Below are 57,671 nucleotides of genomic sequence, written 5' to 3' on the forward strand. Positions count from 1 at the left end.
CATCTGCAGGGCTACCTGCTCCTGAATCCCAAATACAATGTCACCGTTCATTTGGCCTGTCATGCCGATTTGGATCCAGATATGATTCTCCAAATATCCGATCTCTTTGACCCCAAGATTCCCCGTGGAAGGTGAAACCTGTATGACTTGTTCGATCACGTGTCGTGCGGACTCTAAAAAAGGATTGATGACTTCCGCTTTCATTCCTCATTACGCCCCTTTCACTGGGTTGTTGGTCAGGGTCCCAAAGTCCCACCTATATATTTAAACATTATAATGGATACCTTGTAATAAATCATCACAAAATAGCGACAGTCCTCATTCCAACAACTGTCTTGCCATGTCAGCTATCGCTTGAAACGCTTTAGTACGAAGATATTCCTTTCGCTTAAACGGGCCTTTGGTCTCACCTTTGTTCTATGTCTACTTTACTATTATCGGAAGGTTTCCCCATCTTTTAATAATAATTAAATGGAAATTAAAATGTTTTTCATTTTTTCGGCCGAAAACCACCAGGTTTGCTCCCTTCATTGCTCCACCGGGAAGAATAACCTATAATTTAAATAATACAGATTGCACGCGATAGATGAGCGGAAGAATATATCAAGTAAGGAGGAAGGCTATGAACATCAGCCAATTGGAAACGCTTATTACCATCTCCAAAACGATGAGCTTTCGCAAAGCGGGAGAGCTTCTTAATCTGACACAACCGGCGGTATCCGCCCAGATCAAGAGCCTGGAAGAAGAATTTAAAACGGTGCTGGTGGACCGGAGTCAGCCCGTGACGTTAACCGACCGGGGGCAGGTCTTCGTGGACCATGCCGAACAGATCCTCGGGATCGTGGATGAGCTGAAGCAGCGGCTATCCGACCTTGATCAAACTCCCCAGGGTCATATTCAGCTGGGTACAACCACTTCCATAGCGATTCAGATCCTGCCACGGGTACTTTCCTACTTCCAGGATCAATTCCCTCATATTAAAACAACCATTCAATCCATGGCCTCATCACAAATCTATCACAGCGTAGAGAACGGGCTCATCGACATCGGGATCGGTTATCTGATCGAGCGCAATCCCAACTTGAGCACATCCATTCTGTACTACGATACCTTTGAGCTTGTCGTATCCCCTCAGCATCCGCTAGCCAAACTCTCCACGGCAAGCATGGATGTGCTGGGTGGAACCCCCCTTATTCTGCTAACACGTGACACCGTCGGCCGCCGCTTCGCAGATGACGTAATGAAGAAGCACGGCATTGAGCCGCAGGTTGTCATGGAACTGTCAAGCAGTGAAGAAATTAAACGGATGGTCGAGATCAATTTGGGCGCAGCCATTATATCGAAGCAGTCCGTCGCGACGGAGCTGCGCAACGGCACCCTGCAGATTGTTCCCCTGAGCGAGCTTGAAGTTAGCCACCCTGTCGGCGTAATCTATAAGAGCGGACGATACGTCAGCTCCGCTATGCGTCAATTCCTCAGTGATCTGAAGGGCATGCCCGAGACACAGTTCATCAGCAGCGAATAACGCCACATCAAACCTAGAATAATAACCAATCAAGCGATATGAAGGAGGTCAACATGAAATTTGATCTGCACACCCATCATTTCCGCTGCGGCCACGCAGACGGCAACATTCGAGATTATATTGAGGCTGCGATTGCGGCAGATTTACAGGTGATTGGAATCTCGGACCACACTCCATACTTCGGGAGCCCGGAAGAGCAGCCCTTTCCAGCCATCTCCATGGCAAAAAGGGACTTTGCGGAGTACGTACAAGAAGTTCTGGACTTAAAGCGGGAATATGAAGGTAAAATCAAAGTCCTGCTGGGCATTGAATCCGATTATTTTCCGAATCATGCCCAGGTTTATCAGCAGGCATTAAATGCTTACCCTTTTGACTACATCATCGGCTCCATCCATCACGTTAGGGATATCAGCATCTTCAATAAAAACCGCTGGAAGAACCTGACGCAGCAGCAGCAGGTTGCCGATAAAGAGGAATACTTCAATCTGATCCGCCAATCCGCGCGAAGCGGAATGTTCCAGATCATCGCCCATATGGATGCCATGAAGGGCAATTATCCGCTGTTCTCCGAAATCAAGGCCGACGAAGCGATCGAGGAAACGTTGAAAGTCATCGCGGAATCAGGCCTGGCGATCGAGATCAACACTTCCGGCAAAACCAAGCTGTGCGGCGGCTGGTATCCATCGAGCGCCATCTTGGAGGTCGCGCACCATCACGGCGTTGACGTCACCTTCGGCTCCGACGCCCACAAACCGTCACGGGTCGGAGATGAATTTGACGAAGTGGCCAAAGTGCTCAAAGAAATCGGATACACGGAATGGGTATATTTCGAACAAAAACAGAAGGTGACCGTACCTCTTTAAAGGGGGTACACCCTCCTTCTGTTTTTTTGCATTTACATAGGAAGCACAGCAAAATAGGCAAAAAAAAGTGGACCCGTTACCGGGTCCAAAACATAATATATATTCTCAAAAGGGGGTCATGTGATAAGTTTAACCCGCGGCTGTTAGAGTTTGATAACAGGTATATTTCATTTGTGTAACAAATTCCAAGTGAGCCTTTCATCTTGACATGTTCAGATCACAGATTTCATTCCCTTCATGCCATTGAGCGCAAGGTGAGCACGGTAAGCTCCGGTTTGCATAAGAAACGAAAAGGCAGCTGCGTCGTGCCGATTCCCCTATTTACATAGAGCAGCATTCCACGTGAACCGATGGTATATAGGCCTTGCACATAACGCTTTGCCCCGGGCGGCGTGATCACCTCTCCCATCCAGGGCAAGCGGATCTGGCCCCCATGGCTGTGTCCCGACAGCTGGAGATGGAATGAATGGGCTGCAGTTGTGTCAGCATAATCCGGCTCGTGCATCAGCAGCAGCTTGAACATTCCGTCTGGTAAATCTTGAATGACTGCTGCCGGATCCGGCTGGCCCCAGAATGCATCGTCCAAACCTGCCACTGCAATGACAGCACCATCCCGCCTTAGCTTCACGGCGGTGTTCCGCAGCACCTGAAATCCGGCCTCTTCCTCCATAGATATCAGTGTCTCCACATCTTTGTAATCATGGTTACCCAATATAGAAAATAAGCCGAGAGGGGCCTTCAGCTCGGTGAACGGTTGAATGGCGGCCCTCATATCCTCTGTGTTACCGTCCACCATATCCCCTGTGAAACAGATCATGTCCGGTTTCTCATTTTGAATCGCTTGTACCACACGTGCCACGTCTTTTGCCCCGGTGTGAAAGCCCAGATGCAAATCGCTAAACTGAACGACCTTCATCCCATCAAAAGCCTTAGGCAGTGAAGGAAGCGCCAATGTCCGTCTCGTAATGTCCAATTGATGAGGCTCCCATAAAGACGCGTAAGCTCCGCCTGCAGCGCCAACACCGACCACGGCGGAAACACCGATCTTCAGAAATTGGCGGCGCGTCATCTTCGTCTGCATGACGTCTCGCTTTGCCCCGTCCTGGACTGTGCCATGGGGAGTAGACGAGGATGGATTTCTCATAGGTGGACTTCCTCCTATATAATAATAAAAGAGTACAAGTTTTAACGGCCTTACGGTTATTCATATATATGGAATAGCAAGAGAAAGGGGTTTACGTATGACTGATAACGATTCAATCAAAGCATTAGTTTCAGATCAGCGGCGTTTTTTTCATAAAGACATCACCAAGGAAGTGGATTTCCGACTGCAGCAGTTGACCAAGCTCCGCCAAGTACTGATTGCCAGGGAAAACGATATCATGGAGGCCCTTCGTAAAGACTTGAACAAAAGCAAGCAGGAGGCCTTCACGACTGAGATCGGGATTGTCTATAAGGAGCTTTCCTTTGTCATAAAGAATCTGAAGCGCTGGGCCAAGCCGCAGCGTGTCAAAACCGCACTGACGCATGTAGGCAGCAAGGGAATGGTCTACGCTGAGCCCTACGGGACGGCACTGATTATTGCTCCCTGGAATTATCCTTGGCAATTGGCCATCTCTCCACTGATCGGAGCTTTGGCCGCCGGAAACACCGCAATTGTAAAGCCCTCCGAGCTGACACCTAACGTATCCGGACTCATTACGTCCATCATCACGGAGACGTTTGAGCCGCAATATGTAGCTTCGGTGGAGGGAGGACCCGAGGTAAGCACGAGCTTGCTGGAGCAGCCGATGGATTATATCTTCTTTACCGGCAGTACCCATGTCGGCAAAATTGTCATGGAAGCCGCCGCCAAACAGTTGATCCCGGTGACGCTAGAGCTTGGAGGCAAAAGCCCATGTATCGTTCACGAGGATGCCCCCCTGGCCCTGGCGGCTTCACGTATCGCATTCGGCAAATATACAAATGCCGGCCAAACCTGCGTCGCGCCGGATTATGTTCTCGTACACAGCAAGGTGAAGGAGAAGTTCATCGCGCACCTGAAAGACGCCATCACTTCGTTCTACGGCGAGAACCCGCTAACCAATCCCGACTATGGGCGCATTGTTTCGGAGAAGCATTTTGACCGGCTGTCCGGCTTTCTGGACAACGGATCCCTGCGCCATGGCGGGAACAGTTCAAAGGAAAAATTGCTCATCGAGCCTACCGTGCTGGACGATATCACTTGGGATATGCCAGTCATGGAAGAAGAGATTTTTGGCCCCCTGTGCCCAATCCTGACTTACGAGAATGTACACGAAGCTGTCCAGGCGATTAATCACCGCCCTAAACCGCTCGCCCTTTACTTGTTCACGGAGAATGAAGACGTTCAGGATTACGTACTCTCCTCGGTTTCTTTTGGCGGGGGATGTGTTAACGATACGCTGATGCATCTGGCCACTCCCTTCCTTCCATTCGGAGGTGTCGGTGAGAGCGGAATGGGCGCCTACCACGGGGAATACAGCTTCCATACCTTCTCTCATAAGAAGAGCGTGCTGAAGCAAACCAACCGGTTCGATTTTAAATTCCGCTACCCTTCCAAGAACGGGCTCGGCATTCTGAAAAAGCTGATGAAACCTTAGTCTTAACTAAGACTTTGCTCACTTTCCATTTGCTAATATAAAGTAGGGGAGCCACTCTCATGGCTCCCCCTTATCGAACCGCACGTGCCCTATTTCTTTGGGCTTGTGTCGTTTTCTGCTTGTTAAAATTCCCGATTTTGCAGCTCCCGCTTTGCTGTTTCCTGGGAAAACACGCCTTCTGAGGTGATGATCTTCATCGGCAGTTCCTTGCCCTCCATTAAATCCCGCACCGCTTTCATGAGCTGGGGTCCGAGCAGCGGGTTGCATTCGACGGCCATATTCAATTTGCCCGTAACCATCGCTTGGAACGCCGGGCGCGTCGCATCGATTGAAATGATGACCATATCCTTCCCCGGATGAAGTCCGTATTCTTCTATTGCTTGAATGGCACCAAGCGCCATGTCGTCATTGTGCGAGTATACGACATCAAAAAGACTTCCATGCTTCTGCAGTGCGCTCTTCATCATCTCCTTGCCGTCCTCGAAGGTGTAATCTCCACTATACGATTCCAGTATTTCGAAATTGTCGTGCTGACGGATCACTTCCTCGAAGCCTTTCTTACGGCCTACCGCGGGTGCAGATTTCTCTGTGCCTTGTAGTTCAACGATGTGATAACGTTTCTGCCCAGTCAGTTCACCGGCGAGCCAGCGTGCCGCTCTTCGTCCCTCATCGATCATGTCCGAGCCGATATAAGCCGTCCAGAGCGTATCGTCGCTTACATTCACTTCCCTGTCGGACAGTATGACCGGAATACCGGCCTCCTTCGCTTCCTGCAGCACGTCCTCCCAGCCGGTCTCGGTCTTCGGCGAGAAGGCGATGACATCTACTTTTTGTTTAATGAACCGGCGGATAATATCGATCTGCTTCTCTTGCGATTGCTCCGCATTATCGTAAAGAAGTTCGATACCCGCCTCCTTGGCGGCGGCGATAACCGATTTCGTATTCGCCAGCCTCCAGCTGCTTTCGGTACCGACCTGGGCAAAGCCAAGCACAATAGACTTCCCCTCATCCTGTTTCTTCGTTTCACGCTTCTCCAGATCGCTTCGATCTTTAGCCGGATTTGAATTTTTTACCGAAAGTTCCGTCTGGGCAGTAATTTTTTGACTCCGCAAAATCACTTTCTTCGGAATGCCTTTCTCTTTGTTCAAAATGTCAATGGCATAATTGACTGCTTCTTTGCCGCCGGTAGGGCTTGTGAATGTGCCCGTCAACCGGTTTTCCGAGATTAACTTGAAGCTTCCGTTTTCCGAATTAACCCCGTCAATACCTATGATATCGATATTTTCCAAGCCTGCATGATGTGCGGCGCGATAAGCGCCGAGCGCCATCGCTTCATTATGCGCGAACACCAAATCGACCCCGCGATTTGCAGCGAACCACTCTGACAGCAGATCCTCGGCTTTGTCGCGTTGCCAATCCGCATTGAACGTTGCAGTGATTTCGATGTTCGAGCTTTCCGCCAACGCTTCGCGAAACCCTTTGCTGCGCTCTTCAACGCTGGGCGATCCTTTTAGCCCCTGCACCTCGATCATGCTCCCGCCGGCCGGGCCCAATGTTTCAAGGGCAAATTCGCCCGCTTTCTTGCCGATCATCTCGTTATCTGTTCCGATATAAAGCGTATAATCGTAACCGGTTACGCCCCGACCCATGACAATGACGGGAATTTTGCGGTAAGCCTCACTAATCGTCGGCGTTAATGCCACCGGATCGTCAAGCGAAACGATGAGCAGATCGATACCGTACTCAAGCAGATTCTTCACATCATCCGCCTGCTGACTGCTGCTCTGGGCGGCATCTGTAAAGATCACGCGCACATCCCCTCGGCGCTCCACCTCCTTGCGGATTTCATCATTCATAACCACCCGCCAGGGCTCCGACAGATTCGGTTGGGAAACGCCGATCAAGTATCGAACGTCGTTACCGGCTTCCCTGCCGCTACCCTGTATGTAGTGCCAAATTAAAATACACAACAGAGCGATCACAAACAATCTGCCCCAGCTCCACAATGAACGTCTCATCATCGTTGACCTTTCCGGTATATCAACGGGGCGGTGCCGGTAATTCTTTTAAAGGTGTTGCTGAAATAATGCTGACTGCTATAACCGACCATTTCGGCGATCTCGTATACTTTTGCTGCAGGATCGTTCATCAACTGAATGGCCTTTTCAATCCGGACTTTGGTCAAATAATCGATAAAGGACAATCCCAATTCCCGCTTCAATTGTTTGCTTAAATACGCAGGACTCACCTGCACCCCGTCCGCCACTTCGCTTAAGGACAGCTCCGGCTGGTGATAATTGCGGTCGATGAACCTTTTGGCCAGCACAACGACCGGGGATAAACTTCCTTTCGTTGTCAGCTCATCTCCCAATCTCCGGTATGCCGCCGGAACTCCGGCAATTCCATCGTCTACTGCACTTTGATCAAGCAAAACCACCTTTTCGAGAATCGTTTCGAGCCTTTGTTGAATTTTATCGCCCAGCGCCAGCCAATCCATTGCTTCAGTTATCGTAACGAGTACGATGATTTGACCTTTCGCATCGTTCAAGACAACTGCGGATTCAGATCGGACAACGTCCTCGGTCACGTTTCTTGCGGCGAATTCCAGCAGTTCCCGGTCCCAAGCGCGGTGTGTGCCGCCAGTATCCAGATGGCTCATCACCTTCAGCAGCACGATGCCGAGCGTTGGTCCGAGCTGCAGCCCAAAAAAATCAAGGTTCTTCCGCACCTCATCCTCACCCATCAAATGATCGATCCATTTCACCAGAAACTTATCGCGAATAAGGATTGAATTGGATTTAAGCTGGTAATCCACCCATTTGTGATGCTCCTCATATTGCCTGGTATTCTCTAATGTTTCAATGGCCCTGGCTACTACCGATTCGAGCTTGTTCCTTACCACCGGCTTCAAAATATAATCGAAAACTTTCAACTTTAAAGCCTGCTGGGCATAGGCAAACTCGTCATGGCCGGTAATCACGATCACTACGCAGCGCTCCAGCGCTTGCTTCATTTTCTCTAACAAATCGAGTCCGTTAAAAAAGGGCATATTGATATCGACAAACAAAATATCCGGTTTCAAATGATTGATCAAATCAAGTGCTTGCCGGCCGTCCTCGGCTTCCCCAACTACCTGGATGTTCAGTTCCTCCCAGGGCAGAACTTTCTTTAACCCTCTGCGAATTTTCGGTTCATCATCGGCGATTAACAGCTTCCACACGACCATATCCCCCATTTAAGTATTCACTAATGGTAGCCTTACTTCAACGACAGTTCCTTGTCCAGGAACGCTGTTTATGGATATTCCGTACTCGGGACCATGGGACAATTTGATTCTTTCGTTCACATTAAATAGCCCATAGCCACGTTCCCTGCCGGTTTGCCGCGTAAATCGCATATCTTCCCTCAACTGGATCAGCTTATCTTCCGGCAAGCCTACCCCGTCATCCTCAACAATCAATCGCAAGCCATTGTCATCCTTAAAGCCGCGGATCACGATTTTCCCCCTGCCTGATTTGGTCTTGATCCCGTGGTATATCGCATTTTCCACGAGCGGCTGCAAAATAATTTTCAAAACACGGTATCGCTTGATTTCATCGGAAATCAGGATCTCATAATCCAGTTTATCTTCATATCTCGCCATCTGGATCACCAAATAGCTTTCGACATGCTGCAGCTCATCCGTTAGCGGAATAATCTCATTTCCTTTGCTAAGACCGATCCGAAAAAGATTCGTCAACGCAACGATCAATTCGACGATATCCTGGGCATCTCGATCCTGCGCCATCCATTGAATGGTGTCCAGTGTATTGTAGAGAAAGTGTGGTTTGATTTGAGCTTGAAGCGCTTTCAATTCTGCTTCACGTTTTTCTTTCTGTTCCATATAAACCATGTTGATCAAATTTTCGATTTCTTCTACCATTTTATTGAAACTGTTGCCGAGCTGTCCGATTTCATCATTCGTCCTGCCAGGAAACCTTAAATTCAATTCCCCTTCTTCAACTTTTCTCATCAAGCTGCGCAGCTTACCGACAGGCCGTACAATCGAATTGGTAAAAAACCATGAAGCGATAAAAGCAAAAAACAAGGTCACCATCGCAATGATCACGGTAACGGTTTGTAAATCAGACACGACTTTAAGTGATTCGCTGAGTGGAATGACCCCGACGATTCTCCAACCGATATCCGGGAATGTGTTATAGATGATTTGGTAATTACGACCAAAGATCGGCTTAACCAGACTGCCTGTCGTACCACCCAGCCACTCGCCTGTAATTCGATAGACGATTCGATTTACCGGTGAATATACGACCCCGTTCATTTCATCCATAATAAATATAAATCCGCTCTTGCCAAGAGACACCGATTCGACGATGCTCCGGATGAAATCAAGCTTCATATCGATCATCACGACTCCGATGATTTCGTCCGTTACCGGGTCTTTCACCGCCTTCACAGCGGACAGTACCTGATCTGCGCTTATGTTTTGCATGAGTTTGATATTCCGTCCGATCGGATGGCTGAATAAGTGGAGGGTATCCGGATTGCTAACCGCGGCCTGATACCAATGCTCTTCCGTCAGCGGGTCGCGCTGAATTCGCTCCATCGTATTGCTAGCAGAGGCATTATTCCGGCTGACGGTCAGGATACCCGCAATCTCGGAACGCTGCCTTTCGAAGATCGCTTCCCTCCGCTGCACCTCGGCTCCGGTTTCAGCCAATTTTGCCCGATCTTGTTCGCCTGCCCGCATAAACTCAATAACTGCTTCTTCACCTGCCAAATAATCGACGATGTTATCCATCTCTTTCAAATAGGCCTCGATATGATTTTTGACTTGACTCATCATCTGGATCGTATGGGAATTCATCTCTTCTTCAATCGATTTCTTATAGAGATAACTCCCCAAAAAGCCTAAGGTTAAGATAGACAGCGAAATTATAAAGATGAAATATAGGAGCAGTTTGAATCGTATGCTTCGATTGGCAATGAAACCAATACGCAAAAGCATCAGCCCATTCTATCAAAATATGTCAAAAGGTTTGATCCTTATCATAAAGCAAAATGTGAAAATGCAAAAGAGCCACTCACTCTTTCGCAGCTTCACATTGATATTCGTTAACAATAATGTAAAGAACGCTAGTATTTACGGTTTGGAAGTGCATCGATCGCTTTTTGTCCGAAATATACGTCTTCTTCAGACTTAATCCATCGCGGAAGTTCTTTGCCTTCTTTAAAATCCAGTATCGCTTGCTTCAATTGTGGTCCAAGCAGCGGATTGCATTCTATCGTAACGTTCATTTTTCCCTGAGCGATCGCTTCAAAGGCTCCTTTAATGCCATCGACGCCGATGATTTTGATGTCGGTACCCGGCTTCAGGCCTGCTTCTTCGATGGCTTGAACTGCGCCAAGCGCCATGTCGTCGTTGTGAGCATATACGACTTGAATGTTCTTATCTTTTTTCAGATAAGCTTCCATAACTTCCTTGCCTTTGGCCCTAGTAAAATCGCCGGTTTGAGAGTAAACGATTCTGTACCCCGCATGGCCTGCAATCGCCTCTTCAAAGCCTTTCTTACGATCATTCGCCGCACTCGCGCCGACGGTGCCTTCAAGCTGTACGATATTTACTTGCGCGTCTGCGCCTAACTCGTCAAGCATCCATTTGGCCGCGTTTTGGCCTTCAAGTACAAAGTCGGAGCCTATAAAGGAGGTGTACAGATCTTCATTGCCTGCCGTGATGCTGCGGTCAAGCAGGAATACCGGAATGCCGGCGTCTTTAGCTTCCTTTAACACCGTTTCCCAGCCGGATTCAACAACCGGAGCGAGTCCGATGGCATCTACTTTTTGAGCGATGAAAGAGCGGATCGCCTTGATTTGATTCTCTTGTTTTTGCTGCGCATCGGAGAATTTCAATTCAAAGTTCGAGTCATTTTCAAACGTTTCCTTAATAGATGCAGTCTCGGCATCACGCCAGCCGCTCTCCGCGCCGATTTGCGCGAAGCCCAGGACAATTTTCTTTGTTGCAGGTTTATCCGTCGGCGCTGCATTCGCAGGAGCGCTGTTTCCCCCGTTTGCGTCTTTCCCCGGATTGTTATTGCTGCAGCCCGCAAAGATGGAAACAACCATCACCATCATAAGCAAGGTGAGCAGAAGACTTCTTCTGTTTGTTCTCATGTTCCTTGTTCCTCCCCTATAAGATTAAGTTCTGATGCAACTTCACTATAACGATTTGAATTTTGGATGTATTTACATTTTTACGTCATTCCTTGCTATTTTCCGAACTATCTTGATCTTGCCTCCGGCCGCCTTTTCCTTCTTCATCACAATCAGTCTTTGCAAGGCCATGAAGAGAAACAGGAGGAATCCGACGGCAATTTTCGTCCACCACGAGCTGAGCGTTCCCTGAAAGATAATCATCGTCTGAATCATTCCAGTACAGAGCACGCCCAGCATCGGACCGACCAAATAACCGAACCCGCCGGTCAGCAATATCCCACCGATGACGCAGGCTGCTATGGCATCCATCTCCATCCCCATCAAATGCAGGGAGTTGCCTGACAGCATATAAAAAGTAAATACGATGCCTCCAAGCGCGGAGCAAAAACCGCTTAACGTGTAGACAGCAATCGTGGTACCGGCTACCGGAAGGCCCATCAGTACAGCCGAGCGTTCACTGCCGCCGAGTGCGTAAACGGCCCGGCCAAAACCGCTGTAACGGCCGACGAATATCGCTGTGAGAACGAATAACAGGGCGATCACGACACTGATCGAAATAAAACTGTCCCCGGACAAGCGAATTTTATAACTGGAAATTTGCGTATAGATTGCGTCGGAAATGACGATGCTCTCCGTTCCGATCAAATAAGCGATCCCCCGGCCCAGAAACATCCCGGCGAGCGTAACGATCCACGGATGGAGCCCGAATTTGTTGATGAGATACCCCTGGCCGGCGCCGAACGTTATCCCGATCAACAGCGAAATGGCCATGACCAGATATGCGTTCATGCCTTGATTAAGCAGCGTAGCGGACATCATGCTGACCAGCGCGACTACGGAGGCTACCGATAAATCGATGCCGCCGGTAATAATGACGAAAGCCATGCCTGTTGCTACGATGATTAAGTACGCATTATCAATAAACAAGTTTAGAAATACTTGCAAGGAGAAGAACCCATTGTACATCGCCGATCCTGTTCCATACAGCATGACTAGAAGGAGCAGCGTCGCCAATATAATGATATTGTTGCTGCTAATTCGAAACCGGAGCGATTTCACGACGCAGTCACCTTCCTTTTGATCGAAATTAGCTTTTGTCTGAACACATCAGATTGGATCAAGCATACAAGAATGACGACGATTGCCTTGACAAGCAGGATCGATTCCGGTGGAACGCCAAGAGAATAGATCGTCGTGATCAGGCTTTGGATGAAAATCGCGCCGACTACGGTGCCGCCGAGGAAAAATCGCCCGCCGCGCATGGAAGTGCCGCCAATTACAACCGCCAGGATTGCGTCAAGCTCGTACCATAAGCCGGCGTTATTCGCATCTGCACTGCTCAGGTTGGAGCTGTAGATGATACCGGCGGCTGCCGCCAGCAATCCGCAAATCGCGTAAGCCGTCATAAAGATCACTCGCGGCTTAACACCGGCGAACTCGCTGGATCTCCGGTTGGCCCCGGTGGATTCCAGAAATAATCCGAACGCTGTTTTTGTCTTCAGCAGATACACCAGAATGAATACGGCGGCAACGATGTAAACCGCAAAGGGAATCCCAAGCAGATACCCTTTGCCGATATATTCATAACGATCATTCGTCGTCGTTAGAATTTGTCCATTGGTAATCAGTTGCGCGATCCCCCGGCCGACTGTAAGCAGAATGAGGGTTGCCACCATCGGCTGGATACCCAGAATCGATACCAGCATCCCGTTCCATAAACCGCAGAGCAATCCAATCCCCAGCGCAGTCAGTATCGCCACCCATAGGGGACTGCCTTCCAATATGAAGATGGCCATTGAGCCGGCGATGGCCAGCACGGAACCGACGGAGATATCGATCCCCTCTGTTGCAATCACGAGCGTCATTCCGATAGCCATAATAATGAGCGGCGTACCGCGGTTAAGTACATCCACGAGATTGCCATACAGGTGGCCATCGATGATCTCGACTTTGAAAAAGCCTGGCACAACGATCAAATTGATCAAGTACAAAATAACAAGAGCTAGAAGCGGCCACACTATTTTGTGACGGGCCGCCTTACGAACCGACGCTGCCAGATTTCGCAAATACTTCAGCTCCTTCCGCAATCATCTGCATAATCCGGTTCTCCTTCATCTCTGCACCGGTCACTTCGCCGATTTGAATGCGGTCGCGCAGGACAATAACCCTGTTGCAGCAATTGACCAATTCCTCCAGTTCAGCGGAAATAATCAAGATAGAAATGCCGGAAACGGCCAGCCGGAAGATCAGTTTGCGAATTTCCGTTTTCGTACCCACATCGATGCCCCGGGTTGGCTCATCGAGAATAAGCAGCTTGGGCTCAGTCGCCAGCCATCTTGCCAGAACCACCTTTTGCTGATTGCCGCCGCTCAAGTTATCGATCCTTTGCTCTGTGCCAGGCGTTTTGATGTTGAGCATATCGATGTACTCCTGAGCCATATCTCTTTGCTTTTTGACCGGAATGAAAGGGAACCATCCTTTTTTCGCTTGCATGGCCAAGGCGATATTCTCACGAATGGTGAGTTCGCCGACGATCCCTTCTACCTTGCGGTCCTCCGGACAGAATCCGAGTCCGCGCTTAATCGCTTTCTGTGGATACATCGCGGTGATCTTCTCTCCTTCGAGCTCCAGCACCCCGGTATCGCTCTTGTCGATCCCGAATATCAAACGCGCTACCTCCGTCCGGCCTGATCCAAGCAGTCCGGCGAGACCAAGTACCTCTCCTTTATGAATAGTCAGGTCAAACGGCTGGATAGAGCCTTTTTTGCTAAGTCCCTCCGCCTGAAGGAATACCTTGGTCTGATTTGGTGTATCGGCTTTTTCTTCTGACTGCTCATCGGGATCCCATACCCGGCCGATCATATGGGAAACGAGCTCTGTTCTTGGCAACGCCTCCGTCTTAAATTCACCGACCAGCGTTCCGTTTCTGAGTACCGTGATGCGATCCGTTACTTCGTACACCTGGTCAAGGAAGTGGGTAACGAACAGGATACCCATACCTTCCTCTTTCAACCTGCGCATAGCGGAGAACAATTGCTTGACTTCGTTCGCATCCAAGCTTGAGGTCGGTTCGTCTAAAATCAAAATGCCGCTGGAAATATCCACTGCCCGGGCAATGGCCACCATCTGCTGAACGGCAACCGAATACATGGACAATTGCTGTCTTACATCAATATGCAAATCAAGCCTTGCGAGCAGTTCTTCGCTAAGACGGTGCATCGTATTCCAGTCAATCATGCCCCATTTGCGGGGCTGCCTTCCGACAAAGATATTTTCCGCAACGGACAAGTTCGGGCAAAGATTAACCTCTTGATAAACCGTACTGATTCCGAGTTGTTGAGCTTCCTGTGGGGATTTGGGATGAATCTCCCGTTCCCGAAGTTTGATCGTCCCGGCGTCCCTTTTATAAACCCCGGTCAGCACTTTGATTAAGGTGGATTTACCCGCTCCGTTCTCTCCCATCAGCGCGTGAATCTCCCCTTTCCGCAAGCAAAAGTCTATTTCCGATAAAGCCGCCACACCGGGAAATTCCTTCTTGATTCCTTCCATTCCTAAAAGAATATCAGAACCCATATGCTCACCCTCTTTCTTTCCTTCACTACCTAATTTTAGAAAGTCGAAGGTCGGATTGTATTTAGAATAATGAGTCTTTTTTTAAGCATTTCGGTCTTTCGTATTCTTTCATTGCATGCAAAATAACCCCACAAAGTGGAGCCTACGCTTCGATGCTTATTCTAAATACTTTGCGGCGACCCTAAAACAGCGTACGGGGATTCTTTCCAGTGGCTGACATGAGATCCCTTATTTCTGCAATCAGCCCCAAATTGACCAAAAAGATGGAATCATGCATGAATAGCCATGATTCCATCGCACAGCATTATGGATTTTGTACCTTCTGCGTACCGATTAATTTTTTATGAGATTGCGCAAGACGTTTGAAATCCGCTTTCTCCACCTTACGGTCATAAGAGAGCAAGCCGTTGATCTCCATTTCAACGTCGGTGATTTGGGTATACACCGCAGCGCTAAGACCCGATCGCTTCAGTTCTTCCAGCTGCTTAATGAAGCTGATATAGCGATTGGTCAGTTTCGCTACACTCTCCTGCTCCTCATAATTGAATACATTGGAATTCCATTCATGTCCAGGCACTTTCAGACCCAGTCCCCCATATTCTCCAAGCACGGCTGCCCGTGTATCTGTTGGCTGCGGCATCGTCGGTGCCGGATAATTATGCGCATCGATGAAATGGCCCACGTTCTTATCCGTCCAACCGCTCGCATTATTAATGAGACGTGTCGGATCGTAATTCATCGCCCAATTGGTTAATCGCTCCGTATCATACTGCCCCCAACCCTCATTGAACACCGTCCAGACGACGATCGAAGGATGATTGCGGAACTGGTCAATCATTTCTTGGAATTCCTTCTCTAAGTGGGCGCGGTTGTCTTCCGAGTCGCCAAATTTGCTCACCTGGTCCTGCCATACGACAACACCCAGCTTATCGGCCCAATAATACCAGCGATCCGACTCCACCTTCATATGCTTCCGGATCATATTCATGCCCAGCCGTTTCACGGCTTCAATATCGAACTTCATGGCCTCATCGGTTGGCGCTGTGTATAACCCATCTGGCCAATAGCCTTGATCCAGCGGCCCTATTTGGAAAATAAACTTGCCATTAATCAGCGGACGCGTGATGCCGTCAACTTTGCCCAGCTTCACTTCCCGCATACCGAAATAGCTGGATACTTCGTCAACTTTCGTAGTCCCTTTCACCAAGTTCACCTTCAGATCATACAAGAACGGATCATCCGGCCACCACAGTTTCGGATTCGGGATCGGAATGGAAAATTCCTCACCGACAGCTCCGGTCGCACGGGCTACTTCCTTCCCGTCCTCCAAAACAATAGCTTCAACCGCTTCATCTGTAACCCCTTCACTTCCGGTTACCTTCAATTTCAGGGAATTGCTCACAAGATCTGGCGTCATATCCAATTTATCAACGGACGCAGGAGCCACTGGTTCCAACCATACCGTTTGCCAAATTCCGGACACTGAGGTGTACCAGATGCCGCTTGGATTGTTTCGTTGTTTGCCAATCGTGTATCCGCCTTCATCCGTCGGATCACTGACATATACGATTAATTCATTCTCGCCGGCCACGAGTTGCTCCGTAATATCGAAGCTAAACCCTGTGTATCCACCGCGGTGTTTTCCAACTTCGTGTCCATTAACATATACAGTTGCTTCAAAGTCAACCGCACCGAAGTGGAGCTGGACCTGCTTGCCATCCCAATCGGATGGCAGCGTAAATTGACGTTTGTACCACATCTTGTCTTCCTGTCGCTCAAGTCCCGACAGCTGAGACTCGACGGCGAATGGCACAAGGATTTTTTCACTTAACGTCTTACCCGTTGGAAGCGCCGTTTGCTTGCTGCCGCTCTCAAACTCCCATTCACCGTTCAGATTAAGCCACTGGTCACGAACCAACTGCGGACGCGGATATTCAGGCAATACATTGTTTTTGTCCACTTCATCTGCCCAAGGGGATTTAATTAAAAATTCAGAGTGATTCGTTACCTTCGTCCCGACGAACGCGGATAAAGGCTGACCGTCCGCTTTCTTAATTTTGCCTTGCCCGTCATAAGTCACGATGATGGATTTATCCGGCTTATAAATGGGAACATCCCACTTCAATTGAAGAACAGACGGGTCATCTGATTTCAAGGTGGCACTCGTCGGAATATGACTGCGACGACCTGCGATTATCGTGAAGTGCTTCGCTGCCGCCTTAGGAACCGCCTGCAACTTACTGTTGAACTGCAGCTCAGCTTGCAGGCCGTCTTGCAGAATTATACTTTGTTTCGGACTGTGGTTCACATACCCCGCTGGCAATGCAAATACCTCTTCAGGTACCGCTTGCTTCTGTAATGTGGAGTTGGACCATTTCAATTGAATGTATGCCCCGCCATAGTCCTGAAAATACTCTAATTTAAAGCTAACCTTCTTGCCGGCTTCCAAATGAATGGAGGCACTCGTCTGCTCGTTGTCCCAATCATTCACCCAATGGTCGATGGCCAGCTTATCATCCACCCATAAGCGGAATCCGTTGTCTCCCTTAATATAGAACTTATAATCATCCGTCATCGGTGCCGCCAGTTGCCCTGTCCAACGGACCGTATTATATTCATCCTGTCCTGTAAGCGCTTTTAAGACCGGTGTGATATCATCAAAATCAATATTGGCATCGACCGTTGTCATCTTCAGCTCTTTGAAATCAAATTGTCCTCTTCCTGAGCTGGTGTAATACTCCGCTTTTAAACCTTGGCTTTCCGAACTATCGCTTGGTTGACCTTCCCCTGCAAAAACCGTGGACACGCCGAAAACCTGCAAGATCATGATCAAGGTCATCATAAGTGAAACAGTACGTCTTCTCATATGTTTCAGCTTCCTTTCCTGATTCTTGATTTGACGTGCAATGGCAGTAACATGACGCTCATCCTTTGGCTACATCCATTCCCCCCTTCCTGTAAAGAGTATTTTACAAGGAAACGACTGGAATGTATTTGTAATTTTAGGTTCATAGTTGCAATTTTCCGCAGTGTTTTTTAATCGCTTTCAAAAGTTTATGTAATGCTCCCTATCGATTCCGTTCCGATGGAACATATTTTAACAGATTATTTGTAGCGATTAACTCGCTAAAGTTACGACTGCCCGTCGCACATAAAAAGACGCACCGATAATGGTGCGCCTTTTTTACATGGATGAATGCTTTCTCCGATGCGGTTTATTGGCCTTCGACTTCTCTTCACTGTCATCCACCTCCAAGCCGTCATCGCCGGGCTTAAAGATCCGGCGCAGCGTCCCCAGCATGGACAGCGCATACGCAACGGTAATGAAACTGAAGGCGATCTCCATCACCACGACAAGCCGGGACGTATTATCGACTGGGGCTATATCGCCATATCCGACCGTGACAAACGTCGCCATACTGAAATACAGGAAGCTAATGAACTGGCTTAGCAAATCCTGGCCGATATTCTCGCCTTCGAAGGAAATGCCTCCGAACAGCTTATAGATCGACATATACACCATCGTGAAAAACAAAATGCACATCCCCGCCGCCATGCTAATCCGAACCAAGGTTGTTTTCATATCAACATGCTGATTGACGGAGTCTGCAATTCTATCGAATATATACAGCACATAAAAAATAACGGAGCATAATGCAAACAGCAGGATCAGAGCGCGCATGCCGCCTTCACCGGGCACCACGTTCATCAGATCGATCCACCCCAGCAAATCTTCAACCGATACCAGGACATAAATGAGCAGTGGAGCAAGCAGCAAAGGCCTGCTGGACCACTTCTTGTCCATACTGTAGAACAAATAAATTAACAGCAGGAAGCCCGTCAAATTGAGCAGCCACATCCACCATGACATCTTCAAGTCCCTCCTTTGGCTTGTGGCCCTCAAACGGCAGCCCGTACCATTACGTCTTTATTACCCTCGTAACGGTATTTATGCACCTGAAGGTCGCTGGTAGTCGGCCCCTGCTCGCTTAAAACTACATTCATCTCCACCTGATCTTTTGTTAAAAATAGCGACAAAACACGTACAGCGAGTCGAACGAAAGTCGTCCAACTGCTTTAGATCTAACGGTTCTTCTCCAACCACTGCGCAGCATGATCCACCATCGCCCGCTGTTCTGCCAACACACAGTCTGCCTTTCCTACACGACCATGCTTATATGCATCGGGACATTGCGCTTCAAACGAGGCTCCAATCGCTTCAAAATCGTCGGAATGATAGTTGATATCCTGGAATGCCTCCCACTTTGTTATTCCCTGCATCCTGCGTACTGGCGCGTGGGCGGTTACCACCTTCTTGCCTGCCCAATCCGTGCGGTATTCGCTAAGGTGGAAGGAAGTATTATTGCCATAGCCACTACCCAGCATAAGCACGTAAGCACCCGCTTCATATAAGCGTGCCAGCGGCGAGGCTTCGCCCAAGCTATGATCGAGCGGATGGGATTGCATAAGTGCCTTTGCTTCCCTGCCGCGTGCAGCAAACGAAACATGCGGATGACGGCTTCGGATGACCCCTTCTTGTTTACGGAACACTTCCGGAATGATCCCCATCCCTGATGTAACGGTCAGATCTGGGTCATAGGGAGGCATGCTCTCGCGGATCAAATCCCACCATTTTGAGTCGGCCGGAGGGTTTCCCCATGTCTTCGGATCGGTTAAGTTCGCAGACTGCGTTGGCATCACCAGTGTCCCTTCATCGCCCAGTACGTCTTCCAGGGCCAGTATAACCGCCTCCGGACCACCAACAATCCATCCGCCTACGCTTTTGAGCGAGGAATGGACGAGCAGGGTCATTCCCTTCCGTACGCCAAGAGCGAGCAGGTCATCGCTTATATCCTTTATCGTAATCGGTTTTTCGATGATCAAGTGACTCATCTTCATTTCAATCTCCTAATAAACACATGTTTTATATCATACAACAAAAAAAAGCGCCTGCCCGAAGCCATGCCCCGGTCAGACGCCTTGGTGTTGAAGCTAAACCGATTAAACGCCAAGCCAGCGCTTAAACAGATGTTTGGTTGTGTCCTTGTTCATTTCCGCAATCGACGTAGTCAGCGGAATGCCCTTCGGACAAGAACGCACGCAGTTCTGCGAGTTGCCGCAGCCCTCGATGCCTCCGTCCTGCATCAGCGCTTCCAGACGCTCTTCCTTGTTCATCTCACCTGTCGGGTGAGCATTGAACAAGCGAACTTGGGAAATGGCGGCGGGTCCGATAAAGTCTGTTTTTTCGTTGACGTTCGGGCAAGCCTCAAGACATACACCGCATGTCATACATTTGGACAGCTCGTAAGCCCACTGACGCTTCTTCTCCGCCATTTTAGGTCCGGGGCCAAGGTCGTAGGTACCATCGATCGGAATCCACGCCTTCACGCGCTTGAGGGCCGTGAACATACGACTGCGGTCGATAACCAAGTCTCTTACAACCGGGAACGTCTTCATCGGCTGAATCCGGATCGGCTGTTCCAGCTTATCGATCAATGCCGCACACGCTTGGCGCGGCTTGCCGTTGATGACCATGGAGCAAGCTCCGCACACTTCTTCAAGGCAGTTGGAGTCCCAGCATACTGGTGCGGTGGTTTGGCCCTGTGCATTTTTGGGATTGCGCTGAATTTCCATCAGCGCACTAATGACGTTCATGCCGGGACGGTACGGAATTTCGAATTCCTCAGTATAGGATTTCGTCTCCGGATTGTCCTGACGTGTAATGATAAACTTAACGCTCTTTGAGGCGGCTGCCGTTTGAGACATCGTAAATCCCCCTTCCTTCTTACTTGTCTTTCGAATAGTCGCGAATACGCGGTGGGATTAAGGAAACATCCACTTCTTCGTATGAAATCTGTGGTCCATCAGGCGTCCAGGTTGCTTTGGTTGTCTTGAGGAACTCTTCATCGTTACGATCAGGGAAATCCGGCTTGTAGTGAGCGCCCCGGCTTTCGTTACGGAGAAGCGCACCCAGCGTCATGGCCTCGGACAACTCCAGCATGTTCCACAGCTGGCGTGTGAACGCCACGCCCTGGTTGTTCCAGCGGGAGGTATCCGTCATATTGATATTGCGGTAACGTTGCTTCAATTCCTTGATTTTGCCGATGGTAGCTTCAAGCTTGTCGTTGTAGCGAACCACCGTCATGTTGTTGGTCATCCATTCGCCGAGCTCTTTATGGATCACATAAGCATTCTCGGTTCCTTCCATCTTGAGCAGGCCTTCATACTTGGTCGTTTGCTCTTTCGCTACGCGGTCAAATACGGTGGAGGAAACATCCTCAGCGGACTTCTTCAAGCCTTTGACATATTCAATCGCTTTCGGTCCGGCCACCATACCGCCGTAAATGGCGGAGACCAGGGAGTTCGCTCCCAAACGGTTCGCACCGTGATATTGATACTCGCATTCTCCGGCTGCAAACAGCCCGGGAATGTTCGTCATTTGGTTGTAATCGACCCACATGCCGCCCATGGAATAATGGACTGCCGGGAAGATCTTCATCGGGATTTTACGCGGATCGTCGCCCATGAATTTCTCATAGATCTCGATGATACCGCCAAGCTTTACGTCCAGCTCTTTCGGATCTTTATGGGAGAGGTCCAGGTAGACCATGTTCTCGCCATTGATGCCAAGTCCCATATCGACGCAGACGGAGAAGATTTCACGCGTAGCAATGTCACGCGGCACCAGGTTTCCGTAAGCAGGGTATTTCTCTTCGAGGAAATACCACGGCTTGCCGTCTTTATAGGTCCAGATCCGTCCGCCTTCACCACGTGCCGATTCCGACATCAAGCGGAGCTTGTCATCGCCTGGAATGGCTGTCGGGTGAATCTGGATAAACTCGCCGTTCGCATAATGCACGCCTTGCTGATAAACGGCACTGGCCGCTGTTCCCGTGTTGATCACCGAGTTGGTCGTTTTTCCGAAAATAATACCAGGACCACCGCTTGCGAGTATAACGGCTTCAGCTTTGAACGCCTTAATCTCCATCGAGCGCAGATCCTGGGCAGCGATACCGCGGCATACGCCTTCGTCGTCGATGATCGCATTCAGGAACTCCCAGTTCTCGTACTTGGTCACAAGACCCGCAGTTTCCCAGCGGCGAACCTGCTCGTCAAGCGCATAGAGCAGTTGCTGTCCGGTCGTTGCGCCGGCGAATGCCGTCCGGTGACGCTTCGTTCCGCCGAAACGGCGGAAATCGAGCAGACCTTCCGGCGTACGGTTAAACATAACGCCCATGCGGTCCATCAAGTGGATAATGCCCGGAGCCGCTTCACACATCGCTTTGACCGGAGGCTGATTCGCAAGGAAGTCGCCGCCGTATACCGTATCGTCAAAGTGCTCCCAAGGAGAGTCACCCTCACCTTTCGTATTCACGGCTCCATTGATGCCGCCTTGCGCGCACACGGAGTGAGAGCGTTTAACAGGTACAAGTGAGAATAGATGAACGTGAGCTCCTGCTTCTGCCGCTTTGATGGTTGCCATCAGCCCGGCGAGGCCGCCACCCACTACAATAATATTAGATGCCATTTTTCGTTCACTCCCCTTAACTTAAGACTGTCTTAACTACATCGATCATTGCTGTCGCCGCCTCGAATTCGGAACTGCGGAATGCTGTCATAGCCAGAACGAACAACACGCTCATCAATACGAACAAGCCCATGCAGATGTATGTGGATACCTTCTGCGCGCGCGGACCGACGGTGATGCCCCAGCTAACGAGGAACGCCCACAGGCCGTTTGTGAAGTGGAAGACTGCCGACACAACGCCGATGACGTACAGAGTAAACAGAATCGGATTGTTCATGATGCCATGCATGGTCGCGCCCAAATCGTCATGCGTGATTTTGCCGATCATGATTTGGAAACGCGTATCGTACATATGCCAGATAACAAAAACGAACGTAATAACGCCGGTGATCCGTTGGACGGTGAAACGGATGTTCCGTTCATAGTTGAAATTGCCCACGTTGTTATTTGCCTGGTAAGCAATGTATAACCCGTAGACACCGTGATATAGCAGTGGCAGCCAGATCAGGAACAGCTCGAGGAAAAATATCAGCGGCATGCTGTTCAAAAAATGGACCGCGCTTGCAAAGCCTTCCTTTCCACCCTCGAAAGCCTTATAGTTGGAAATCATATGGCTGAGCAAAAATGCTCCAAGCGGTATGACACCGAGCAAAGAATGCAGCTTTCTGGAATAATACCCTTTCATCAGTCGACGTTCCCCTTTCCAATGTGCAGCGTTTTCATTTTCAATCTTTCCTATTTCCAGAACAATTACACTTACCCTGTCCTAAAACCGTTGCAACGACAAAAAGCTGCCTATTTCGGCAATCGTGTGAACAACTTGTGTCATGTTTCATGTTACTCCTTTTTTTCTTATAATGGAATTGCAATATAATTATTAATCGTTATAATCTATACGCATAAGCAATGTTTTGCACATATGTCTATTTTATATAGGAGGAATTCCATGTTTGAAGAACTGGACATGTTCGCCGTCGTTGTAGAGCAATCCAGCATAAACCAAGCCTCCAAGCTGCTTAACTTGTCACAGCCAGCCCTGTCCAGGAAAATAGCCAAGCTGGAGGACCAGCTCGGGCTGCAGCTGTTTAACCGCCGCGGCAAACGGCTGGAGCTTACCTCCATCGGACAGATTGTGTACACCTTTGCCCTGGAGCAGCGCCAGCAGCAGATCAAATTCATGCAGACGTTGGCCCATTACCGGGAGGGGGATCAGATCTCGATCAACCTGGGGGCCAGCCTAACCACACTGCAGACCACCTTGCCCCCGCTCGTTAACGCATTCATGGAGCGTCATCCCGCGGCCGAAATCAAGCTGATCACCGGCAAGACCCATGAAATCGTTTCTTATGTAAGAGATAAACGGGTCGATGTCGGCATTGTCGCCTCCTCCATCAACCAGCCCGGCTTAAACTGTATTCCGCTGTTTGATGACCATCTGGAGCTTGTCATCCCGTCTTCACACCCGCTGGCGGAGATCGAGGATGTCGGCATCGAGCAGCTTCAAGGCTTGCCGATGATCATTTTCTCAACCGGCACTTGGTACCGCAAGTTGACGGATGACCTGTTCCACCGCTGGGGCATTATGCCGGATATTCGGATGGAGATCGATTCCTTCGAAGCGATCGTCAGGCTCATCCCGACCTGCAAGGCAGCCGCGCTTCTGCCCAAATCCTATCTGAGACCGCAGCTGTTGTCCGATAACGGGCTTGTCGACATTCATATTCCGGCACTCATTGAAACCCGGCGAACAACTTCGCTGATCTACGGCCAAGCCTCGGAGCTGAGCAAGGCAGCCAGCCGCTGGATTGACGAAACGGAAATCCTGTTCCGTAAGCTGGAGGAGGATAAAACGAAGAAAACCTGACGGTATATAGGGTCGTCAGGTTTTTTTCTTCTTTATTTATTTTTCGAGCATATTCACGACCTCAGACTCAAAGAGATCCACATTATCATTGGAGCCGATAACGACCATAATGTCGCCGGAGTTCACCACATCCATGGCTGTTGGCGCTACGATGATGCCGGATTGTTTATTCAGGGCCACCACGCTGACACCGTAGCGAACCCTCGTATTGAGCTCGCTAAGCGTTTTTCCGTCCATGCAGTCCGTGACCGTCATCTCCACAATCAGATAGTCCTTGGATAATTCGATATAGTCGAGCAGGTTGGGCGTGACAAGCTGGTGAGCTACCCGGATCCCCATATCCCTTTCCGGAAAGATCACCCGGTCCACGCCCAGCTTCTCCAGCGCCCGGCCGTGCAGCACCGAAATCGCCTTGGCAACGACCATGGCGACACCAAGCTCTTTTAACAAGATGGCGGATAAGATGCTCATCTGAATATCGTTCCCGATCGCCACAATCCCGCAGTCGAAGTTACGGATACCGAGCGATTTAAGCACCTCTTCGTCCGTAGCATCCGCCACCACCGTGTGCGTCAGCAGCTCGCTCATATCCTCGACAACCTCTTCACTGCGGTCGATGCCGAGCACCTCATATCCCTGTTCCATCAGTTCAAGCGCCAGGCTGGCGCCAAATCGTCCCAAACCGATGATTGCAAATTGCTTTGGTTTCATGTCTCTCCTGTACTCCTTATCCAATAATCATTTTGCCTTCCGGATGACGATATAATTCTTTACCCTTTTTTGGCCCCAGTGCATAAGCAAGCGTCAAAGGCCCCAATCGCCCTGCAAACATCGTAATACTGATCAAAATCTTCCCGAATCCCGTCAGTTCAGGCGTTAAACCCATGGAGAGACCCACCGTACCGAAGGCGGATGTCGTTTCGAATAGGATCTCCAGGAAGCTCCCTTCCTCTGTCGTTGACAGAATCATCGATACGATTAGAACGAGCAGCAGTGCCAGTAATGCAATGGTCAGTGCCTTCAGCACCCGCTCCTGGGCCAGGCGATAACGGAACATGACGATGTCTTCACGCCCGCGCATCATGGCGATAACCGCCCCCACCATAATGGTGAAGGTTGTTGTTTTGATACCGCCACCGGTTGACCCTGGGGATGCTCCGATAAACATCAGAATCACGATAAAAAATTGCGTGGCCTGTCGAAGCCCCGTAATATCTATAGTATTCGCGCCAGCTGTACGCGGCGTTACGGACTGGAATAACGCACCGAAGAATTTTCCGCCCCAATTCAGAGAGCCGAGCGTCCTCGGATTGGTGAATTCAAATATAAGAATGACGATAAATCCAACCAGCAGCAAGGTAGCCGTCATGGTGAGCACCACTTTGGAGTGCAAGGAAAGTCTCCGCTGTTTTCGGAAATCAATCAGATCGGATAATACGATAAAACCAATCCCACCTGAGACAATCAAAAACATCACGACTATGTTGACTACAGGATCGTAGACATACCCAGTCAAACTCCGAAAATCACCAAACAAATCAAAACCGGCGTTGTTAAACATCGTGACTGCATGAAAAACGCCATAATAAATCGCCTGGCCGATCGGCATATCAAACGCCCAGCGGATCGATAGAATGATGGCACCACAGGCCTCGATGATGAGGGAGTACAACAACACTCTGCGAATCAGCCTTACGATTCCTTCCATCGAGGACTGATTCATCGCTTCTTGCAGAATGAGACGATCCTTGAGCGATATGCGTCTTTTCAGAGCCAAGGCAAATAAAGTAGCCATCGTCATGAATCCGAGCCCGCCGATCTGAATCAGCAGCATAATCACGACTTGGCCGAAGGAACTGAATGTCGTTCCTGTATCCACCACAACCAGACCCGTTACACATGTTGCCGATGTCGAAGTGAACAAGGCATCGATAAATTCAAGCGGTTCACCTGTACTTGTGGAAATCGGCAGCATTAACAGCGCCGTCCCGATGAAGATAATAGCCGCAAAACCAAGCACGAGAATCTGCGGTGGAGACAACCTGAGCCAGTTAAATTTAGAGTTCAATCGGTCACCTTCTTAAAAAAAATCAAGAAAAAAAGACACTGGAAAACGCAGTGCCCTTTACGGTCTGGTTCCTGTGCTGCAGCCTACGAGGTTAGCTGACGGATTCGGGCATTTCCACAGGTCGCCCTATTCATTATTCTAGGAATAATGAAATTCACCCCAATTACATGGTTCCCCCATTTTCAGTACGAAATTCGGCTGGAATATTCGGTTCCTTGAAGCATGATGTGATTATAACGCAATCTGGTACGTAACCCAATGCCGTTTTTCACCCAAAAAATCTTTAAAAGAGCGCGAATTGGGCATATTCAAGAATACAAGCATAGGGTTCTCTAACGTTTTCGAAACCTTTCATTCATTTTCATCGATTTGTTTCATTATTCCGGATATTGGGATAAGCTGCTTATGACTTTCATAACTATGTTATATTGACTCTATGCGTACTTAATCAGGCATATCGAATACCAGTGGGAGTATCAACTTTCCTAGAGGAGGAATTTCATGAATCGTGCAAGAGAGCCCTTGAAGCTGAAGCCCAATCTCAAACAGCTCATCGCGCCTGCCGCAGTCGGCCTGATTCTGTTCCTATTATTTCAGGTGTTTCCGTCGACGAATCCGGATTCTACCGAGATGGCATCTCCGAATATCATATCCAAGGAGCAGGCTCGGCAAGCGGCTTCAAGCTTTGCTCAGGAGCATTTGCAGTTTACGGCTGCAAAAACGGATGACACATTGGTTACATATCAATCCAAATCGGAACTTTACGGATATCTGGCGAAGGAAAAGAAACTTTCGGAATACAACAAAACCTATGAAGCCAAATATCCCTATGACGTATACCGCGTTCGCTTCAGCGAGCCGGGAGGCAATGCCCTCAATGTGGACGTGCACATGCAAAATTCAGGCATCGTCGGCTTCTCGTACGATTACGCCCGCTCCAGCTATGACCGGATTGAGCTGAACAAGGGCGATGTACAAAGGCAGATGCTGCTTGTCGTCGAGGACGGCATGTCATTAGCCGAGAAGCAAGCGCTCGCGGAGCCTTGGCTCCAGCGAGCGGGCTATGACCTGTCGCGCCTTGAGCTGGTTACACGGGAAGGGGAACCCCGGCTCCGATATGTGGACCCGGAATCCAAGATTGGCGATTCCCGATTGGAGCACCGTTTCACCTTCGAACATGGGAAATTACGCTCCTATGAGCCATCCTTCTCAGTCCCGTTCGCCCATTCCGCCTATGTCAACAAGCAGACTCAGGATGCAACGCTGCTGACACTCGCAGGGTATGGCCTGTTCACCCTCATCCTTGGCATTCTTGCCATTGTGTACAGCGTAAAGACCAGAGCCTATACGTCGTTTAAGCGCGGCCTGTTCCTAGCGGTGCTGCTGTTTATCATTCAGATGCTAAATACGTATAATCTGATTCCCGTTTTCAAATCCGAGGGGATGTCGCAAACCGGTATATTCGGGATGATGATTTTCTATGCGGTCTATTCGCTCATATTCTCCGCCCTGCTCTATTTCTCCCTTGTCGGGGGCAACGGACTATGGCAAAAAGAAGACGGGCTCAATCCATGGCCGCGCGCCAAAGAACCCGGATACGGTCATTATGTACTGGACAGCATGAAGCTGGGATATATGTGGGCTTTCATCCTGCTTGGGGTCCAATCCATTATCTTTATCGTTCTGGGCCTAACCTTAAATACATGGTCCACCACGGATGCCACACAGTCGCCTTACAACATGCTCTATCCTTGGCTGTTTCCGCTGATGGCCTGGCTGGCCGGCATATCCGAAGAGGCCGTCTATCGACTGTTCGGAATCAAAATGGTGAAAAAGATCGTCCGCAATACTTTCGTTGCCAGTTTGATTACCTCGCTCATCTGGGCGCTCGGGCATACGCTTTATCCGATATACCCTGTAATTTCCCGGCCCATTGAACTGGTTATCATCGGCTTGCTGTTCAGCTACATCTTTTTGAAATATGGGTATTTGGCGGCCATGTTCTCCCATGTCATCTTTAATAGCATCTTGATGGGTATTAGCCTGATCTTGCTCAAGGACACCACCAACTTGCTGATTGGTGCTTTCTACATGGTGCTTCCTGCGCTTGTTGCGTATGCGATTTACCGTTTCAATCCAACAAAAAAAGAGAAGCCGTATGTCACGACTCCTCCTCACGAAGTGCCTTAAGAATTTCCGTTGCTAATTTCTCACCGATTGAAAGGGGCTTGAAGTCTTCGACTGAAGCCTCTTTTATTTTTTTGACCGAGCCAAAATGCTTCAACAGCAGCTTCCGGCGCTTCTCTCCAATGCCCGGGATGGAATCCAGCTTGGAGGATACCATCGATTTGCCGCGCTGTTCGCGGTGGAAGGAAATCGCAAACCGGTGAACCTCATCTTGAATACGCTGCAGCAAATAGAACTCCTGGCTGTCCCGGGGCAGCGTAACCGGCTCCGGCGGGTCTCCGACCATGAGCTGAGCTGTTTTATGCTTGGCATCCTTCACAAGCCCGCAGACCGGGATAAACAACCCCAACTCATTCTCCAACACATCGCTGGCGGCGGAAATCTGTCCCTTCCCTCCATCGACCACAATCAGATCGGGAAGCGGCAAGTTCTCCTTCAAGACGCGCTCGTACCGCCGCCGGATCACTTCACGCATCGTATCATAATCGTCCGGTCCCAGCACGGTACGGATCTTGTACTTCCGGTATTCCTTCTTGTCCGGTTTCCCATTGGTGAATACAACCATGGCCGATACCGGGTTGGTCCCCTGGATGTTCGAGTTATCAAATGCTTCGATCCGGTTCAGCGACTGGAGGCCGATCACTTCGCCCAGATTCGCTGCTGCGACCGAGGTGCGTTCTTCATCGCGCTCAATCAAGCGGAATTTCTCGTCTAAGGACACCTTTGCATTATCCGACGCCATGCCCACCATCTGTTTCTTCAAACCACGCTGCGGCACATGCACCTTCACGCCGAGCCATTCCTGCAGGGCGGCAGCCCCTCCGGCTGCATCCACGATGCCAGCGGCTTCGGCCTGCTTCTCCTGTGCCTGGGCAAGGGCTGCCTGCTGCTCAACAGATGTTCCTGCGGAAAGCGTACTCGCCGAATCCACGGCTTCCTCTGGGTCTAACACACCTTCATCCACAGCCGTTCCAGCAACCGACTCTGGATCAGCCTCGCCTCCTATTAACAGAGGCTCAGGTAGCAGAATTTCTTGCGGCAATGCAGGATTATCACTGTAATACTGGGCAATAAAAGACATAAAGTCACTGTGCGCATCGCCGTAGAACGGAAAAACGGACTTGTTGCGCTGTACCATTTTCCCTTGGCGCATGTACAGAATCTGTACGCACATCCAGCCTTTATCCACAGCATAACCGAATACGTCGCGGTCCCGCGTATCCGTCGTCGTAATCTTCTGCTTCTCCATTAGCGTATCGATATGGATGATCTGATCCCGCAGTTCTTTGGCACGCTCGAAATACAAATCCTCCGCAGCCTCCTGCATCTTGCGCTGCAGTTCCTTCTTGATCTCTTCATGCCCACCGCTCAGGAATGACGTAATCTCCCCGGTAATCTGTTCATACGCAGAATTTGGAATTTCCTTTACACATGGAGCCAAGCATTGTCCCATATGATAATACAAGCACACTTCTTTCGGCATGACGCCGCATTTGCGCAAAGGATACATCCGGTCCAGCAGCTTTTTGGTCTGCTGTGCCGCATACGCATTCGGGTAGGGGCCAAAGTATTTGGCTTTATCTTTAAGCACCCTTCTGGTCACTTCCAGACGGGGATGCTCTTCATTCGTTATTTTAAGATATGGATAGGTTTTATCATCCTTCAGCAGCACGTTGAATCTCGGCTGATGGGTTTTGATCAGGTTACACTCCAGAATCAAGGCTTCCATGTTGCTGCCGGTCACAATATATTCGAAATCGCGGATTTCCGAAACAAGCATTTGGGTCTTCCCGTTATGGCTTCCGGTAAAATAAGAGCGTACCCGATTCTTCAGCACTTTCGCCTTGCCCACATAAATAATCGTGCCTTCATGATTCTTCATCAGGTAACAGCCGGGCTGGTCCGGCAGCAATGCCAGCTTGTGGCGGATATTCTCCAGCGCCCTCTCCTGCTCCTGAAACTGTTTGGCAAAATCGTCCATGCTATCCCTCCTCTCCAAGGAGATTATATAGTATTAACCATAAATATAAAACACTATGAATAACCACATAAAGCGCCTCCGGGTTTCACCGAAGGCGCTTTATGAAAGCAGATTGCAGTCTATGACCAATCCTGCTTATTGATGTTTTGCAATGATGCCCTTCAAGGCTTCTTTGGAGTTCAGACCTACCACTTTATCGACAGGCTGGCCGTCTTTAAAGAAAATCATAGTCGGAATGCTCATCACGCCGAAACGTGCTGCGGATTCCGGATTCTCATCCACGTTCACCTTAGCAATTTTCACAGCATCACCAAGATCTGTGGAGAGCTCTTCCAAAATCGGGGCAAGCATTTTACAAGGACCGCACCATGGCGCCCAGAAATCAACTACAACCGTTCCTTGACCTTCCACTTCACTTACGAAGGATTGATCGGTAACGTTTACGATAGCCATTATATTCTCCTCCTCACGGATAATTTACATATAGTACGAACATAATTGTCGAATGGGTCGACGAATTTAGTATACCACAACCAGTCAGAAAAAGTGAAATATACTCACCTAAAGAAAGAGGATTTTACGGTTTTTTTATGCAATCTTTACAACTGATTTGCGCATTGGGTATACTACTAGTAACAAGTCGGGTGACTGTCAAGTTTTTCGTGTTGGCACGGCATGTTCACCTTTTGAGGAGGCAAGCACCATGGATGTAAACGTACGCGTTAACGATCCACGGGAGCACATCAATGAAGAACCACGCAATGACTTTGGCGATTTGATGATGGGCTTCGTGGGAATGTTTGGTTTCATGACCATCATCTTTTTCGGATTCGTCATTATCAAGTTCTTGGTTGGCTAATTAGATGACTCCTTGTGCACAATAAAAAGTCTGATCCTGCCGCGTTCCACACGCTAACGGGATCAGACTTTTTACAATTAAGGGAAAAGCTTATCCATAGGAAGTTTGCTTGCAATACTAGAATTTCCCTCTCTGATTCTCACCAAATAAATGAACGACATCGACAAAAGGCGCAATTCGGTTCATCAACCGCTGTCCTTTGTGTGCCTCCTCCCCATCCTTGCTCGTGAAGCTCAGATGCTGTTCAAGCCCGTCGAGCGGGTAGTTCGACGTATAGAAGGTCGGCAGCCGGTTCATCCGGAAATTCAGAATGGAACCGAGGACATGATCCCGAACCCACGGATTCAAATTCTCCGCTCCGATATCGTCAAAGATCAGCAGATCGCAATGCTTCATCGTCTCCACCATGTCCTTCAACTTCTGTCCGTCCTGCATCATGGTCTTCAGATCTTCCACGAAATCAGGCATATACACGATAACGCCCGAATGGCCCGCTTTCGCGAGCTCATGCATCAGGTAACCCATCAGGTAGGTTTTACCCGTACCAAACGAACCGGTGAGATACAGGCCCCGCGGGGACAAGCCATTCTCCTTCGTATCCCGGATGTATTTAAAGACCTGGTGCACCGCCGGTGCCCGCAAACGGTCCTTCGCCATAATCTCCATGTTGTCATAACCTTCGTTCAAGGCATGCTCATCGACATAAAAGCTGCGAATCCGTTTTTTGATCTGATCCTCATTCGTCTTCGCAATCTGCAGGGAACACGGCGACTTACGCTCATAGATCTCCACGGTTCCGTTCATCCGCTGGATATCCAGCTTGCTGAAATGTCCCTGGAAATCATTCGGACACCGGTTCAGGCCGGGACACTCCTTGCAGTGGGCCTGATCCCCCGCATATTGATACAGTTTACTTAAATTCAATCGTATGACCCGATCATCGATCTCCGGGTATTCGCTCCGCAGAGCTTGAATCAGAGGATTCCTAAGCAAATCCTCCGTAATCTGTTCCGTTCTGCGCCGGAGCGCAGGACTTTTCATGCTTTCCAGCAGTTCACCAAGGGACTCCATCTCTTGTCCCCTCCTCTCTTCAGCAGGATTTCTTTATCCGCCCTTCTTGTTGCCAGCCTGCATTTCTGCCGCAAATCGCATCATTTCTTCGAATTCCTCATCCGATACGGCCTCCGCCTGATCGGACTCCAGAGCCACTGGAATTTCCGGCTTCACCTTTCCGCCTTTAGCGTATGTACGCGTACGTTGTGTGGTTGCCTTCTGCTTGCCTTTCATCTTGGCTTGATCACGTATATACTGAACAGCTTTCTCATAGCTGTTAATCTGCTTCAGCAGCATATTGGAAGCAATGGCCTCCACGAAATTACGGTTGATTCGCTGCTCGCCGCCTGCGGCCATGAGTGACATTAAATAATGAATGAGCACGTTGATGACTTCACCCGGCAGCTTATAGCTCAGGTCGATCTTTTCGAAGATGTCCAGGAACTGCGCTGGGACCGAGCCGGGAAAGAAAGTCTGCAGCAGCCGGGTATAAGGCTCGTTGCGGAGCATCATATTATATTGGTGAATATCGCATTTCGATTGGAACTGGGCAGGAACTTCTACATAGTATTCCATCTCTACGGCATGCTCCTGTGCAGGCTCTTCCGGATCGGCTGTCATCTCCTGATGCAAGGCAACGACCTTGCCCGCGGTAATCTGCCGCTTCTCCTGCATCTTCATTCCCTGCCTAAAATGAAGACTGGCCTTGTGCTGCAGATCATCCAGCACGACCTCACCATGCTCGGTAAATATGCCGTCCTCATCCAGCAGGCGACACAAATCCTGCGTGCTGAGATCATATTTGCGCACCACGTAATTCACAATGCCCATCTGTTCATGGTCGTAGCGAAGACGCTCCACAAAGACCCGATTGCGGGATTCACGCGGGAAACGGAGAATAATGTCCGCATAGTTCAGACCCTCTCCTTGCGGATTTGGCGGCACCACTGACTTCCGTGACACCGCGACCTCTTCCAGCGCTTGCTCCAGTTCATAATCAATGACATGCGTGTTCAGCTCAAAAATATCATAAAAGGGAACCGAAATGTTCTCCTTGTTGAAGGAAATACCAGACCATTCAAGGGGTTCCTTGCTCCAGAGCTCTTCTCTTAACGACAGAACGGCGAATTTCCCCACCTTGTCGCGAAGCAGCAGCGTCAGATGCTGGGTGTTGAAGAACTCCGCTGGACTGAGCGGTGCTTGCAGCTCATATTCATAGATATGGTCGTCCGTTTCCGGGACAAACATCCGGCTTGTCTGCAGTAAACCTACCGCTTCCAGCTTGGAGGTTTGCTCAATGAGAAAGCGGCGTCCTTTTTCACTAGGCTCAAGCCCTAATGTCAGAAATAATCTTCGCTGCTGTTCAATAGCCGAGTAACCCACCTTCTCCACCGGCACATGCGATACGAGAAGACGGTACAGACTGATCGCAAACGCGCCAACCATCGGTTGATATATCGAACCAAGCATTTTGTCATCCAGGCCGCTTAAGCAGAAGTCACGGTATACGCAGTAACGGTGGTTCTCTGTAAAATGTAAAAAATTAGTCATGCGCATCGTTTATGCTCCCCCTGTCGCCCAAAAATAGACTTCCTCTATTCTATCATAAATCCGTCGTTTCGAAGTCGGTTCTTTCGCATCAAAAATTCTGGAATTCGTGCACCCGCCATTTGCATGCTTCCATAAATAATAAATGACGGCCCCCGGGTATTGCAGAGCCGCCATCAACACTACATTCAATTTGCGCCACGCGCCTTAAAACATTCTAAAGCCTTTAATACGCAATGTCTTAATGGTCCATCCGCTCAAGTAGGCACCAATCAAACCTGCAACTCCCGTTAAGTAATCCACCAATTGGAATGATCCGACGTGAGTCCAGAACGACATTTGGCCCCGATCCCACAAGCTGTATACAACGACCGGCAAAATGACAATCACAAACAGATAGCAAGGAAACCAGGTCGTCTTCATCAACATATTCAGGATAAAACCGATACCGAACATCATAACAAAAAACAAAATCATCAGCACGAGCACAGGAATAAATTGAAGCATGATCGCTGTTTTCACCTCTTCTTTATCACCTACGCGTAGCAGCTATTCTACTTTATTGCAGCAAGAAACAGCACACCAAGCTTTAGCTAATAGCTAGTTTACTAAAAATAATGTCACAGATCAACGAACAATCGTGAAATCATTGTGTCGGCGTTTGCCCTTCCGACTGCGCTTACAGTACAATATAGGAAGTTAATGCAAGCGGCCATCCGCTTCTATAATAACGAACATAACGTTTAGGAGTGATCACATGAACGAAGCTGCAATGACGCTTGAGGGCTGGTATGCGCTGCATGATTTCCGCACCATCAATTGGCCGGCCTGGAAAGCTGCAGATGAAGAAGTACGTGCTTTTGCGCTGGACGAGCTGAATGCGTTCCTCGAGGAATGGGATGCCGTCGAAGCTGCCCAGAAAGGCAGTACCGCTGTATATACCATCGTCGGTCAGAAAGCCGATTTCGTATTCATGCTTTTGCGCGAGACGCTCGAAGAGCTGAACGCGATCGAGAACGCCTTTAACAAAACAACGTTCGCCCAGTTCACCATAAAGTCATATTCGTATGTAAGCATTGTCGAGCTGAGCAACTACCTGGCTGGCTCCTCCGATGAGGATCCGATGCAGAATCCGCATGTCATTGCCCGTCTGAAGCCGGCTCTGCCTAAATCGAAGCATATTTGCTTCTATCCGATGAACAAAAAGCGGGATTTGTCGGACAACTGGTATATGCTGAGCATGGATGAACGCAAATCGATGATGAAGAGCCATGGGATGATTGGCCGCGGATATGCCGGCAAGGTCAAACAGATCATCACCGGTTCCGTTGGATTCGACGATTGGGAATGGGGCGTAACCCTGTTCAGTGACGACGCGCTTCAGTTCAAGAAGCTCGTATACGAAATGAGATTTGACGAGGTAAGTGCGCGTTTCGGCGAGTTTGGTCCGTTCTATGTCGGCAACCTGCTCGATCAGGCTTCGTTTACAGATTTAATGAAGGTATAATTCCTTCTGCACATAAAAAGGATGTACAAAACCCCACAAAGTGGAGCCTATGCTACGATGTTTATTCCAAATACTTTGCGGGGACCCCAAAAAACTTATAAATTCTAATATGTCAAAAAAGGGATGCTCTCAACACTGAGAGCATCCCTTCTTCTATTACTCACTGTCGTCCTCATCTTGCTCTTGCTTGCGCAAGGTTTCAAGATATTCAGCCGTTGCCCGGTCCCGGGCACGTCCCTTATCCTTGAGCCGCTCAATTGCAGGAAGTATGAGAATATCGACCTCCTGCTGAATGGTGTAAGCCAGATCGTACCGCTCTTGCGACTCCAAATAGGAGCCGACCTCCATCATCGCGTTATATCGATCCAGCTCATCTCTTGTGAGCAGCCCCCGTACTTGAACGCTGCAGTGTCTCATTTATAGAAACCTACCTTTTTTCAGGACGAGCGGAATCCCTCCAATAATGAAGAGGTAGCGCAGATCAACCAATTTTTTCAGCTGAGCCGCTTTCCATCCCTGATATTTCTTATCGCCGACTACCGCAATGCCTTCGCCCCGGCCGAGGGAAGCAACCGTGCCCTTATTGTGGAACTCGAATTTGCGCATGGACTTGTCCCGAATCGCCGCAACGATATTTTGGGCACAACACACGCCCTGCTGCATCGCCATTTGAGCGGTCGGCGGATAAGGTCTGCCTTCCTCATTAAAAATCAGGGAGTTATCGCCGATAATATAAATGTTCTCATATCCGGGAGCTCGCAAGTATTCATCCACCTTAACGCGGCCTCTCATCGTTTCGAAACCAGCTGCTTCCACCAGACGGTTCCCACGGATGCCGCCGGTCCATACCACCGTTGCCGCCCGGATCTCTTCACCATTGTTCAGAACGACTCCGCCTGGGAGGCATTCCTTGATCGCAATGCCCATCTTGAAGGTAACGCCTTTCTTCTCAAGAACGTTCATGGCGTACTCCACCAACTCCGGTGCAAACCCAGGTAACGCGGCAGGCGCGGCTTCAACATTATAGATATTCACCAGCGTCGGATCCACGTCATATTCCTTGCACAGTCTCGGAATGCGGTCCGCCAGCTCGGCTACAAACTCGATGCCGCTGAATCCGGCCCCGCCAACCACAAAGTTAATGCGCTCTTGCGGTCTGCGCTCATTTTTATATAAAGCAAATTGATACTCAATATGCTCACGAATCAATCGTACCGAGTTGATGCTTCGGATCGTCATCGCATGCTCAGCGAGTCCTGGAATGCCAAAGGTTTCCGGCTCTCCGCCGAGTCCAATGACAAGATAGTCATAGGATAACGTTCCATCTTCAAGAATAACCTTCTTATCGTGAAGGCGGATTTCCTGAACCGAGGATTTGACCAGGTCGATTTTGAATTCGTCTATCAACTTGGAAATGGATACCCGGGTGTTCTCAATGCTGTCTGTTCCTGCTGCCGGCATATGCAAATGCGTTGTAATATAATGATAATCATGGCGATTCACCAATGTAACATCGGCCTCATTATAATTCAGCTCTTTTTGCAGCCGCTGCGCTGTCAATATGCCCCCGTAACCCGCGCCAAGGATTACGATCTTCGGTATGCTGCTCATTCTATTGCTCCTTCCAGCTTACTCTTTATATATACAGTATGGTACACATGTTAACATTCTGTGAAAATGCATCCAAAAAAAGAGAAGAGCCCTTATCAGAGCCCGTTTCATCATTTGACCTGAAGGTTCATTAAGGTTCAAAAACAGCTGAAACACTAAGTTTCCTTAATGCTGCTGCAGTTGATAATATATGGGACTACCCTGTAATGAACGCAAGTTATCACGTTAATCATATGCATAAACCATGCAAATATCAAGAAATTTTTTGCCATATAATGTGCAAATAATTCCGCCATTTATCCCCTTACTTACTAAGTAAGCGCATCCATTCCAATGTTAGGTATTTTAACTCAATTCTCGTCTTTTCATGCCGGTTCGGGACGATTATAATAGGTAAGGAATTCATGAATCAGCTTTATCCGGACAAGAACGTCTGTCTGATTCGAATATAAACTCATTTTATGGAGGTGCTGACCGCATGACAACGATGCCACAAGACAGCAATATGACGGATCTTTTGATTATCGGTGGCGGACCTGCAGGTATGTTTGCTGCTTTTTACGGCGGAATGCGCCAAGCTTCGGTAAAACTTATCGAGAGCATGCCTCAGCTTGGAGGCCAATTAGCTGCGCTGTATCCTGAGAAATATATTTATGACGTAGCAGGCTTTCCAAAAGTAACCGCTCAAGAGCTTGTGAACAATCTGTCTACCCAAATGGAGCTCTTTAAAACGGACATTCGTCTTGAAGAGAAAGTACAGGCTGTGGAAAAACTCGAAGAACGTCATTTTGTCGTAAAAACGAATCTGGGTGAACACCACGCCAAAGCTGTCATCATTACAGCCGGTGTAGGAGCGTTCCAACCCCGTCGACTGGAGATTGAAGGGGCAGAAGCATACGAAAAGTCCAACCTTCATTATTTTGTCAACGATCTCAGCCGCTTTAAAGGCAAGAAGGTTCTCATCAGCGGCGGCGGCGACTCTGCCGTAGACTGGGCGCTCATGATCGAGCCGATCGCCGAGCAGGTTACACTGGTTCATCGCCGTGACAAATTCCGTGCCCATGAGCATAGTGTTGAACAGCTGATGGCATCGAAGGTGAACATCATTACGCCAACCGAGATCACCGAATTGCATGGTGATGATACCATTACGAAGGTTACGCTTTCGCATATTAAGACCAAAGAGACGCAAGAGATTGAAGTGGACGATGTCATTGTCAATTTCGGGTTTGTGTCCTCCCTCGGTCCGATCTCCGAATGGGGCATCGCCATCGAAAGCAACTCCATTGTGGTGGATTCCCGTATGGAAACAAGTATCCCCGGTATTTTTGCAGCCGGCGACATCACCACCTATCCGGGCAAGGTCAAACTGATCGCTGTTGGATTTGGCGAAGCACCTACCGCCGTAAACAATGCCAAGGTTTACTTCGATCCTGAGGCCAGATTGGCTCCGGGCCACAGCAGTAACATGAAACTGTAAGGACAGCTCGGATTCTAACTTCATATACATCTATATTCATAGAAAAAAAGGTATCTTCATTCCGAGGGGGTATGCACCGCCCCGGAATCGAAGATACCTTTTCTATTCTTCAAACCATATGTAGAACTTGGTTGAAAGCTCCCACATTATATACGTATCATGTCGTAAGTTATCTATTCTATATACGAAAAATCTGATTAATGCAGGATGCTGCCGGAATCGGTGTCCAAGTTCCGTTTATGAATCTCGGCTAGCAGTAGAGTGATGAACTCTCGCTCCAACTTCAACTCAATAGCCATATGATAGGAATCGAGAAGCATCTCATCTGTCAACATAGCCATCCCTCTCACACCCCTTCCTCAAATTTCCTGAATCTATCATATCAGACATACCAAAACGGAACAACTGTTCGCTTATCCACAACCTCTTGTGGAAATCCTGTGTATAATTTGTTGGTAAGTGTAAAAAACAGGGTCATATCAAAGTGGATTATGGGGATAAATGTTATACACAGGATATTGGGGAAATCTACTATAAAAAAAATTAATCAATTATAATATCGGTAGATTATCGTTATTTTTTTATTACCCTATTAAAAAATCATTAAACGGCTGCATTTGGGAATATTAAACAAAAATTCAGCTTGGTCTTGTATTAACCTCCAAAATCCAAATCTTGCCCTCATTGTCTAATCCATAATCAAATCCCAGTTCGCCGATCCCTGGAAAATGGGCTTCCAATATTCCTATGCACTGTCTGGTTACGTGGCGCATTTCATTGCGCTTTTCCATCGCATTAATATGGGGCAGTGACAGCCGGAGTGCATGACCACAACGAAGCAGCGTCCCCCCTTTACAAATATTCGTCACAAAAAGCCCTGGGTTCGCAAGCCGCCCAAGCATGGCCCGAATTTTCCATCTTCCTCGATCCTTGACTACCTTTACACGGTAATCCAGCGGACGTCCCTGAATATTAGCCAAATGAATACCCTGCTGTATCAAGTAGCGCCGTCTCAGTCTTATTCTGCTCAGTACGTATAACAGGGAATTCAATGTATCTACATGAACAGTACGCCTCTTATGGGTTACCAAGTATCCCGTTCCGTCTTTCTGTATTCGGATGACTCCGTTACCACCGGTTCCTACAATCGGCTTGATCACGACCATTTCGTGTTCGGCCAGCATTGAGACCAGGGTATCCCCTCCATACGACTGAGTAGCCGGAATGTAGGGAGCAACCTGCGGATCGGTCAGCAGCGCTTCCGTTTTCAACCACTTGCTGGCCAGTTGTCTTCCCGCCATGCTGCTTTCGCCTCCTTTTATTCATGACATACGTTATCCTATTCCCCTATCCGCACTTTGTCTTGGATGATTGTCCGTGATGGTATGCCTAATAATTGGGGTTCTTGTGGCCTCATGACAGCCTCCCTTTGCAAATGATGTGATCTGTCGTATAGTAAGAACAGAGCTTTGTCCGTAATAAATCCATCACCTTGGATAACGATAAAGGAGGCTTTGTCACCTTGGCAGCATTGTTTGAAGTTTTATACTGGATCGCCATTGTCGGCATGTCGATTGCACTTGCAGCCGTAACCGTTCTTATCTTTGCCATGGGCTTCAAGTTCATCAAGGATAAGCGCAGAGGACTCGGAGCGGGCTGCATCATATTTTCGCTTGTGGCCGCCGGCATGATCGTGCTGATGCTGAACGATACCTTCTTCTTCCCGGTCTGAACTATGAAGAACCCGAAAAAGCAGCCTCTTCTTATCGCGGAGTTGGCTGCTTTTTCGGGTTCTTATGTCTATAGCGGATTTTCCCGATAACGCAAAAAAGACCTCCCCGACAAGATTGTCTGGAGAGGTCTTTCACTGTTGGACTCAGGCTTAACCCTCTAGAGAGTCCTTATTAGCAAGGCTCTTCGTTCGGTTTGCCCGCATCCGTTGCCGTACGGAATGACGAACCGCAGCCGCACGTTACGGTCGCGTTCGGATTGTGGATGGTGAAGCCCCCGGTCATGCCGGATTCCTCAAAATCGATTTCCAGACCATTCAGGTATTTCAGATCGTCCTTCTCGACAACGACCTTCATATCCTGCAGATCCATATATACGTCAGCTTCCGTTTCATTATCGTCAAAGCCCATTGCATATGAAAAACCACTGCAACCGCCGGCAGTGACACCCAGTCGAAGGAACATATTGGGCGTTTCCTGTTCAGCAAGCATTTCTTTTAAACGTTCTGCAGCTGAGTCGCTGATTGTAATCATAGGTCACCCTCCTTTTCGTTCACTCCTTAAGTATACTCCTCTTCGCGAATTCGCTCAAGGTTGTTATGATGGCTTTTGATATGTAATGACAAACCTATTTTCAATTCCTCTATTTGTGTTGCTACCCCGAGGGGTCAGGTTTATAATAGGGAAGGAACATGGGCGGCAACTGTTGGATAATTGTCACATACCCCGGTTAAAAAGCGGCAAAGGTTATGGCTGGTCCACAGTTGTATATTTTTTCACAAACTTATTTATTTATTCAGCCCATTATTGATGTTGTTGTTATACCACTATAAACGGACCGTTCCCTTAGGGGAGTGATTCACTTTATGATCGCTTTTCTGCAGAATCTTCTAAGCAGATCAAGTGTGAACAGGAGGATTGAACATGTCCACAATTGTGACACCATTTACCGATCAGAGAATGGCCGAGATCGTTGCGAAAGTCCAAAGCGGCGAACGCCTGAATCTTGAAGACGGTGTGTATTTGTACCAAACTGATGACCTGCTGACCCTCGGGCAGCTGGCTAATGAAGCAAATTTGCGCAAGAACGGGAAGAAAGTTTACTTCATAGAGAACATGAGTCTCTATTTCACGAATGTATGCGAATCCTACTGCGCTTTTTGCAATTTCCGGAAAGATCAAGGCGAGGAAGGCTCCTATACCCTCTCCGGCGCTGAGATGATTGAATATGTCGAGCAGCATATTCATCCCGGCATTCGTGAATTTCACATCGTTGGCGGACATAATAACCATGTGCCGTTCCAGTACTATGTAGATTCCCTGAAGGCATTGAACGAGCGTTTCCCGGAAGTAACGCTAAAAGCCTATACGGCGGCGGAGATTGAATTCTTCACTCGCATTAGCGGGCTTAGCACAAAGGAAGTACTCCAGGAACTGCAGAAAGCAGGTCTTCAATCCTTAACAGGCGGCGGCGCCGAGATTCTGTCCGACCAATATCGTCAGAAGATGAAAGTGGACAAAGCCAACGTGGATCAATACCTCGACGTTCACCGTACCGCGCATAAGCTTGGCATGAAGACACACACCACCATGCTGTATGGATCGATCGAGAGCCATGAGGACCGGATCCGCCATATGCTGCAAATTCGGGATCTTCAAGATGAAACGAACGGATTCATGGTATTCATTCCCCTATCCATGCAGCCGAAGAATAAGAATGCAGGCATCATGCGCCGCAATTCGGCCTACGAAGATTTGAAAACCATTGCCATCAGCCGTTTGATGCTCGATAATATCGATCACATCAAAGCGTACTTCATTAATATCGGGGCGCAATTAACTCAAGTTGCTCTCAGCTTCGGGGCTTCCGACGTCCATGGTACGATCCTCAAGGAACGTATTAGCCATGCTGCAGGAGCCTTAACACCGGAAGGGCTGACACGCAAAGAGCTCGTCTGGCTCATCCAAGGCGCAGGCCGGATTCCGGTTGAACGCGATACCTTCTACAACGAGATCAAGGTTTACGAATAAATCTTACCAGCAGGGATTTAAGCAAACGAGAGACGTTCCAAAAAACGGAAAACAGGCTAAAGAGATAATATAGCGTGGGTAACCTAAGCCGCTTCCAGCGGCGTTTTTCTTGCGAATCGGCGCTCACCTTCTTATCTCTTGAGAAAGGAAGAAATTTATGAAAAAGCTCGTCATTCTCGGCGGAGGCTATGGTGGTCTTGCCCTAATTCAAGAATTATTCAGCGGCTATCTTCCTCCGGACGTGGAGGTCGTGCTCATCGACCGCATGCCATACCAAGGACTCAAAACCGAATATTACGCGCTGGCAGCAGGCACCGTGGCCGATACCGCCGTTCGTGTTAAATTCCCGGTGTATGACCGCCTCCAAATTGTATATGGTGAAGTCACATCCATTGATCTAGAGAAGAGGCTTGTTAACCTGACGAACAACGATCCCGTGGAATACGATCAACTCGCCATTGCTCTGGGATGTACGGACCGTTATCATGGAGTACCGGGCGCTGAAGAATTCACGTTCAGCCTGCAATCATTCTCTGCATCCCGGGAAACCTATTTGCACCTGAACAACCTCAGACCTTATGGTCATGTTCATATCATTGGCGGAGGCTTAAGCGGAATCGAGCTCGCTGCCGATCTTCGTGAAAGCCGGCCTGACCTTAATATCGCCATCTTGGACCGAGGACAACGGGTACTTTCTTCTTTTCCTAACCGTTTGTCTGCTTATATTCATCGCTGGTTTGAGGAACACCATGTGGATATCCACAGCGGCGTTTCCGTATCCCGAGTTGAGAAGGACGCCGTGTACAATCTGGATGTGCCAATCGCAACCGACCTGGCTGTATGGACGGCGGGTATTCAGCCCGTAAAGGTCGTACAGGATCTGGATCTGCCAAAAGACCGCAGCGGACGCATTCTGCTGAACGAGTGGTATCAGGTTCCTTCCCATCCGGAAGTGTACGTGATCGGCGACTGCGCCAGCCTCCCGTTCGTCCCAAGCGCCCAAGCCGCTGGGGCTCAAGCCGAGCAAGTGGGACATGTCATGAAAGCTTTATGGCGGGATGATACGCCAAAGGTATCTCCGCTGAAGCTCAAGGGAACCCTCGGTTCCCTCGGCAAACATGCAGGCTTTGGACTCATGGGCAGCACCTCGGTTCTGGGCCGGGTACCAAGGATACTGAAGAGCGGCGTTCTCTGGAAATCCAAGCGTCACTACTAGCACTGAGCAGGCTGCAGGCGCTTTGTAGATCCTTATGGAAGGAATATGCCAGGAATCAGGCTCAGCTTTCCTCTTCGCTGTCCTGAAAGCTTTCCAGTTTGGCTATGACAACGTCAAGCAGTTCTTCAGCCGTGGGAGCCTCGACCCATTCGCCATCCACATAAGCGAAGGGCATCAGGTAGCACTGGCCGCAGCTGGTCAGGCAGCCGTATTCGATGACCTGACAAACATACTTGGCTTCAAGCGTCTGTAGAACTTTATCCGTGCCAAAATAGGAATTGCTTGTGCAAAACTCAATGATTATGGACATTGTGATTAGACCTGCCTTAAGATTGGCATTTTATTTTGCCGGTTTATGTACTATAATATAGGGAGGAAAGGAGTTGAACAAGATGAGTGAAAACACGCAAACCACTGTATATGATGAAGTGGCTGAAGTGCTTGATAAACTTCGTCCGTTCCTGCAGCGCGACGGCGGTGACGTGGAACTGGTTGACGTTGAAGACGGCATCGTTAAGCTGAAATTGATGGGTGCATGCGGTAGCTGCCCTAGCTCCACCATTACTCTGAAGGCAGGGATTGAACGCGCCCTGGTTGAAGAAGTAGAAGGCATTCAAGAAGTAGTTCAAGTATTCTAAATCTTCTTTAACTATAAAGAGTCTTGGTTTCCCTCGTGGAACCAAGACTCTTTTTTTGAGATAAAAGAATGAATAAGTTTTCAGCGAAGCGTAAGACATTCTTTAATCGCATTTATATGTTTGTTATTCCGGCTTAATCAACGGGCGGATCGGGTCCAGCCCACCGGATATATCCATGATATTGCCAGTAATGAAATCCGAATTATCCAGGCATAAATATTCGATCACCCGGGCGATGTCCTCCCCGCTTCCCGATCGTCCGCGCGGGGTCAGCCCATCTTGAATGCCCGAAACTTCATCGATGGTCTTCTCTTTATTGGCTCCGCGGATGTCCCCAGGACAGATCATATTCACGGTGATTCCATACGGTGCTTCTTCCACCGCAAGCGTCTTCGTAAAGGAGACCAGGCCCACTTTAGCAGCCGCGTAGGCTGAACGCTGAGGCCACGCGCGGGCTTCTCCCGCATGTCCGAATCCAAAGTGGATGATGCGTCCCCACTTCTTCTCCCGCATGGCAGGCAGAACGCGGTGGTCCAGCAGCATGACGCCGGTTAAATTGCCATTCACCATATGGACGATTTCGTCCCGGCTGTACTCTGAGAACAGACGACGCTCCCGAATGAAAGGGCCTGCGTTGTTCACCAGGATATCGACGCTTCCCAGCTGCTCCTCCGTCTGATCCACCAATGAATATAGCTCACGCTCGCTGGCGATATCGGCTTTAATCGCAATAGACTTCACGCCAAACCCCTCGATTTCACGGGAGAGCGCCTCCGCTTCATCCTTGCTGTTTACATAATTTATAGCCAAATGACATCCCTGCCGGGCTAACGACAGCGCCGTCATTTTCCCCAAACCTGTCGCACTGCCTGTTATCAGCGCCACTTTTCCCTTCAAGGCTTTCCCTCCTCAGATGGATATCCTTCCTTCAGTATAAAAGATTTGATAAAGCCTAACAACTTGCAACCCGGCATAGATGGCCGCCACACAAAAAAAAGAAAGGGCTTATCCATAAAGACCGATAGGTCTCTTTGGATAATGCCCTCTCTTCAGGGATACGATGAACTAATCTACAGCATCATCGAGCCTTTGGTGCTCGAATTAGAATGCCGGAATGACAGCACCTTTGTACTCTTCTTCGATAAAGGTCTTCACGTCCTCGGAAGTCAGCGCTTTGGCCAATTTTTGAATGGCGTCGGAGTCCTTGTTGTCCGGGCGAGCTACCAGCAGGTTGGCATAAGGGTTCTCTTTGTCTTCGATAAAGAGTGCATCCTTTGTTGGGTCCAGTCCCGCTTCAAGCGCGTAGTTCGTGTTAATGACAGCCAGATCCAGCTCATCCAGCATACGCGGCAGCATGGCGGCTTCAACTTCCTTGAACTCCAGGTTCTTCGGATTTTCCACGATATCCTTAGCGGTAGCTTCAAGCTTGGTTTCATCTTGCAGCTTAATTACGCCATTCTTGGACAGCAGAGTCAACGCACGGCCTGCATTCGAAGGATCATTCGGGATCGCCACAACCGCTCCATCCTTCAGCTCATCCGCAGATTTAATGGTTTTGGAGTAAGCACCCAACGGCTCCACATGCACCGCGATCACGGATTCAAGATTCAATTTACGCTCTTTGATTTCGTTATCCAGGTAAGGCTTGTGCTGGAAGAAATTCGCGTCGATTTCTTTGGAGTCCACTTGCGTATTTGGCAGAACATAATCCGTGAATTCCACGATTTCCAGGTTCACGCCCTCTTTTTCAAGCGCTGGTTTAACATGCTCCAAAATTTTGGCGTGAGGTGAAGGCGAAGCGCCTACTTTCAAGGTTACGGTCTCTTGAGTGCCGCCTCCTGTTGTTCCCCCTGGCTCAGCTGCTTTATCCGCAGGCTTGCTGCCGCACGCAGCCAGCACTGTAACCAATGTCAAACTGATCAATGCCAATGTCCATTTTTTCATTCTAAAAACGCTCCCTCCGAAAATATATTATTTTTTATATTGTCTTCCTTGATGCCTCATCCATCCCGTTATTTTCTTGTAAAATGTCGGACCAGACGATCTCCTGCCATTTGCAGCAGCTGTACCAGCACAATCATTAATACGACGGCCAGAATCATGATCTCGGTCTCATAACGGTAATACCCATACTTGATGGCCAAATCTCCTAAACCGCCTCCGCCGACTTGACCGGACATCGCGGTATACGATACCAGGGTTACAATCGTGATGGTCATCCCAGCCAGCAAGCCCGGACGAGCCTCCGGGAGGAGAACCCTCCATACGATTTGACTTGTCGAGGAGCCCATGGCATGAGCCGCTTCAATCACGCCTTTATCCACTTCATTCAAAGCCGTTTCTACGAGCCTAGCGAAGAATGGCGCAGCGCCGATCACGAGCGGCGGAATGGTTCCCAGCACGCCGTACGAAACACCTACGAGCGACTTCGTAATCGGGATCATCGCAACGATCAGAATAATGAACGGAACCGAACGCAGGATGTTCACAATGAACGACAGGATCGTGTAACCGAAGCGCACCAAACCGGATGTAGATCTTGCAGCCATGTAGAGCAGCACGCCAACCGGCAGTCCGATGATGAAACTGAACAATGCCGAAGCCCCCAGCATCCGAAGGGTATCCAATGTTGCCGTCCATATCTCTTTCCAGTCGATCTGGGTAAAATCAAGCCCGAACATTAATGAATCACCTCCACGTCTAATCCTTGTTCCAGCAGCTTCCGGATCGTATCTTCTATGGCACGCTCTTCCCCTTCGAAACGGACGATGAGCTGGCCATACGGCGTTTCTTTGATCGTGGAGATCGTGCCCTGCAGAATTGCAAAATTCACGCCCGTCTCATGAACGGTATGGGACAGAATCGATTCGTACGTTTTCGATCCAAGGAACGTAATCTGCACCGCCCTCGAAGGTCCGTTCGCCTGGCCCTGAATGGCCAGCCGCAGCGCTTCGCCGCTGTCCATCTCCTGGCGGATAAATTCCTGGGTCACTTCATGCTTCGGCTTCAGGAACACTTCCGTTACCGGCCCTTGCTCCACAATGCCGCCCTGATGAATGACGGCGACCCGGTCGCATATGCTCTGAATCACATGCATCTCATGGGTAATCAGCACGATCGTCAGATGAAACTTTTTATTAATGTCCAGCAGCAGGCGCAGGATCGAATCGGTCGTCTGCGGGTCAAGCGCCGAAGTGGCCTCGTCGCACAGCAGCACTTCGGGATCGCTTGCGAGCGCTCTGGCTATGCCGACCCGCTGCTTCTGCCCGCCTGATAGCTGGGACGGGTATTTATCCCGATGCGCCTCCAAGCCGACCAAAGCCAACAGTTCGGATACCTTGCGTTCCATTTCAGCCTTTGGTGTCTTGATCAGACGCAGCGGAAACGCAATGTTATCGTACACCGTCGCGGAAGATAACAAGTTAAAGTGCTGAAAAATCATGCCGATTTTGCGGCGTTCCGTCTGAAGCTGCTTCTTGCCAAGCGACGTTAAGTTCTTACCGTTCACCCACACCTCGCCCGAGGTGGGACGCTCCAACAAATTGATACAACGGATCAATGTACTTTTACCTGCACCGGAGTGTCCGATGACTCCGAAGATTTCTCCTTTTTCAATCGACAAATCCAATTCGGACAACGCAGTGGTTAAGGTTCCGGCTTTTCCGTACTGCTTCGTCAATTGCTTGAGCTCAATCAATCCGATAATCCTCCTTTTTCCGTAGCTTCATATCTATTTACCCAAAAGAAAAGAGCCTCTTTTTGTAGAATCAAAAAGGGCCCTCTTTACGTAAAAGTCAACGCCTTTTCTCATCTGTCAAAGCCAAGGGATATCCTGTAGCTTTGAAGGAATTAGCACCATGTCACTCCAAGCGTCACTGCGTTAAGCAATTACACGCTGGAGTCGGTTGCCGGGCTTCATCGGGCCTGTCCCTCCGCCTCTCTCGATAAGAAAACATCGATATGAAATTTTTCCGATTAATTTGATCTGATTTAATAACATTTAATGAATGCAATAGTTAGTATAGATTCTTTTCAGGTTTTTGTCAAAAGGAATTTCATGGCGATCTTGTGCCTAAGCCCTGACTCCATTTTTCCCCCAAAGCTCGTTCGTATATTTATAAGAGGCCGCCAGACTCCGGCATACCATATCGACACCTTGTTTGAGATCGTCCAGGTGCTGATCGATATCCTCCAGCTCGATCTTGTCCGACAGCCCTTGATGACGCTGCCATAAATCATCCTGCATCTCGGAATTCATGTAATGGATTTCGGCGTTGCGCCGTTTCCGGAGCGAGTTCAGCGGTGTTTTGTAACGCTCCTTGATCGCTTCCAGCTCTTTGGCCAGCTCTCCGTGGGCTTTCAGGAATTTAAACTGCCGCAGGACCGTAAAATAAGAGAAATGCGCCTTCACCTTGGAGGTATGAAGATCGTACAAATCGTTCAACACCGTCCCCAGCTTGTCAAGGATCGAGAATACCCGTATGAAGCCGTTTTTGTAAAAATACACATATCGTTGATATTCCCCTTGCTCCTGAATCGACATGTCATCGATGTAACCCGATTTGACCGATTGACTGAAATGCCTTGCCGCATTCCAGCTCTGTTCCAGCTCATCCAGGGAAACGATCAACCCCCGGGTCCAAATCTCAAGCTTGCGAAAGTCATGCGTCGGATCCTGATTTTTCTCCATTTCCTTCTGCAGCAGCCGGGTTGTCTTGACCATCGATTCGATGGCTTCCTCAAGCAGTCCGTTATTGTGCCGGGGCTGTTCCCCAAGTAACACACGAAGCATGGCGTTACCCCCTCGAGTCATCAAATTAATCTTCATTCTTGACCGCTATTTATCGAAATAGTGATTCCACCGCGTTTAACCGTCTTCACGATATCCTCACGCGGGAATAACTCATCCCGGGTATCCCGATTTCATTCGTGTTTCAATGACCAGAGGATTGTTCTTATAGGATGCCCCCGAAACGGCCAGACAACCCACAGAATGGGGCGACTTTCAGATATCCTCCAGGATATCGCCTTCGTCAATCTTAATAAATATAAACTAATCCGTTGCGGGATCAAACCTTTTCAATACTACTTCCAGCGTCTCCTTGATATCGGACAGGTCGAGCGGAAGGTTTGGCTATCATCCACTTCCCTCCTCACTATACAACAAAGCCCTCGAACGCTGGTTCGGGGACTTTGCATAAACGGTGTTGCCTTAAATTCGATCTTTTCGTTTAATGATTTTCGCTTCTTTTTTATACAATCTTTTCACGAGACATGCTATGATCCGGCCGCATTTCGGCTCTAACCGGCTTGCTGAGCTGCCATACCCTGACACTTAAATAACAGAGTACGCCGAATAAGGCCGAGATCAGCAGTGTATGTCCCAGCGCGGAGAATACGTAAACTTCCTCGTTATGCATCGTTGCCATAATGAGGGCGCCGCTAAACACTTGCAGCAAGCAGAGCACGGTTGCCGAGATGCCCAGCATCTGTATCTCCCGGTTGTCGCGGTTGCGCCAATATGCAAAATGCCCCATCACCGCAACCACGACCAGCAGCAGAAGCGCTGCCACCCGGTGCATAAAGGCGATGCCGACCCCACCGCCCAGCTCCGGGATCACCTCCCCGTTACACAGCGGCCAGCCCGAGCAACCTTCTCTAGAATCGGTGTGGCTGACGAATGCACCAATATAAACGACGATATAGCTATACAGGGTTGTGCCCCAGACTAAATTACGGAAACCCTTGCTTACCCGAGGCAGACGTTCCAAGTCTACGGGCCCCTTCGCCTGTTCTACCCGCCGCATACCCAGAGCCAGCATGACGGAGCTAGCAAAAGCAATCAGCGAGAAGCCAAAATGCAGCGCCATAATCGCAGCCGATTGAGGCTTAACCACCGCAAGCGCACCCATGATCGCCTGCACTACAACGAATACCGAGGTCCCGATAACATAAGCCATCAAATCCCGGCGATCCCGCTTGTACTTCCAGAACGCAATCAGCGAAGCCAGCGCGGCCAACCCCGCCATTCCGCTGACAGCCCGGTGGGAATACTCAATCATGGAGGATACCGTGTAAGCGGGAACAAATTTACCGTTGCACAGCGGCCACTCCTGGCCGCAACCGAGTCCCGAGCCCGTCTTTGTCACAACCATGCCTCCGAACGTCGCGAAGAACATAATTAAGCATGTTATGTAACTCAGCCATTTTAATTGTTTATCATTCACTTATCTCACCTGCTGCTCATAATCATTCACTATTTAAACCTTTACGGGATCGCATCGTACACAGTCCACATTTCATTATACCTGATTCTACCGCTACGGTCACTTGAGCGTTTGTGACAAAATGTTCAAAAATGAGAAAAACCTTCATGATACAGGTACTTGACTTCTTCACCCTACCTCTAACTGATATGTAAAACAACACCGCCGCCAGTTATAGATCAAGGCGGCGGTGCTATAGTCACTCTTACTTATGAATCGTACTGTATACGTCCACGGCACGCTGCAGGAATTCTTCAATCTCCTGGCGTGATTTGCGGAGTTTGTTAACGTAGCGAACCAACTCGCGTCCATCGGAATATGCAACAAAGCTAGGGATACCCATAATATTTTGCTGCTGACTCACGTCACCGACAGCATCGACGTCAACCTCAACCAGAGTCAATTGGTTTGAGAACTTTGTCTCAACCTCCGGCATGAATGGATCGATAAACTTGCAATCGCCGCACCAGTCTGCTTTAAATACGGCAACAGTCAGTCGCGGAGACTGGATTGCAACCTGAAATTCTGCTTCTGAAGTGATTTTTTCCATTGATTATCTCCCCTTTACGTCGAGTTCCTTCATCCTTAGTGAATCAAAATGTTGAGTGGAAGTCAAATTTTAGAGCATACTGACATTATGATGCTCACAGGCTGGGATTAACCATCAGAAAGTGCAGGTGACCCTCAAATGCACTCGAATGGAGTCAATGATAATAAAAACCGGGGCAAGGATGTATGGTCATGGACGGCAGCTATTCCGCAAGCCCTGACCGAATCATGGTCGGGGATGATCGCATCGTGGCGATTCTCCTTAAAGCTCCGGACAAGCAGAAACGAATTGCGTTGGGACTACACAGCCGTTAGAACGATTCGCAGGCAGCTCAAGGATATCCTCTCCTCCCATCCCTATCTGCAGCAGAGCGTTTCCCCGTTTCCGCTCCCTTCCATGCAAGGGTATAGCGATATTCGGATTCATGAGACCGGTTCAGAGGTTCAGCTATCTCCAGAAGAGCAGGAGTTGAGTCATCATATTCAAGAGGCCACAGCTGCAGCCAACCGAAGTAACGTGACCCGTACGCAAGCCTATTGGGACTGCTATGTATCACAACCTGAGCTGCATTGGGCCTTTCTGGCCCACATGGTATCGCGTAATGCCGGGTGGAATATGAGTGATCTGAAGGGTGGATTGATGTCGGATCTTATGAATCCGACATTTAAGAACAACCTGTATCGCTTCCTGGAGCGCTGCAATGCACTGATCTTCCAGGACGCCTATCCCCAGCTGCTGCTCTATATACACAGTCGAAAAAAAGGTAAGCCCCTATTTCATTTGCTCCCCCACTTTCATGTTTCAGCGTTCATGACACCGTTCTGGGAGCAGTTCTGGCAGGATCAGAGCAGTTCGCTGCTTACGGTAGCCCTGATCATTAATGAGCAGAACTATATTGAGGGGCGTGTGGCAAGACACCCTTTTTACCTACAGCATATTCTACAGGATCCCTTCTTTCGGATACATGAGCTGACCCGGTTGAATCAAATCGTGTTTCCGCTGGGTCAAGTCCATCGAACAGAGTCGGGCGAAAGCCCTGTCCAGAAGCCCTTATCCCCAGCCAGGCCGCTGGCGGGACTTACCTTACCCAAGTTTGACGACCTGTCCATTCGGATCAAGGCAGGCCGTTCGCTGTATGCTTTATTGTTTGGGTATGAGGAGATATACCGCGCGGTGCTGTCATTCGCACGATCCACCAAGCATCAGGGATCGCGCGCCGAATATTGGCCGGCCTTATTTACGCCGACGCTTGAGCAAGCCATGAATCATGGCCACGCGGGATCTGACCTCATCACATCAGAATGGCTGCCCGATGGCCAGCGTCTGTACAGCCCTTATCTTGAAGAGATCTGGGAGGATGAGACCCCCGAGCCGATTCCCCGGTACGACTGGTATCAGGGCCGGGCGATGTTTAGGCACATTCGTAAACCGTTACGGCCGCTGCTGCCGGATATAACCCATGCCCATCGGGCCGCTCTGGAGAAAACCTCTATCGTGCATGATGTGTCTGATCAGTTCCATCGGCATTAAAATGGAAAGAGACCGTCCCGATAATACAAGGATGGTCTCCATTCGGTTCTACTCACACGATAAGTGAAACTAAGTATATGTTTTTATCCCCGCTTCCGCATACGTGCAGGCTGCAGTCTCATAAGCGGACGGAACACTTTCTGCAAAATGCGCGGGTAACTGCTCAGCTCCGATTGCCGCAATACGCCAAACACCACCAGCAGGACAAGATATATAATGACCACGGCCACGCCTACAACCAGGCAAGTCAGCAGGAAGGCCAACCGTGCCGGCATGATATCAACCATTTGAATACCGGCCAGATTCAGGCCATATCCAATTCCCCCGGCGGCAATCACCGTCAACAAGAAGCCCGTCCAGCGTTTGCCCAGGATGGAGAAGGATACAATCGCTTTAATCGATCTTATATTCAGTATCGTAATAACAAGGAAACAGAGCGCCGTGCTCCCTATGATCCCGTAGATACCAAAGAACGGAGCAAGCAGGAAGCTGGCTGCAAGCTTGATTGCAACCCCGATCATCACGTGAATCATCGAGAGTTTGGCCTTGCCGATTCCAAGAAGAATGGAATTTGTAGTCATCATCGTGATCTGGAAAATCGTACCGAACGTCAGAAATCCAATAATCCCGCTGCCGCCCAAGGAACTAAACAGCAATCCATTAATGGAATAGGATGCCACGCATAGCGCAATCACCATCGGCATCCCCGTCAATATGGCTATACGCATAGCCAGCGATACTTGCTGTTCCAAATGCTCCTGGTCCTTCTTCGCAAAAGCTGCAGAGATGATCGGAATAAGCGAGGTACTGAGGGCAATGGCTAGAATCGGCGGAATCCCCGCCACGCTTTGAGCCCGGTTTCCCAACACCGCGAGGGCTGCTGTCGCCTGATCCAAACCAATCTGCCCGATCAACAGCGGCTTCACTATAGAGCTGTCAATGAAGTTAACAGCCGGAACTGCCAGGGAAGACAGCACAATCGGTATGGACAGCGTGAATATATCCCGGTATATCCCGCCAAGCGGAATGGAGCGGTCCGCCGCCGGCATCTTGAGCTCACGATCGCTTCGGCGAAGTTTAACCGTGAAGTACAGCATGACTGCAAACGCGCCGATACTGCCGAGTACGCCACCGAAGGAAGCTCCGGCCGCAATCCAGGTATCGTCGTATCCCATCCGCAGCAGCACATAGGCCAAGCCGATGGCTGTCAGAACCCGTGCAATCTGCTCGATGATCTGAGATATGCCGCCAGCTGTCATGTTATTACGTCCCTGGAAGTATCCTCGCATCATCGCGATGGCCGGAAACAGCAGCAGCGCTGGGGCGAGTGCCTGAATGGCCGCGGCTGCCTCCGGCTGCTTAGAAATATGGGTAGCATAATAAGGAGCTCCAAAATATAGCAGCAGCGTCATGACAATACCCGCTACCCCGGCAAAAATAAGTGCAGCATGATAGACACGCCGAGCCTCCGCAGGCTTATTCAAAGCATGACGCTCGGATACCATTTTGCTGAGTGTGCTGGGAATGCCTGCCGTTGCTACCGTTAACAGCATTAAATATACGTTATTGGCGATCGTAAATGAAGCGTCCCCTATATCGTTCAGCATATGTTCCAGCGGCACCCGCTGGACAAGACCCAGCACGCGGGCAACCAGCGCAGCAGCGGCCAAGATGATCGTGCCTTTAATAAATGACTCTTTCTTTGACAAAACCGTACCCTTCTTTCTCCTCCAAAGCGCCTCTTACAGCGATTCCTAAGCGTCTATTAGAAAACCCAAATGAAGAAAATAATAATCATCGCGAGCTGTAAAATAATCTTCACCACAATGCTGCTGAACAAGCCAATGACCGATCCGAAACCAACCTTCATGGATTTGCTTGGTCCCGAGCCTGCCAGCATTTCACCCAGAAATGCCCCAAGGAATGGTCCAATTATCAATCCAAAAGCGGGAATAACGAACGGTCCGATAATCAGTCCGATCGTGCTGCCCCATATCGAGGCTTTGGAACCGCCGAGCTTCTTAACACCCCAGGCGTTAACCGCATAATCGGCAATGAAGAGCACCACCAGAATGATCGTCTGAATAATCCAGAACCATGCATTGTAATGCTCAAATGTAAAGAACCAGCCGTAAACAAACAGCGCCAGGTAAATGGCGATAACCCCCGGCAGAATAGGGTAAATCGCCCCGGCCATCCCAATGATAAACAGAGCGATGACAATAATCCAGCCCAATATGTCCATCAACATCTCACCCTTCGATCAAAATATGATCCCTGATGACCTCAACGATGCCGTCCTCATTGTTGCTGGAAACCACAAGGTCCGCTTCATCCTTAACCGTCTGCTGGGCATTGCCCATAGCCACGCCGAGGCCAGCCTGCTGGATGACGGCCAGGTCGTTCAGGCTGTCTCCTACGGCTACAACCTCGGACATGCTAATTCCGAGCAGCTCGCACACCTGTCCGATTCCGGTCGCTTTGTTAACGCCCTGCGGATTGATTTCCAGGTTATCCGGCGAGGAGTTCGTGATCTCCAGTCCGCCCATATCCTGCAGGCGCATCAGAATGTTGTGGCGTACCTCATGATCATTCGTGTTGTAACCAAACTTCAGCCACTCCTGATTCGCGACATCGTCGATCCAATTCTCAGAGTTATATAATCTTTCTACTGAATACGCCCAGAACCATGACCCGGTTTCAATGGCGAGTGCGTGCATTTCCTCCACGAGCTTGCTGTCGAGCAGCGCTCGGCGGTGCAATTCATATGGCGCGCGCCATACCTCGCCGCCGTTCACCGTTACCATCGGTGTCGTCAGTTCAAGCTGTTTGGCATACGGATAGGCATCCTGAAACGGACGACCTGTCGAGAGGCAGACGTGAATGCCGTGCCGTACCGCTTCCTTGATCCACTTTACCGTTTCCTCCGACACCTCATGATCGTCCCGCAGCAGCGTACCGTCCATATCCAGTGCTAACAACCGATATTTATATTTCATGGTATTAACCCCCTTACGAATCATCAGCAAACATAACGACATTTTACCACAAAAGACAGGGTGTCAAAACATCCCCTCATGAATAGCAGCCACCTAACAGGCCAAAACTGAGGTAAAGCCTAGCCACAAGTAGGATTTCCCCACGCGCTCAAACCAATCACACGACCCTTGAAATAAATAAGCAATGTGAAAGAAAGAATATGACTTCCTTTGTGCTACGATATTTACTGAAGACAACCCTGAAAGGAGTCATAAAATCATATGACCAAACCTAATGAGAACCCCGTCGTGACGGCAGAGATGCTCATTCGAAGACCGGTAGCCCAGGTATTCGAGGCTTTCATTGACCCTGAGATTACAACCAAGTTCTGGTTTACCAAAAGCAGCGGCAAGCTTGAGGAAGGCCGTCATATCCGCTGGGATTGGGAGATGTATGGGGTACATGATGACGTGTACGTTCAACATATTGAAGTGAATCGCCGCATCACGATCGAGTCTTCAGACCGGACCCAAACCGAATGGACATTCACGCCACGGGGCGATCATGAGACCTTCGTTGCCATTACCCATTCCGGATTTACAGGCAGTGCGGATGAAATGGTGCAGGGAGCTATTGATTCCATGGGAGGATACACCATGGTGCTCTGCGGCCTCAAAGCGCTGCTGGAGTTTATCGTCGTCCTGAATCTGGTAGCGGACAAAGCCCCTGACGCCCTTGTATAACGGATAAAGAAACGGCAGCCAACCCATTGAGGGCTCTTGGCTGCCGTTTTGTCGCTTCCTATTATTGGTTCGGATTGCCTTCCTCATTCTCACCCCCGGTTTGTTTAGGGTGAGGCGTACCGTCGAGTCCGTAAATTTCGTCATACGCATCGAAAATTTTGCGGGCAACCGGCGCGGCACTCTGGGAACCAAAGCCTGCTTCCGGTATGACGACGGCGACGGCCAGCTTCGGATTTTGCCGTGGTGCAAAAGCGATGAACACCCCGTTTTCCACCCTGATCCGAGAACCGTTTTTATAAATATCTTGCTCGGATGTTCCTGTTTTCCGTGCAAAATCATATTTAAAATCTTCAAAAGCTCGGAGCCCCTGCGTATTCATCCCTGCAATGACTTCATTCCAGTACTGCTGCGGGAATTCCGCTTTATTCAATACCTCGCGTTTGAATTCCTTAATCACATTGCCGTCCTGATCTACGATCTTGCTCGCAAGCTGCGGCCGAATGCGTTCTCCCCGATTGGCAAGCGTGCTGGCATACTGCGCCAATTGGAGCGTCGTATATTTACCGGACTGTCCGAATGAAGCGTATGCCATGGCAGCCAGATAACTTCCCGCCTGCTCGATATTGGTATACTCGATGATTCCTTTATGCTCCTTCGGCAGACCGGATTCGGTAGATACCCCAAGCCCGAATTCCTTCATGTATTCATCCCATTTTTCAACGGATTTGGAGCCGTATTTGTTATACAGTCGTTCCCCGATCCAGTCAACCATAAAGGCATTGGAGGAATGCTCAATCGCTTGTCTCGCATTCAGAGATCCGTAGGCTCTACCGCCCGAGTTCCGGACTCTCGTATTATCCTTACCGAAGAATGCTGCACCGCCATCATAATAATAATCGTTCGGCCCGAACAATTTTTCATTAAGTCCAACCAATACTGTCAAAGGCTTCATGGTGGAACCGAGCAGCACGACCGATTCCAGATTGTTGCCGGATCGACCGGAACTATATGGAGAAATCGTTCCGTTGCCATAATACTTCATGACCGATTCCCAATCATCGGTCCCATTCTCCCACACATTCGGGTCATAATCCGGCATGCTGGCCATAGCGACAATATTCCCGGTGTCCACTTCCATCGCTACGGCATAACCCGTTTGCGCATTCGGATGCGTTTTACCGGAAACCGTATTGGCGTGAAGCCATTTCAGCTGATCAATGATCGCCTGCTGCGTAACCTTCTGAATATCCTTATGAATCGTCGTATGAATATTGTAGCCCTTCTCCGGGGCAATCATGGTCGGCACCCCGTCCGCCATGTTCTGCGGATTAATCGGAATCCCGATATATCCGTTCTTGCCGCGCAGCTCATCCTGGAACATCATTTCGAGTCCGTCTACACCGACCTTCTCCTGCTCCGTGTAGATAAGTCCCGGATCTTTTTGCTTCTTGTTCTGCTCATCAATCTCTTTATATTTTTCCAGTGTCTTAATTCCGCGGAACTCTTT

The 57,671-nt window shown here is 49.3% G+C and carries 53 protein-coding genes and 2 riboswitches (2 of these 55 only partly in view); of the genes, 14 read left to right on the forward strand and 39 right to left on the reverse strand.

What is annotated here, in order from left to right; genetic code table 11:
- Positions 1–204, reverse strand: partial view of a chemotaxis protein CheX gene (locus AB4124_RS05170; RefSeq protein ID WP_076324811.1) — the beginning only. The gene continues 255 nt to the left of window position 1, outside the view; 204 of the gene's 459 nt are visible here — the first part of the coding sequence; it begins with the start codon at positions 202–204; its stop codon lies beyond the left edge, outside the window.
- A gap of 418 nt (positions 205–622) precedes the next feature.
- On the opposite strand from AB4124_RS05170, the gene AB4124_RS05175 reads away from it, so the two are divergent.
- Together AB4124_RS05175 and AB4124_RS05180 are read left to right on the forward strand one after the other, a co-directional pair.
- Complete coding sequence (locus AB4124_RS05175; RefSeq protein ID WP_071222421.1) at positions 623–1,525, forward strand: LysR family transcriptional regulator; 903 nt, start codon at positions 623–625, stop codon at positions 1,523–1,525.
- Between the two features lie 53 nt (positions 1,526–1,578).
- Positions 1,579–2,388, forward strand: coding sequence for a histidinol-phosphatase (locus AB4124_RS05180; protein WP_430111965.1), 810 nt, complete (start codon positions 1,579–1,581; stop codon positions 2,386–2,388).
- Positions 2,389–2,623: 235 nt separating this feature from the next.
- Here AB4124_RS05180 and AB4124_RS05185 read toward each other — a convergent pair whose 3' ends face one another.
- Complete coding sequence (locus tag AB4124_RS05185) at positions 2,624–3,532, reverse strand: metallophosphoesterase (RefSeq protein ID WP_441971523.1); 909 nt, start codon at positions 3,530–3,532, stop codon at positions 2,624–2,626.
- Positions 3,533–3,629: 97 nt separating this feature from the next.
- On the opposite strand from AB4124_RS05185, the gene AB4124_RS05190 reads away from it, so the two are divergent.
- Positions 3,630–5,009 carry an aldehyde dehydrogenase gene (locus tag AB4124_RS05190; protein ID WP_441971525.1) on the forward strand — a complete coding sequence of 460 codons (1,380 nt, stop codon included), beginning with the start codon at positions 3,630–3,632 and terminating at the stop codon, positions 5,007–5,009.
- A gap of 122 nt (positions 5,010–5,131) precedes the next feature.
- Here the strand turns inward: AB4124_RS05190 and AB4124_RS05195 are convergent, their stop codons facing one another.
- The 13 genes from AB4124_RS05195 to AB4124_RS05255 form a co-directional block, all read right to left on the reverse strand.
- Positions 5,132–7,030, reverse strand: a complete 1,899-nt coding sequence (locus AB4124_RS05195; protein WP_441971527.1) for a substrate-binding domain-containing protein — start codon at positions 7,028–7,030, stop codon at positions 5,132–5,134.
- Positions 7,027–8,229 (reverse strand): response regulator transcription factor, encoded by a 1,203-nt coding sequence (locus AB4124_RS05200; RefSeq protein WP_430111970.1) that lies wholly within the window; start codon positions 8,227–8,229, stop codon positions 7,027–7,029. The genes AB4124_RS05195 and AB4124_RS05200 overlap by 4 nt, the downstream gene beginning before the upstream one ends.
- A gap of 15 nt (positions 8,230–8,244) precedes the next feature.
- Positions 8,245–10,017, reverse strand: coding sequence for a sensor histidine kinase (locus tag AB4124_RS05205; protein ID WP_441971529.1), 1,773 nt, complete (start codon positions 10,015–10,017; stop codon positions 8,245–8,247).
- Between the two features lie 128 nt (positions 10,018–10,145).
- Positions 10,146–11,180, reverse strand: a complete 1,035-nt coding sequence (locus AB4124_RS05210) for an ABC transporter substrate-binding protein (RefSeq protein WP_441971531.1) — start codon at positions 11,178–11,180, stop codon at positions 10,146–10,148.
- A 72-nt stretch (positions 11,181–11,252) separates the two neighbouring features.
- Positions 11,253–12,281 (reverse strand): galactofuranose ABC transporter, permease protein YjfF, encoded by a 1,029-nt coding sequence (yjfF, locus tag AB4124_RS05215; protein WP_076324818.1) that lies wholly within the window; start codon positions 12,279–12,281, stop codon positions 11,253–11,255.
- Entirely contained in the window at positions 12,278–13,288 is a 1,011-nt protein-coding gene (locus tag AB4124_RS05220; protein WP_441971534.1) for an ABC transporter permease, read from the reverse strand. The genes yjfF and AB4124_RS05220 overlap by 4 nt, the downstream gene beginning before the upstream one ends.
- Complete coding sequence (locus tag AB4124_RS05225; protein ID WP_441971536.1) at positions 13,260–14,795, reverse strand: sugar ABC transporter ATP-binding protein; 1,536 nt, start codon at positions 14,793–14,795, stop codon at positions 13,260–13,262. Before AB4124_RS05225 ends, AB4124_RS05220 begins: the two co-directional genes overlap by 29 nt.
- A 304-nt stretch (positions 14,796–15,099) precedes the next feature.
- Entirely contained in the window at positions 15,100–17,661 is a 2,562-nt protein-coding gene (locus tag AB4124_RS05230) for a sugar-binding domain-containing protein (RefSeq protein ID WP_441971537.1), read from the reverse strand.
- A gap of 318 nt (positions 17,662–17,979) precedes the next feature.
- Positions 17,980–18,666 (reverse strand): potassium channel family protein, encoded by a 687-nt coding sequence (locus tag AB4124_RS05235; protein WP_441971539.1) that lies wholly within the window; start codon positions 18,664–18,666, stop codon positions 17,980–17,982.
- Between the two features lie 212 nt (positions 18,667–18,878).
- The gene (locus AB4124_RS05240) at positions 18,879–19,679 is read right to left on the reverse strand and encodes an aminoglycoside N(3)-acetyltransferase (protein ID WP_441971654.1); all 801 of its coding nucleotides are present in this window, start codon (positions 19,677–19,679) and stop codon (positions 18,879–18,881) included.
- 117 nt (positions 19,680–19,796) lie between these two features.
- Positions 19,797–20,561, reverse strand: coding sequence for a succinate dehydrogenase iron-sulfur subunit (sdhB, locus tag AB4124_RS05245; protein WP_076324823.1), 765 nt, complete (start codon positions 20,559–20,561; stop codon positions 19,797–19,799).
- 19 nt (positions 20,562–20,580) lie between these two features.
- On the reverse strand, positions 20,581–22,323 hold the full coding sequence (gene sdhA, locus AB4124_RS05250) for a succinate dehydrogenase flavoprotein subunit (RefSeq protein ID WP_076324824.1): 1,743 nt from the start codon (positions 22,321–22,323) through the stop codon (positions 20,581–20,583).
- Positions 22,324–22,339: 16 nt separating this feature from the next.
- Entirely contained in the window at positions 22,340–23,008 is a 669-nt protein-coding gene (locus tag AB4124_RS05255) for a succinate dehydrogenase cytochrome b558 subunit (protein ID WP_339267964.1), read from the reverse strand.
- Between the two features lie 261 nt (positions 23,009–23,269).
- Here AB4124_RS05255 and AB4124_RS05260 point away from each other — a divergent pair, with 261 nt between their 5' ends.
- Positions 23,270–24,187 (forward strand): LysR family transcriptional regulator, encoded by a 918-nt coding sequence (locus AB4124_RS05260; protein WP_076324826.1) that lies wholly within the window; start codon positions 23,270–23,272, stop codon positions 24,185–24,187.
- 36 nt (positions 24,188–24,223) lie between these two features.
- Here the strand turns inward: AB4124_RS05260 and AB4124_RS05265 are convergent, their stop codons facing one another.
- Both AB4124_RS05265 and AB4124_RS05270 read right to left on the reverse strand, forming a co-directional pair.
- Positions 24,224–24,898, reverse strand: a complete 675-nt coding sequence (locus AB4124_RS05265) for a potassium channel family protein (RefSeq protein ID WP_076324827.1) — start codon at positions 24,896–24,898, stop codon at positions 24,224–24,226.
- Between the two features lie 16 nt (positions 24,899–24,914).
- On the reverse strand, positions 24,915–26,255 hold the full coding sequence (locus AB4124_RS05270) for a TrkH family potassium uptake protein (protein ID WP_379407308.1): 1,341 nt from the start codon (positions 26,253–26,255) through the stop codon (positions 24,915–24,917).
- 65 nt (positions 26,256–26,320) lie between these two features.
- Positions 26,321–26,465: riboswitch (cyclic di-AMP (ydaO/yuaA leader) on the reverse strand.
- A gap of 291 nt (positions 26,466–26,756) precedes the next feature.
- Here AB4124_RS05270 and AB4124_RS05275 point away from each other — a divergent pair.
- Positions 26,757–28,445: a CPBP family intramembrane glutamic endopeptidase gene (locus tag AB4124_RS05275; protein ID WP_441971542.1), complete on the forward strand. Its 1,689-nt coding sequence runs from the start codon at positions 26,757–26,759 to the stop codon at positions 28,443–28,445.
- Here the strand turns inward: AB4124_RS05275 and uvrC are convergent.
- Complete coding sequence (gene uvrC, locus AB4124_RS05280) at positions 28,417–30,423, reverse strand: excinuclease ABC subunit UvrC (protein ID WP_441971544.1); 2,007 nt, start codon at positions 30,421–30,423, stop codon at positions 28,417–28,419. The genes AB4124_RS05275 and uvrC overlap by 29 nt on opposite strands.
- A 135-nt stretch (positions 30,424–30,558) precedes the next feature.
- Positions 30,559–30,876: a thioredoxin gene (gene trxA, locus AB4124_RS05285; protein ID WP_076324831.1), complete on the reverse strand. Its 318-nt coding sequence runs from the start codon at positions 30,874–30,876 to the stop codon at positions 30,559–30,561.
- A gap of 250 nt (positions 30,877–31,126) precedes the next feature.
- Here trxA and AB4124_RS05290 point away from each other — a divergent pair, with 250 nt between their 5' ends.
- Positions 31,127–31,282 carry a hypothetical protein gene (locus AB4124_RS05290; RefSeq protein ID WP_006212594.1) on the forward strand — a complete coding sequence of 52 codons (156 nt, stop codon included), beginning with the start codon at positions 31,127–31,129 and terminating at the stop codon, positions 31,280–31,282.
- Positions 31,283–31,399: 117 nt separating this feature from the next.
- On the opposite strand, the gene dnaI is transcribed toward AB4124_RS05290, so the two are convergent.
- The 3 genes from dnaI to AB4124_RS05305 all read right to left on the reverse strand — a co-directional run bounded on the left by dnaI (position 31,400) and on the right by AB4124_RS05305 (position 34,390).
- A complete protein-coding gene (gene dnaI / locus AB4124_RS05295; RefSeq protein ID WP_076324832.1) occupies positions 31,400–32,353 on the reverse strand; it encodes a primosomal protein DnaI in 954 nt (317 codons plus the stop codon).
- Positions 32,354–32,386: 33 nt separating this feature from the next.
- Positions 32,387–33,892, reverse strand: a complete 1,506-nt coding sequence (locus AB4124_RS05300; protein WP_076324833.1) for a DnaD domain protein — start codon at positions 33,890–33,892, stop codon at positions 32,387–32,389.
- A 198-nt stretch (positions 33,893–34,090) separates the two neighbouring features.
- Positions 34,091–34,390 carry a YuiB family protein gene (locus AB4124_RS05305; RefSeq protein ID WP_339273692.1) on the reverse strand — a complete coding sequence of 100 codons (300 nt, stop codon included), beginning with the start codon at positions 34,388–34,390 and terminating at the stop codon, positions 34,091–34,093.
- Positions 34,391–34,640: 250 nt separating this feature from the next.
- On the opposite strand from AB4124_RS05305, the gene hemQ reads away from it, so the two are divergent.
- The gene (gene hemQ, locus AB4124_RS05310; RefSeq protein WP_076324834.1) at positions 34,641–35,390 is read left to right on the forward strand and encodes a hydrogen peroxide-dependent heme synthase; all 750 of its coding nucleotides are present in this window, start codon (positions 34,641–34,643) and stop codon (positions 35,388–35,390) included.
- A 156-nt stretch (positions 35,391–35,546) separates the two neighbouring features.
- On the opposite strand, the gene AB4124_RS05315 is transcribed toward hemQ, so the two are convergent.
- Entirely contained in the window at positions 35,547–35,807 is a 261-nt protein-coding gene (locus AB4124_RS05315; RefSeq protein ID WP_441971547.1) for a hypothetical protein, read from the reverse strand.
- Positions 35,808–37,001, reverse strand: a complete 1,194-nt coding sequence (locus AB4124_RS05320; protein WP_076324836.1) for an NAD(P)/FAD-dependent oxidoreductase — start codon at positions 36,999–37,001, stop codon at positions 35,808–35,810. It abuts the gene before it with no gap.
- A 478-nt stretch (positions 37,002–37,479) separates the two neighbouring features.
- Between AB4124_RS05320 and AB4124_RS05325 the strand changes: the two genes are divergently transcribed.
- Positions 37,480–38,481 carry an NAD(P)/FAD-dependent oxidoreductase gene (locus tag AB4124_RS05325; protein ID WP_441971550.1) on the forward strand — a complete coding sequence of 334 codons (1,002 nt, stop codon included), beginning with the start codon at positions 37,480–37,482 and terminating at the stop codon, positions 38,479–38,481.
- Positions 38,482–38,678: 197 nt separating this feature from the next.
- Here AB4124_RS05325 and AB4124_RS05330 read toward each other — a convergent pair whose 3' ends face one another.
- Both AB4124_RS05330 and AB4124_RS05335 read right to left on the reverse strand, forming a co-directional pair.
- Complete coding sequence (locus tag AB4124_RS05330; protein WP_098748866.1) at positions 38,679–38,822, reverse strand: sporulation histidine kinase inhibitor Sda; 144 nt, start codon at positions 38,820–38,822, stop codon at positions 38,679–38,681.
- 297 nt (positions 38,823–39,119) lie between these two features.
- The gene (locus tag AB4124_RS05335; RefSeq protein ID WP_430111990.1) at positions 39,120–39,782 is read right to left on the reverse strand and encodes a YheC/YheD family protein; all 663 of its coding nucleotides are present in this window, start codon (positions 39,780–39,782) and stop codon (positions 39,120–39,122) included.
- 221 nt (positions 39,783–40,003) lie between these two features.
- Here AB4124_RS05335 and AB4124_RS05340 point away from each other — a divergent pair, with 221 nt between their 5' ends.
- Positions 40,004–40,213: a hypothetical protein gene (locus AB4124_RS05340; protein ID WP_076324839.1), complete on the forward strand. Its 210-nt coding sequence runs from the start codon at positions 40,004–40,006 to the stop codon at positions 40,211–40,213.
- 172 nt (positions 40,214–40,385) lie between these two features.
- On the opposite strand, the gene AB4124_RS05345 is transcribed toward AB4124_RS05340, so the two are convergent.
- Complete coding sequence (locus AB4124_RS05345) at positions 40,386–40,745, reverse strand: HesB/IscA family protein (RefSeq protein WP_076324840.1); 360 nt, start codon at positions 40,743–40,745, stop codon at positions 40,386–40,388.
- A gap of 390 nt (positions 40,746–41,135) precedes the next feature.
- Between AB4124_RS05345 and mqnE the strand changes: the two genes are divergently transcribed.
- Positions 41,136–42,242 carry an aminofutalosine synthase MqnE gene (gene mqnE / locus AB4124_RS05350; protein WP_098748869.1) on the forward strand — a complete coding sequence of 369 codons (1,107 nt, stop codon included), beginning with the start codon at positions 41,136–41,138 and terminating at the stop codon, positions 42,240–42,242.
- A 157-nt stretch (positions 42,243–42,399) separates the two neighbouring features.
- The gene (locus tag AB4124_RS05355) at positions 42,400–43,458 is read left to right on the forward strand and encodes an NAD(P)/FAD-dependent oxidoreductase (protein ID WP_098748870.1); all 1,059 of its coding nucleotides are present in this window, start codon (positions 42,400–42,402) and stop codon (positions 43,456–43,458) included.
- A 61-nt stretch (positions 43,459–43,519) separates the two neighbouring features.
- Here the strand turns inward: AB4124_RS05355 and AB4124_RS05360 are convergent, their stop codons facing one another.
- On the reverse strand, positions 43,520–43,768 hold the full coding sequence (locus AB4124_RS05360) for a YuzB family protein (protein WP_441971553.1): 249 nt from the start codon (positions 43,766–43,768) through the stop codon (positions 43,520–43,522).
- A gap of 82 nt (positions 43,769–43,850) precedes the next feature.
- Between AB4124_RS05360 and AB4124_RS05365 the strand changes: the two genes are divergently transcribed.
- Complete coding sequence (locus AB4124_RS05365) at positions 43,851–44,096, forward strand: NifU family protein (protein WP_006212609.1); 246 nt, start codon at positions 43,851–43,853, stop codon at positions 44,094–44,096.
- Between the two features lie 123 nt (positions 44,097–44,219).
- On the opposite strand, the gene AB4124_RS05370 is transcribed toward AB4124_RS05365, so the two are convergent.
- The 7 genes from AB4124_RS05370 to AB4124_RS05400 form a co-directional block, all read right to left on the reverse strand.
- The gene (locus AB4124_RS05370; protein WP_076324844.1) at positions 44,220–44,993 is read right to left on the reverse strand and encodes an SDR family oxidoreductase; all 774 of its coding nucleotides are present in this window, start codon (positions 44,991–44,993) and stop codon (positions 44,220–44,222) included.
- A gap of 204 nt (positions 44,994–45,197) precedes the next feature.
- A complete protein-coding gene (locus AB4124_RS05375; RefSeq protein WP_076324845.1) occupies positions 45,198–46,040 on the reverse strand; it encodes a MetQ/NlpA family ABC transporter substrate-binding protein in 843 nt (280 codons plus the stop codon).
- A gap of 68 nt (positions 46,041–46,108) precedes the next feature.
- A complete protein-coding gene (locus AB4124_RS05380) occupies positions 46,109–46,777 on the reverse strand; it encodes a methionine ABC transporter permease (protein WP_076324846.1) in 669 nt (222 codons plus the stop codon).
- A complete protein-coding gene (locus AB4124_RS05385; protein ID WP_076324847.1) occupies positions 46,777–47,793 on the reverse strand; it encodes a methionine ABC transporter ATP-binding protein in 1,017 nt (338 codons plus the stop codon). Before AB4124_RS05385 ends, AB4124_RS05380 begins: the two co-directional genes overlap by 1 nt.
- A 107-nt stretch (positions 47,794–47,900) precedes the next feature.
- A riboswitch (SAM riboswitch) is annotated at positions 47,901–48,047 on the reverse strand.
- Between the two features lie 121 nt (positions 48,048–48,168).
- Positions 48,169–48,888, reverse strand: a complete 720-nt coding sequence (locus tag AB4124_RS05390) for a Cthe_2314 family HEPN domain-containing protein (RefSeq protein WP_441971556.1) — start codon at positions 48,886–48,888, stop codon at positions 48,169–48,171.
- Positions 48,889–49,348: 460 nt separating this feature from the next.
- Positions 49,349–50,323: a COX15/CtaA family protein gene (locus AB4124_RS05395; protein WP_441971558.1), complete on the reverse strand. Its 975-nt coding sequence runs from the start codon at positions 50,321–50,323 to the stop codon at positions 49,349–49,351.
- A 244-nt stretch (positions 50,324–50,567) separates the two neighbouring features.
- The gene (locus tag AB4124_RS05400) at positions 50,568–50,912 is read right to left on the reverse strand and encodes a thioredoxin family protein (protein ID WP_379407320.1); all 345 of its coding nucleotides are present in this window, start codon (positions 50,910–50,912) and stop codon (positions 50,568–50,570) included.
- A gap of 138 nt (positions 50,913–51,050) precedes the next feature.
- Between AB4124_RS05400 and AB4124_RS05405 the strand changes: the two genes are divergently transcribed.
- Positions 51,051–52,442: a DUF2515 family protein gene (locus tag AB4124_RS05405; protein ID WP_441971560.1), complete on the forward strand. Its 1,392-nt coding sequence runs from the start codon at positions 51,051–51,053 to the stop codon at positions 52,440–52,442.
- Positions 52,443–52,525: 83 nt separating this feature from the next.
- On the opposite strand, the gene AB4124_RS05410 is transcribed toward AB4124_RS05405, so the two are convergent.
- From AB4124_RS05410 to AB4124_RS05420, 3 genes are read right to left on the reverse strand one after another with little or no spacing between them, the layout of a single operon-like run.
- Positions 52,526–54,151 (reverse strand): putative polysaccharide biosynthesis protein, encoded by a 1,626-nt coding sequence (locus AB4124_RS05410; RefSeq protein WP_076324852.1) that lies wholly within the window; start codon positions 54,149–54,151, stop codon positions 52,526–52,528.
- 56 nt (positions 54,152–54,207) lie between these two features.
- Positions 54,208–54,687: a DUF456 domain-containing protein gene (locus tag AB4124_RS05415; RefSeq protein ID WP_076324907.1), complete on the reverse strand. Its 480-nt coding sequence runs from the start codon at positions 54,685–54,687 to the stop codon at positions 54,208–54,210.
- Positions 54,688–54,694: 7 nt separating this feature from the next.
- Positions 54,695–55,441, reverse strand: a complete 747-nt coding sequence (locus tag AB4124_RS05420) for a Cof-type HAD-IIB family hydrolase (protein ID WP_430112004.1) — start codon at positions 55,439–55,441, stop codon at positions 54,695–54,697.
- 261 nt (positions 55,442–55,702) lie between these two features.
- Here AB4124_RS05420 and AB4124_RS05425 point away from each other — a divergent pair, with 261 nt between their 5' ends.
- On the forward strand, positions 55,703–56,164 hold the full coding sequence (locus AB4124_RS05425) for an SRPBCC family protein (protein ID WP_441971563.1): 462 nt from the start codon (positions 55,703–55,705) through the stop codon (positions 56,162–56,164).
- Between the two features lie 61 nt (positions 56,165–56,225).
- On the opposite strand, the gene AB4124_RS05430 is transcribed toward AB4124_RS05425, so the two are convergent.
- Positions 56,226–57,671, reverse strand: partial view of a peptidoglycan D,D-transpeptidase FtsI family protein gene (locus AB4124_RS05430; protein WP_441971565.1) — the 3' portion only. Its footprint extends 609 nt past the window's final position; the window shows 1,446 of its 2,055 coding nt (coding positions 610–2,055); its start codon lies beyond the right edge, outside the window; the stop codon is at positions 56,226–56,228.

The sequence above is a fragment of the Paenibacillus sp. 2KB_20 genome (assembly GCF_052115765.1).
GTDB lineage: Bacteria > Bacillota > Bacilli > Paenibacillales > Paenibacillaceae > Paenibacillus_AQ.

Bases quoted from the DNA above. Each gene is read 5' to 3' on its own strand.
- AB4124_RS05345 (WP_076324840.1), bottom strand. From the start codon at position 40,745: ATGATTACAATCAGCGACTCAGCTGCAGAACGTTTAAAAGAAATGCTT.
- AB4124_RS05390 (WP_441971556.1), bottom strand. From the start codon at position 48,888: ATGCTTCGTGTGTTACTTGGGGAACAGCCCCGGCACAATAACGGACTG.
- AB4124_RS05405 (WP_441971560.1), top strand. From the start codon at position 51,051: ATGCACTCGAATGGAGTCAATGATAATAAAAACCGGGGCAAGGATGTA.
- AB4124_RS05185 (WP_441971523.1), bottom strand. From the start codon at position 3,532: ATGAGAAATCCATCCTCGTCTACTCCCCATGGCACAGTCCAGGACGGG.
- mqnE (WP_098748869.1), top strand. From the start codon at position 41,136: ATGTCCACAATTGTGACACCATTTACCGATCAGAGAATGGCCGAGATC.
- AB4124_RS05205 (WP_441971529.1), bottom strand. From the start codon at position 10,017: ATGCTTTTGCGTATTGGTTTCATTGCCAATCGAAGCATACGATTCAAA.
- AB4124_RS05180 (WP_430111965.1), top strand. From the start codon at position 1,579: ATGAAATTTGATCTGCACACCCATCATTTCCGCTGCGGCCACGCAGAC.
- AB4124_RS05380 (WP_076324846.1), bottom strand. From the start codon at position 46,777: ATGTTCGGGCTTGATTTTACCCAGATCGACTGGAAAGAGATATGGACG.
- AB4124_RS05335 (WP_430111990.1), bottom strand. From the start codon at position 39,782: ATGGCGGGAAGACAACTGGCCAGCAAGTGGTTGAAAACGGAAGCGCTG.
- sdhB (WP_076324823.1), bottom strand. From the start codon at position 20,561: ATGTCTCAAACGGCAGCCGCCTCAAAGAGCGTTAAGTTTATCATTACA.
- AB4124_RS05190 (WP_441971525.1), top strand. From the start codon at position 3,630: ATGACTGATAACGATTCAATCAAAGCATTAGTTTCAGATCAGCGGCGT.
- sdhA (WP_076324824.1), bottom strand. From the start codon at position 22,323: ATGGCATCTAATATTATTGTAGTGGGTGGCGGCCTCGCCGGGCTGATG.
- AB4124_RS05260 (WP_076324826.1), top strand. From the start codon at position 23,270: ATGTTTGAAGAACTGGACATGTTCGCCGTCGTTGTAGAGCAATCCAGC.
- AB4124_RS05320 (WP_076324836.1), bottom strand. From the start codon at position 37,001: ATGAGCAGCATACCGAAGATCGTAATCCTTGGCGCGGGTTACGGGGGC.
- trxA (WP_076324831.1), bottom strand. From the start codon at position 30,876: ATGGCTATCGTAAACGTTACCGATCAATCCTTCGTAAGTGAAGTGGAA.
- AB4124_RS05265 (WP_076324827.1), bottom strand. From the start codon at position 24,898: ATGAAACCAAAGCAATTTGCAATCATCGGTTTGGGACGATTTGGCGCC.
- uvrC (WP_441971544.1), bottom strand. From the start codon at position 30,423: ATGGACGATTTTGCCAAACAGTTTCAGGAGCAGGAGAGGGCGCTGGAG.
- AB4124_RS05210 (WP_441971531.1), bottom strand. From the start codon at position 11,180: ATGAGAACAAACAGAAGAAGTCTTCTGCTCACCTTGCTTATGATGGTG.
- dnaI (WP_076324832.1), bottom strand. From the start codon at position 32,353: ATGGAGTCCCTTGGTGAACTGCTGGAAAGCATGAAAAGTCCTGCGCTC.
- AB4124_RS05330 (WP_098748866.1), bottom strand. From the start codon at position 38,822: ATGGCTATGTTGACAGATGAGATGCTTCTCGATTCCTATCATATGGCT.
- AB4124_RS05415 (WP_076324907.1), bottom strand. From the start codon at position 54,687: ATGGACATATTGGGCTGGATTATTGTCATCGCTCTGTTTATCATTGGG.
- AB4124_RS05420 (WP_430112004.1), bottom strand. From the start codon at position 55,441: ATGAAATATAAATATCGGTTGTTAGCACTGGATATGGACGGTACGCTG.
- AB4124_RS05235 (WP_441971539.1), bottom strand. From the start codon at position 18,666: ATGTCATGGTGGATGTGGCTGCTCAATTTGACGGGCTTCCTGCTGTTA.
- AB4124_RS05275 (WP_441971542.1), top strand. From the start codon at position 26,757: ATGAATCGTGCAAGAGAGCCCTTGAAGCTGAAGCCCAATCTCAAACAG.
- AB4124_RS05325 (WP_441971550.1), top strand. From the start codon at position 37,480: ATGACAACGATGCCACAAGACAGCAATATGACGGATCTTTTGATTATC.
- AB4124_RS05375 (WP_076324845.1), bottom strand. From the start codon at position 46,040: ATGAAAAAATGGACATTGGCATTGATCAGTTTGACATTGGTTACAGTG.
- AB4124_RS05230 (WP_441971537.1), bottom strand. From the start codon at position 17,661: ATGAGAAGACGTACTGTTTCACTTATGATGACCTTGATCATGATCTTG.
- AB4124_RS05225 (WP_441971536.1), bottom strand. From the start codon at position 14,795: ATGGGTTCTGATATTCTTTTAGGAATGGAAGGAATCAAGAAGGAATTT.
- AB4124_RS05195 (WP_441971527.1), bottom strand. From the start codon at position 7,030: ATGATGAGACGTTCATTGTGGAGCTGGGGCAGATTGTTTGTGATCGCT.
- AB4124_RS05400 (WP_379407320.1), bottom strand. From the start codon at position 50,912: ATGGAAAAAATCACTTCAGAAGCAGAATTTCAGGTTGCAATCCAGTCT.
- AB4124_RS05355 (WP_098748870.1), top strand. From the start codon at position 42,400: ATGAAAAAGCTCGTCATTCTCGGCGGAGGCTATGGTGGTCTTGCCCTA.
- AB4124_RS05300 (WP_076324833.1), bottom strand. From the start codon at position 33,892: ATGCGCATGACTAATTTTTTACATTTTACAGAGAACCACCGTTACTGC.
- AB4124_RS05315 (WP_441971547.1), bottom strand. From the start codon at position 35,807: ATGAGACACTGCAGCGTTCAAGTACGGGGGCTGCTCACAAGAGATGAG.
- AB4124_RS05305 (WP_339273692.1), bottom strand. From the start codon at position 34,390: ATGCTTCAATTTATTCCTGTGCTCGTGCTGATGATTTTGTTTTTTGTT.
- AB4124_RS05360 (WP_441971553.1), bottom strand. From the start codon at position 43,768: ATGTCCATAATCATTGAGTTTTGCACAAGCAATTCCTATTTTGGCACG.
- AB4124_RS05255 (WP_339267964.1), bottom strand. From the start codon at position 23,008: ATGAAAGGGTATTATTCCAGAAAGCTGCATTCTTTGCTCGGTGTCATA.
- AB4124_RS05425 (WP_441971563.1), top strand. From the start codon at position 55,703: ATGACCAAACCTAATGAGAACCCCGTCGTGACGGCAGAGATGCTCATT.
- hemQ (WP_076324834.1), top strand. From the start codon at position 34,641: ATGAACGAAGCTGCAATGACGCTTGAGGGCTGGTATGCGCTGCATGAT.
- AB4124_RS05365 (WP_006212609.1), top strand. From the start codon at position 43,851: ATGAGTGAAAACACGCAAACCACTGTATATGATGAAGTGGCTGAAGTG.
- AB4124_RS05175 (WP_071222421.1), top strand. From the start codon at position 623: ATGAACATCAGCCAATTGGAAACGCTTATTACCATCTCCAAAACGATG.
- AB4124_RS05290 (WP_006212594.1), top strand. From the start codon at position 31,127: ATGGATGTAAACGTACGCGTTAACGATCCACGGGAGCACATCAATGAA.